Annotated in this window: 56 protein-coding genes and 2 pseudogenes (1 of these 58 only partly in view); 31 read left to right on the top strand and 27 right to left on the bottom strand. The window is 60.7% G+C overall.

Going from position 1 to position 55,896, the window contains the following annotated elements; all coding sequences use genetic code 11:
• A protein-coding gene (locus tag MHY22_RS08395; RefSeq protein ID WP_239278928.1) for an NRAMP family divalent metal transporter crosses the window boundary here: on the bottom strand, positions 1 to 524 show its 5' end (the start). 640 nt of this gene lie to the left of the window's left edge; 524 of the gene's 1,164 nt are visible here — the first part of the coding sequence; the start codon lies at positions 522 to 524; its stop codon lies off the left edge, out of view.
• 187 nt (positions 525 to 711) lie between these two features.
• Positions 712 to 1,614: a DUF559 domain-containing protein gene (locus tag MHY22_RS08390; RefSeq protein WP_239278913.1), complete on the bottom strand. Its 903-nt coding sequence runs from the start codon at positions 1,612 to 1,614 to the stop codon at positions 712 to 714.
• Positions 1,615 to 1,865: 251 nt separating this feature from the next.
• Between MHY22_RS08390 and MHY22_RS08385 the strand changes: the two genes are divergently transcribed.
• Complete coding sequence (locus tag MHY22_RS08385) at positions 1,866 to 2,909, top strand: RNase H family protein (protein ID WP_239278912.1); 1,044 nt, start codon at positions 1,866 to 1,868, stop codon at positions 2,907 to 2,909.
• A 159-nt stretch (positions 2,910 to 3,068) separates the two neighbouring features.
• On the opposite strand, the gene galK is transcribed toward MHY22_RS08385, so the two are convergent.
• The 6 genes from galK to MHY22_RS08355 form a co-directional block, all read right to left on the bottom strand.
• Positions 3,069 to 4,268: a galactokinase gene (gene galK, locus MHY22_RS08380; RefSeq protein WP_239278911.1), complete on the bottom strand. Its 1,200-nt coding sequence runs from the start codon at positions 4,266 to 4,268 to the stop codon at positions 3,069 to 3,071.
• Positions 4,261 to 5,355: a galactose-1-phosphate uridylyltransferase gene (gene galT / locus MHY22_RS08375; RefSeq protein ID WP_239278910.1), complete on the bottom strand. Its 1,095-nt coding sequence runs from the start codon at positions 5,353 to 5,355 to the stop codon at positions 4,261 to 4,263. Before galT ends, galK begins: the two co-directional genes overlap by 8 nt.
• Positions 5,355 to 5,597: a hypothetical protein gene (locus MHY22_RS08370; protein WP_005322508.1), complete on the bottom strand. Its 243-nt coding sequence runs from the start codon at positions 5,595 to 5,597 to the stop codon at positions 5,355 to 5,357. Before MHY22_RS08370 ends, galT begins: the two co-directional genes overlap by 1 nt.
• 10 nt (positions 5,598 to 5,607) lie before the next feature.
• Entirely contained in the window at positions 5,608 to 7,257 is a 1,650-nt protein-coding gene (locus MHY22_RS08365; RefSeq protein WP_225745861.1) for a sodium:solute symporter family protein, read from the bottom strand.
• A gap of 11 nt (positions 7,258 to 7,268) precedes the next feature.
• A complete protein-coding gene (locus MHY22_RS08360) occupies positions 7,269 to 8,168 on the bottom strand; it encodes an aldose epimerase (RefSeq protein ID WP_239278909.1) in 900 nt (299 codons plus the stop codon).
• A 196-nt stretch (positions 8,169 to 8,364) separates the two neighbouring features.
• Positions 8,365 to 8,808 carry a YdcF family protein gene (locus MHY22_RS08355; protein WP_239278908.1) on the bottom strand — a complete coding sequence of 148 codons (444 nt, stop codon included), beginning with the start codon at positions 8,806 to 8,808 and terminating at the stop codon, positions 8,365 to 8,367.
• 130 nt (positions 8,809 to 8,938) lie between these two features.
• Between MHY22_RS08355 and MHY22_RS08350 the strand changes: the two genes are divergently transcribed.
• The 6 genes from MHY22_RS08350 to rbsD are packed head-to-tail and all read left to right on the top strand — an operon-like array spanning position 8,939 to position 14,606.
• The gene (locus MHY22_RS08350; RefSeq protein WP_225745864.1) at positions 8,939 to 9,928 is read left to right on the top strand and encodes a LacI family DNA-binding transcriptional regulator; all 990 of its coding nucleotides are present in this window, start codon (positions 8,939 to 8,941) and stop codon (positions 9,926 to 9,928) included.
• Positions 9,925 to 11,469: a sugar ABC transporter ATP-binding protein gene (locus MHY22_RS08345; protein ID WP_239278907.1), complete on the top strand. Its 1,545-nt coding sequence runs from the start codon at positions 9,925 to 9,927 to the stop codon at positions 11,467 to 11,469. Before MHY22_RS08350 ends, MHY22_RS08345 begins: the two co-directional genes overlap by 4 nt.
• Complete coding sequence (locus MHY22_RS08340) at positions 11,466 to 12,407, top strand: ABC transporter permease (protein ID WP_239234986.1); 942 nt, start codon at positions 11,466 to 11,468, stop codon at positions 12,405 to 12,407. The genes MHY22_RS08345 and MHY22_RS08340 overlap by 4 nt, the downstream gene beginning before the upstream one ends.
• A gap of 12 nt (positions 12,408 to 12,419) precedes the next feature.
• Positions 12,420 to 13,334: a substrate-binding domain-containing protein gene (locus tag MHY22_RS08335; RefSeq protein ID WP_005326696.1), complete on the top strand. Its 915-nt coding sequence runs from the start codon at positions 12,420 to 12,422 to the stop codon at positions 13,332 to 13,334.
• Positions 13,331 to 14,239, top strand: a complete 909-nt coding sequence (locus tag MHY22_RS08330; RefSeq protein WP_239278905.1) for a ribokinase — start codon at positions 13,331 to 13,333, stop codon at positions 14,237 to 14,239. Before MHY22_RS08335 ends, MHY22_RS08330 begins: the two co-directional genes overlap by 4 nt.
• Positions 14,232 to 14,606, top strand: a complete 375-nt coding sequence (gene rbsD / locus MHY22_RS08325; RefSeq protein WP_239278904.1) for a D-ribose pyranase — start codon at positions 14,232 to 14,234, stop codon at positions 14,604 to 14,606. Before MHY22_RS08330 ends, rbsD begins: the two co-directional genes overlap by 8 nt.
• Here rbsD and MHY22_RS08320 read toward each other — a convergent pair.
• On the bottom strand, positions 14,603 to 14,869 hold the full coding sequence (locus tag MHY22_RS08320) for a type II toxin-antitoxin system RelE/ParE family toxin (protein ID WP_005322520.1): 267 nt from the start codon (positions 14,867 to 14,869) through the stop codon (positions 14,603 to 14,605). The two genes, rbsD and MHY22_RS08320, sit on opposite strands and share 4 nt — an antisense overlap.
• A gap of 69 nt (positions 14,870 to 14,938) precedes the next feature.
• Between MHY22_RS08320 and MHY22_RS08315 the strand changes: the two genes are divergently transcribed.
• A complete protein-coding gene (locus MHY22_RS08315) occupies positions 14,939 to 15,190 on the top strand; it encodes a type II toxin-antitoxin system Phd/YefM family antitoxin (RefSeq protein ID WP_040424847.1) in 252 nt (83 codons plus the stop codon).
• Here MHY22_RS08315 and MHY22_RS08310 read toward each other — a convergent pair.
• The 3 genes from MHY22_RS08310 to MHY22_RS08300 all read right to left on the bottom strand — a co-directional run bounded on the left by MHY22_RS08310 (position 15,187) and on the right by MHY22_RS08300 (position 17,460).
• Positions 15,187 to 15,468: a type IV toxin-antitoxin system AbiEi family antitoxin domain-containing protein gene (locus MHY22_RS08310; RefSeq protein ID WP_156794294.1), complete on the bottom strand. Its 282-nt coding sequence runs from the start codon at positions 15,466 to 15,468 to the stop codon at positions 15,187 to 15,189. The genes MHY22_RS08315 and MHY22_RS08310 overlap by 4 nt on opposite strands.
• Positions 15,469 to 15,726: 258 nt before the next feature.
• Positions 15,727 to 16,227, bottom strand: coding sequence for a 5-(carboxyamino)imidazole ribonucleotide mutase (gene purE, locus MHY22_RS08305; RefSeq protein WP_239278903.1), 501 nt, complete (start codon positions 16,225 to 16,227; stop codon positions 15,727 to 15,729).
• A gap of 24 nt (positions 16,228 to 16,251) precedes the next feature.
• The gene (locus MHY22_RS08300; RefSeq protein WP_200435807.1) at positions 16,252 to 17,460 is read right to left on the bottom strand and encodes a 5-(carboxyamino)imidazole ribonucleotide synthase; all 1,209 of its coding nucleotides are present in this window, start codon (positions 17,458 to 17,460) and stop codon (positions 16,252 to 16,254) included.
• Between MHY22_RS08300 and budA the strand changes: the two genes are divergently transcribed.
• Positions 17,446 to 18,177, top strand: coding sequence for an acetolactate decarboxylase (gene budA, locus MHY22_RS08295; protein WP_005322526.1), 732 nt, complete (start codon positions 17,446 to 17,448; stop codon positions 18,175 to 18,177). The genes MHY22_RS08300 and budA overlap by 15 nt on opposite strands.
• On the opposite strand, the gene MHY22_RS08290 is transcribed toward budA, so the two are convergent.
• Positions 18,155 to 18,595, bottom strand: coding sequence for a hypothetical protein (locus MHY22_RS08290; protein ID WP_005326709.1), 441 nt, complete (start codon positions 18,593 to 18,595; stop codon positions 18,155 to 18,157). The genes budA and MHY22_RS08290 overlap by 23 nt on opposite strands.
• Positions 18,596 to 18,632: 37 nt before the next feature.
• Complete coding sequence (locus MHY22_RS08285) at positions 18,633 to 19,487, bottom strand: biotin--[acetyl-CoA-carboxylase] ligase (protein WP_200435810.1); 855 nt, start codon at positions 19,485 to 19,487, stop codon at positions 18,633 to 18,635.
• A 44-nt stretch (positions 19,488 to 19,531) separates the two neighbouring features.
• Here MHY22_RS08285 and MHY22_RS08280 point away from each other — a divergent pair, with 44 nt between their 5' ends.
• A complete protein-coding gene (locus MHY22_RS08280) occupies positions 19,532 to 20,518 on the top strand; it encodes an ABC transporter ATP-binding protein (protein WP_239278902.1) in 987 nt (328 codons plus the stop codon).
• 11 nt (positions 20,519 to 20,529) lie between these two features.
• Here the strand turns inward: MHY22_RS08280 and MHY22_RS08275 are convergent.
• From MHY22_RS08275 to MHY22_RS08265, 3 genes and pseudogenes are all read right to left on the bottom strand, one after another.
• Positions 20,530 to 20,996: pseudogene (locus MHY22_RS08275) on the bottom strand (integrase core domain-containing protein).
• On the bottom strand, positions 20,996 to 22,240 hold the full coding sequence (locus MHY22_RS08270) for an MFS transporter (protein WP_239228946.1): 1,245 nt from the start codon (positions 22,238 to 22,240) through the stop codon (positions 20,996 to 20,998). Before MHY22_RS08270 ends, MHY22_RS08275 begins: the two are co-directional and overlap by 1 nt.
• The gene (locus MHY22_RS08265) at positions 22,237 to 23,889 is read right to left on the bottom strand and encodes an ABC-F family ATP-binding cassette domain-containing protein (RefSeq protein ID WP_239278901.1); all 1,653 of its coding nucleotides are present in this window, start codon (positions 23,887 to 23,889) and stop codon (positions 22,237 to 22,239) included. Before MHY22_RS08265 ends, MHY22_RS08270 begins: the two co-directional genes overlap by 4 nt.
• A 400-nt stretch (positions 23,890 to 24,289) precedes the next feature.
• Here MHY22_RS08265 and MHY22_RS08260 point away from each other — a divergent pair, with 400 nt between their 5' ends.
• From MHY22_RS08260 to MHY22_RS08240, 5 genes are all read left to right on the top strand, one after another.
• Positions 24,290 to 25,540 carry an ABC transporter substrate-binding protein gene (locus MHY22_RS08260; protein WP_239278900.1) on the top strand — a complete coding sequence of 417 codons (1,251 nt, stop codon included), beginning with the start codon at positions 24,290 to 24,292 and terminating at the stop codon, positions 25,538 to 25,540.
• A gap of 122 nt (positions 25,541 to 25,662) precedes the next feature.
• A complete protein-coding gene (locus MHY22_RS08255) occupies positions 25,663 to 26,667 on the top strand; it encodes a carbohydrate ABC transporter permease (RefSeq protein WP_370658846.1) in 1,005 nt (334 codons plus the stop codon).
• Entirely contained in the window at positions 26,667 to 27,488 is an 822-nt protein-coding gene (locus MHY22_RS08250) for a carbohydrate ABC transporter permease (RefSeq protein WP_086587903.1), read from the top strand. The genes MHY22_RS08255 and MHY22_RS08250 overlap by 1 nt, the downstream gene beginning before the upstream one ends.
• Positions 27,488 to 27,673 carry a hypothetical protein gene (locus tag MHY22_RS08245; protein ID WP_198492605.1) on the top strand — a complete coding sequence of 62 codons (186 nt, stop codon included), beginning with the start codon at positions 27,488 to 27,490 and terminating at the stop codon, positions 27,671 to 27,673. The genes MHY22_RS08250 and MHY22_RS08245 overlap by 1 nt, the downstream gene beginning before the upstream one ends.
• Positions 27,670 to 29,160, top strand: coding sequence for an alpha-amylase family protein (locus MHY22_RS08240; protein ID WP_239278899.1), 1,491 nt, complete (start codon positions 27,670 to 27,672; stop codon positions 29,158 to 29,160). The genes MHY22_RS08245 and MHY22_RS08240 overlap by 4 nt, the downstream gene beginning before the upstream one ends.
• A gap of 108 nt (positions 29,161 to 29,268) precedes the next feature.
• Here the strand turns inward: MHY22_RS08240 and MHY22_RS08235 are convergent, their stop codons facing one another.
• The 3 genes from MHY22_RS08235 to MHY22_RS08225 are packed head-to-tail and all read right to left on the bottom strand — an operon-like array spanning position 29,269 to position 31,723.
• The gene (locus MHY22_RS08235) at positions 29,269 to 29,847 is read right to left on the bottom strand and encodes a hypothetical protein (RefSeq protein WP_005326721.1); all 579 of its coding nucleotides are present in this window, start codon (positions 29,845 to 29,847) and stop codon (positions 29,269 to 29,271) included.
• A gap of 2 nt (positions 29,848 to 29,849) precedes the next feature.
• Positions 29,850 to 30,422, bottom strand: coding sequence for a hypothetical protein (locus MHY22_RS08230; protein ID WP_198492602.1), 573 nt, complete (start codon positions 30,420 to 30,422; stop codon positions 29,850 to 29,852).
• 32 nt (positions 30,423 to 30,454) lie between these two features.
• Positions 30,455 to 31,723 carry a hypothetical protein gene (locus MHY22_RS08225; RefSeq protein ID WP_239278898.1) on the bottom strand — a complete coding sequence of 423 codons (1,269 nt, stop codon included), beginning with the start codon at positions 31,721 to 31,723 and terminating at the stop codon, positions 30,455 to 30,457.
• Positions 31,724 to 32,073: 350 nt separating this feature from the next.
• On the opposite strand from MHY22_RS08225, the gene MHY22_RS08220 reads away from it, so the two are divergent.
• Genes MHY22_RS08220 through MHY22_RS08200 form a run of 5 tightly spaced genes read left to right on the top strand, consistent with a single transcriptional unit; the run spans position 32,074 to position 35,543 of the window.
• Complete coding sequence (locus tag MHY22_RS08220; RefSeq protein WP_239278897.1) at positions 32,074 to 33,534, top strand: acyl-CoA carboxylase subunit beta; 1,461 nt, start codon at positions 32,074 to 32,076, stop codon at positions 33,532 to 33,534.
• An 8-nt stretch (positions 33,535 to 33,542) separates the two neighbouring features.
• Positions 33,543 to 33,752 (top strand): acyl-CoA carboxylase subunit epsilon, encoded by a 210-nt coding sequence (locus MHY22_RS08215; RefSeq protein ID WP_239278896.1) that lies wholly within the window; start codon positions 33,543 to 33,545, stop codon positions 33,750 to 33,752.
• Entirely contained in the window at positions 33,752 to 34,339 is a 588-nt protein-coding gene (locus MHY22_RS08210; RefSeq protein WP_225745880.1) for a nucleoside triphosphate pyrophosphatase, read from the top strand. Before MHY22_RS08215 ends, MHY22_RS08210 begins: the two co-directional genes overlap by 1 nt.
• Positions 34,340 to 34,370: 31 nt before the next feature.
• A complete protein-coding gene (locus tag MHY22_RS08205; protein ID WP_239278895.1) occupies positions 34,371 to 34,787 on the top strand; it encodes a DUF3151 domain-containing protein in 417 nt (138 codons plus the stop codon).
• 15 nt (positions 34,788 to 34,802) lie between these two features.
• Positions 34,803 to 35,543 carry a hypothetical protein gene (locus tag MHY22_RS08200; protein ID WP_239278894.1) on the top strand — a complete coding sequence of 247 codons (741 nt, stop codon included), beginning with the start codon at positions 34,803 to 34,805 and terminating at the stop codon, positions 35,541 to 35,543.
• Positions 35,544 to 35,648: 105 nt separating this feature from the next.
• Here MHY22_RS08200 and MHY22_RS08195 read toward each other — a convergent pair whose 3' ends face one another.
• Positions 35,649 to 36,542, bottom strand: coding sequence for a DUF4282 domain-containing protein (locus MHY22_RS08195; protein ID WP_239278893.1), 894 nt, complete (start codon positions 36,540 to 36,542; stop codon positions 35,649 to 35,651).
• 87 nt (positions 36,543 to 36,629) lie between these two features.
• Entirely contained in the window at positions 36,630 to 37,691 is a 1,062-nt protein-coding gene (locus MHY22_RS08190) for a Cj0069 family protein (RefSeq protein WP_239278892.1), read from the bottom strand.
• Between the two features lie 248 nt (positions 37,692 to 37,939).
• Between MHY22_RS08190 and MHY22_RS08185 the strand changes: the two genes are divergently transcribed.
• The 7 genes from MHY22_RS08185 to MHY22_RS08155 all read left to right on the top strand — a co-directional run bounded on the left by MHY22_RS08185 (position 37,940) and on the right by MHY22_RS08155 (position 44,471).
• The gene (locus tag MHY22_RS08185) at positions 37,940 to 38,803 is read left to right on the top strand and encodes a sulfurtransferase (RefSeq protein WP_150850515.1); all 864 of its coding nucleotides are present in this window, start codon (positions 37,940 to 37,942) and stop codon (positions 38,801 to 38,803) included.
• 155 nt (positions 38,804 to 38,958) lie between these two features.
• On the top strand, positions 38,959 to 40,722 hold the full coding sequence (locus MHY22_RS08180; protein WP_239278891.1) for an acetyl/propionyl/methylcrotonyl-CoA carboxylase subunit alpha: 1,764 nt from the start codon (positions 38,959 to 38,961) through the stop codon (positions 40,720 to 40,722).
• Positions 40,723 to 40,745: 23 nt separating this feature from the next.
• Entirely contained in the window at positions 40,746 to 41,189 is a 444-nt protein-coding gene (locus tag MHY22_RS08175; RefSeq protein WP_225745886.1) for a hypothetical protein, read from the top strand.
• 42 nt (positions 41,190 to 41,231) lie between these two features.
• Complete coding sequence (locus tag MHY22_RS08170; protein WP_239278890.1) at positions 41,232 to 41,813, top strand: ATP-binding cassette domain-containing protein; 582 nt, start codon at positions 41,232 to 41,234, stop codon at positions 41,811 to 41,813.
• A complete protein-coding gene (locus MHY22_RS08165) occupies positions 41,810 to 42,832 on the top strand; it encodes an ABC transporter permease (protein WP_239278889.1) in 1,023 nt (340 codons plus the stop codon). The genes MHY22_RS08170 and MHY22_RS08165 overlap by 4 nt, the downstream gene beginning before the upstream one ends.
• A gap of 140 nt (positions 42,833 to 42,972) precedes the next feature.
• Positions 42,973 to 43,350 carry a GntR family transcriptional regulator gene (locus MHY22_RS08160; protein ID WP_179387448.1) on the top strand — a complete coding sequence of 126 codons (378 nt, stop codon included), beginning with the start codon at positions 42,973 to 42,975 and terminating at the stop codon, positions 43,348 to 43,350.
• Between the two features lie 14 nt (positions 43,351 to 43,364).
• Positions 43,365 to 44,471 (top strand): DUF1648 domain-containing protein, encoded by a 1,107-nt coding sequence (locus MHY22_RS08155; RefSeq protein WP_239278888.1) that lies wholly within the window; start codon positions 43,365 to 43,367, stop codon positions 44,469 to 44,471.
• Between the two features lie 172 nt (positions 44,472 to 44,643).
• Here the strand turns inward: MHY22_RS08155 and MHY22_RS08150 are convergent, their stop codons facing one another.
• Positions 44,644 to 48,075, bottom strand: a complete 3,432-nt coding sequence (locus tag MHY22_RS08150) for a pyruvate carboxylase (RefSeq protein ID WP_239278887.1) — start codon at positions 48,073 to 48,075, stop codon at positions 44,644 to 44,646.
• Between the two features lie 360 nt (positions 48,076 to 48,435).
• Here MHY22_RS08150 and MHY22_RS08145 point away from each other — a divergent pair, with 360 nt between their 5' ends.
• The 3 genes from MHY22_RS08145 to MHY22_RS08135 are packed head-to-tail and all read left to right on the top strand — an operon-like array spanning position 48,436 to position 50,331.
• A complete protein-coding gene (locus MHY22_RS08145) occupies positions 48,436 to 48,804 on the top strand; it encodes a GntR family transcriptional regulator (RefSeq protein WP_239278886.1) in 369 nt (122 codons plus the stop codon).
• A complete protein-coding gene (locus MHY22_RS08140) occupies positions 48,791 to 49,645 on the top strand; it encodes an ATP-binding cassette domain-containing protein (RefSeq protein WP_239278884.1) in 855 nt (284 codons plus the stop codon). The genes MHY22_RS08145 and MHY22_RS08140 overlap by 14 nt, the downstream gene beginning before the upstream one ends.
• 2 nt (positions 49,646 to 49,647) lie before the next feature.
• Positions 49,648 to 50,331 carry a transglycosylase gene (locus MHY22_RS08135; protein ID WP_239278883.1) on the top strand — a complete coding sequence of 228 codons (684 nt, stop codon included), beginning with the start codon at positions 49,648 to 49,650 and terminating at the stop codon, positions 50,329 to 50,331.
• A 75-nt stretch (positions 50,332 to 50,406) separates the two neighbouring features.
• Here the strand turns inward: MHY22_RS08135 and MHY22_RS08130 are convergent, their stop codons facing one another.
• From MHY22_RS08130 to prpD, 3 genes are read right to left on the bottom strand one after another with little or no spacing between them, the layout of a single operon-like run.
• Positions 50,407 to 51,564, bottom strand: a complete 1,158-nt coding sequence (locus MHY22_RS08130) for a bifunctional 2-methylcitrate synthase/citrate synthase (protein ID WP_239278882.1) — start codon at positions 51,562 to 51,564, stop codon at positions 50,407 to 50,409.
• A gap of 14 nt (positions 51,565 to 51,578) precedes the next feature.
• Complete coding sequence (gene prpB / locus MHY22_RS08125) at positions 51,579 to 52,511, bottom strand: methylisocitrate lyase (RefSeq protein WP_239278881.1); 933 nt, start codon at positions 52,509 to 52,511, stop codon at positions 51,579 to 51,581.
• Positions 52,511 to 54,022, bottom strand: coding sequence for a 2-methylcitrate dehydratase PrpD (gene prpD / locus MHY22_RS08120; protein ID WP_239278880.1), 1,512 nt, complete (start codon positions 54,020 to 54,022; stop codon positions 52,511 to 52,513). The genes prpB and prpD overlap by 1 nt, the downstream gene beginning before the upstream one ends.
• A 166-nt stretch (positions 54,023 to 54,188) precedes the next feature.
• Between prpD and MHY22_RS08115 the strand changes: the two genes are divergently transcribed.
• Complete coding sequence (locus MHY22_RS08115) at positions 54,189 to 55,502, top strand: short-chain fatty acyl-CoA regulator family protein (RefSeq protein ID WP_239278879.1); 1,314 nt, start codon at positions 54,189 to 54,191, stop codon at positions 55,500 to 55,502.
• An 81-nt stretch (positions 55,503 to 55,583) separates the two neighbouring features.
• Here the strand turns inward: MHY22_RS08115 and MHY22_RS08110 are convergent.
• Positions 55,584 to 55,896: pseudogene (locus tag MHY22_RS08110) on the bottom strand (hypothetical protein); the annotation flags it as partial.

Raw genomic sequence — 55,896 nt, 5'->3', positions numbered from 1 at the left:
ATGACGAAGAAGTCGATCTCGCCCGGTGCGACGGTATTCTTTAGCGCCTCCCCTACCGGTGGCTGGCTGACCACCGCAACGTAGAGCATCAGCAAGATCATGACCGCGCCCAGGACCGCAACGAGGCGGTCAAGCGCCATGCCCGCCTTCTTGGAGAGGAAGATGAAGATGGCGATGGCCGCCGCGATGACGCCGCCGATGCGCGAATCGATGCCCAGCATCGCGTTAATACCCAGGCCAGAACCGGCGATATTGCCGATATTAAAGACCGCGCCGCCGATGAACACGAATACGGCAAGCACCCAGCCCAGGCCGGGGAGCACGGTATTGCCCAGAGTGTTGGCGCGCATGCCGGTCACGCACAAAACGCGCCACACATTGAGCTGGATAGCGATGTCAACGAGGATGGACAGCATGATCGCAAATGCGAAGGACGCGCCCATCTGCACGGTAAAGACCGAGGTCTGGGTCAAAAATCCCGGACCGATGGCGGAGGTGGCCATAAGGAACATGGCACCAGCCATGGCGCCGAGGCCTTTGGGCGGGGTCTTGTCCCCCGCCTGCGCCGGAGCGGCGTGTGATGTCTCAGCACTCACTAGATTTCACCTTTCGTGATGCAGGTCGCATTAATTTGTGATGCGCATCATCTTAAAGGTAGCTATGCCTTTTGTTCAACAACTTTTATGTGTTACGGGGTGGCGCGGGGGTGATCTAGGCTACTTTCCTGCCGCGTTTTCCCAGGTGGCTGGCGATTATCTGCAAAGCCTCGTCCGGCACTTTCATTTCGCTGGGGCCAAAGCGCAGCACCACGTATCCGCGGTTTTCTAGCGCTCGCTGCCTCTTTATCTGCTGCTTGACCACGTGGGCGGGCGCCTCGCCATAGGTACCGTCATATTTGGCATCACCATCGACCTCGACCACCAGCCATCCATCGAGACAGAGATCCGCCCGATACTTCCCGAGCAGCGGTTTCTGTGGCTCAATTTTCACCTGCGGGAACCGCTCAATAATGAGTGCTCGCAGATAGGACTCATAGGGCGATTCCGATCCGCCATACGCGTGCTCGATAACCTTCCGCATGGCTGCTTGTCTCCTCGTGCGCCGCATCTTTGCTAGTTCTTCGTGCAAGTCATATGTGGTGACGTCGTGTTGTCTGAGGGCAGAATCGGTAGCTACCAGGCCATCTGGGAATCCGTGTAGCCGGGCGATTTCGAGGCAGGTGCGGGCGGGATTCGTGGCGCGCACACCCGCTATCGACACCGTGGATTCCTGGAGGGACTTTACCCGGCGGTACCGATAGCCTTTCGCGGTGAGCCTTCGTGGGGGCACGCTTCCCGAAGGCACCGCTAACTCCACCTCCTCCCCTTCCCTGGAAATTACCCACATTCCCCACAGCCGCGCGGCCGATTTACCGATGAGGACGGCGCGGTGGGTGCTCCACCCGGCAGCGACTACTTTGGCGAATTGTTGTTTATGGCGCACCCATTGCCTCCAGGTGGCCGTAGGAACGGCGACCCAGGGCGCTATCTGGGTGAGCTCACCGCGCTGGAGGGCTAAATGGTGCGGACTTTCGGCTCCGGCGTAACGAAGGTTGATGAAGTGATCTGTAATCATGGTTTCATCTTCGCGGCTGGCGGGGCGGGGCACGCATCATGCGGCTCAGGAAGGTGAATTTCCGAGGGCCTTGAGTGAGAGGCGGAACGTTAGGTCCAAGGTGATCGGGCCGAGTTGAAGGCGTTGAGGCTGATTTGAGGGCGGGTTGTGCTCAGATCGGCTCGATCACCTTCGACCTAAGGGGAAGTAGTTCACAGCGGCGGTGTGGGGGATAATTCAGCAGCGCGGTTAACCGTGCTTTACTAGAGATAATGGAACCCATCGAGCTCTCAGAACTAACCGGTACGCAATCGCGCACCTACGGCACCCGCAAGATCACCTCGGACATGGTCTCAGCACCAATCCATGTTGCGGTCGCGCTCTGGGACGAGCGTTGGGATTCCGCCCCCAACGGCACCATCGAAGGCTGGGTCATCGCAGTCAATACCAAGCAGACGCGTTTTGTGCGCCGCGGCCAAACGAAGAAGGGCGATATCGTCGATATCGCCGTGCGCGAGGTCAAACGCGCGCTCAAGGGACTCGACGGGCGGGTATGGATTGTCACTGGTCGCAGGCAGAATACGTTGCGATCGGCACTCACGGCCGACGGTTTCACGGTGACGGGAAGCTTTGCGGGAGAAAATAGGGCTTCGAAAAGCGCGAGCTCCGTGCGCAGAAAACAAGCCGGCCTGACCGCACGGAAGGCGCGCAAGATGGGTGAGGCACCGAAAAAGAAGCAAGCGGCACAGGTAGAGACGCCGAAAGCGCACTGGTGGCCGAACTTCTCGCGCGCCTCCTCATGGCCCAAGGGCGACGTGGTGCGCATAGCTACCGATGCTTCCTCGGATACCGTATTCAAGGGGTCGATGTGCTTCGTTGCGGGCAACGGCGACTACCGGTTACGGACTCGAGAAACCAAGGCGAGCACCGATGAGCTCGAGCTCGAAGCACTGACGCTCGCGCTGAAATACCTGCTCAAGGTGGGTGCGCGCAAGGCGGTTATTGAGTCCGATTCCGTAGCCGCTTTGGAGGCGGTCGAGCAGATTGTGCATAAGCGCGGCTCTAAAGCATCACGGCCGGGGCGCACGTGGCGAGGGGTGTCTTCGGGTGCGCGATCCCGATTCCAGCAAGCTTGGGGTGATATCCAAGGCCAATGCGAGGTCGACATCCGGCGCGTGCTCGGGCATGCAGGCGATCCGCTGAATCGGGCGGCCGACCAAATTGCGTACATGGGGTTGCGCGCGATTGCGCATCCGATGAAGCAGTCTCGCGAGACGCTGCGCGAGGGGATTCAAAAAGCTCTCTCGGCGTTGTGATCCAATTGCTTAGGGCTTAGGGCTGATCTGATCAGGCCGAATTGAGGGAGTTAAGGCCGATCTGAGGCGGCCCAGCCTTCAGATCAGCCTGATCAGTATGGACCTAACGACAATGGGCGCGCTGGGAGGGTCGCGGCTGAGCCGAGCCGGCCCGCGGAGTTAGGCCAGGCGACGGGCGCCATCTCCCGGGCGGGCCACCAAGAAGGTAGGTTCTGGGAAGCTGCGGGATGCTGCGGCATCATAAATGGCCTGGGCGGTGGACTCGACGTCCGAGCGCGGGATGAGCGCGATGACGGCGCCGCCGAAGCCGCCACCAGTCATGCGAGCGCCGATTTCGCCGGCCGCGGTGAAAGCGGAGTCAAGCTCGGGGGTCGTGACCTCGTAAAGGTCGCGCAGGGAAATGTGGCTTTCGCGCATGAGGCGGCGGAACTCTGCCGGGTCGGACGAGTTGAGCGCGGTGGCGGCGGCCAGGGTGCGGTCGGTTTCGTCCACCACGTGGCGCACGCGACGGCGGTAGAGTTCAGCCTCCTGGGGGTTGACGGTCGCGGCGAAGGCAACGGCATCTGGGATTTCGCGGATGGAGCGGCCGGCGGCAGCCTGGACGGCGTCGATGATGCCGCGGCGGGAGGCATATTGGCCGTCGGAAAGCGTGTGCGGCGCATTGGTGTCCGCGATGAGCAGCACCATGTCCTGGGCCTCGATATTAAACGGCACGCGCTCGACGGCGCCGGTGAAAAAGTCCAGGAATAGCGCCTTGCCGCGCTGGCCGAACAGGCTGGCATTCTGGTCCAAGCCGCCGGTAGAGGCGCCAACCACTTCGTTCTCGGCGCGGATGCAAGCCTGGGCTAGCTGCGCGCGGGCGGCGTCATCGGGAGCGTGACCGTGGCAGAGCTCGTAGGCGGCCACTGCCACGGAGCACTCAAGGGCGGCGGAGCTGGACAGGCCAGAGCCGACGGGGACATCAGAGACGATGGCAATATCGAGGCCGGTGCAGGTCAGGACATCCGCCGCAGTGGCGGCCCAGATGGTGCCGACAACGTAGCCGGACCAGTTGGAAGGGTGTCCGGGGCGGACTTCGGAGAGTGGGAGGCTGGCCTGGGCAACGCTGCCGTCGAACTCGGAGGCTATCCGGAGAAGGCCATCGGTGCGGGGTGCGACGGCGACGGCGGTGTTTTGTTCCAGCGCAAAGGGAATGGAGGCGCCGCCGGCGTAATCGATGTGCTCGCCGATGAGGTTGACGCGGCCGGGAGCGGCCCACACGCCGGCGGGCTCGGGCGCGTCCGGGAAGGCAGCGGCGAAGAGGTCGCGGGCTGCGGCTGCTAGCTCCGCCTCGCTGCGGGTGTTAATCCAGTTAAGCATCCCAGATCTCCTTAAAGCGGGCGGCGATGCGCTCCGGGGTGGTGTCATTGATCCACACGGCCTGCGAGGACTCGGAACCGGCGAGGTACTTCATGCGGCCGGGCGAGCGCATGAGCGAAAAGAGCTGCAGGTGCATGCGGATTCCGGGACGCAAGTCCGGGTCCACCGGGGCTTGGGTCCAGCCGGCGATATACGGGGTCTTCTCCACACCATCGAAGAAACGGTCCACCGCCGAGTACAGCTTTTTGAGCAGGGGCGCGAGGTCGGCGCGTTGGGCGTCGGTAAGTGCGGCGAAATCGGGGACTTCCTCGTTGGGCAGGACCATGGCTTCCAGCGGCCATTTGGCGGCGGCGGGAACGAAGACGGTGAAGTGATCGGTTTCGGCGATGATGCGGGTGCCGGCGGCGCGCTCGCGATCGAGGAGATCCTGGAAGAGATCGCCGTCATAGGCGCGGGCGGATTCCACGATGGAGCGCAGGCGCGGCGAAAGGAACGGATAAGAGTAGATCTGGCCGTGCGGGTGTTGGAGGGTCACGCCGATTTCCTCGCCGCGGTTTTCAAAGGGGAATACCTGCTCCACGCCGTCGATCTGGGATAGCGCGGCGGTGCGGTGAGCCCAGGCCTCGATGACGGTGCGGATGCGCGATTCCGGCAGGTCCTTGAAGGATAGGGCTGGGTCCTCGGTAAAGCAGACCACCTCGCAGCGGGCGCGGGCGGGAAGGCGCGGCACCATGCCGAGCAGGTTATCGTTCTCCGGATGCTCGATGTCTGCGGCAGTAGCAAAGGACGGGAAGCGGTTTTCAAAGACCACCACGTCATAGCTGGGGCTCGGGATCTCCGTGGGCAGCTGGCCTTCGCGCGTGGGTGCCAGCGGGTTCTCGTTGGCCGGTGGCAAGAAGGTGCGGTTCATGCGGTGGGCGGCAAAGGCCACCCAATCCCCCGTTAGGGGATCCCGGCGCATTTCGGAAGCGGGGGCGACGGTGGGGATGTCGCGGGCGTCGACAAGCACGCGGTCGGGGTGGGGTTGATCGTCGAAGTAGAGGATCTCGCGGCCGTCGGCAAGCGTGGCAGAGGTAATCTCAACCATTAGTTTTCTCCTGGGATGGTGATGGGCTTCAGGCGCGCCCACAGCACAAAGGCGGCGGCCACGGCCAGCAAAGCAAGGCTTGCCCATAGGTTATCGCTGGCGTTCTTAGCCTGCCCGGTATCCGGGTTGATGCCTGGGTCAAGGAAGAAATAGCAGCCGAGCAAAATCAGGCCGTAGAGGCCGAGGAGTGCGGCGATGACGTTGCGCAGGTCGAATGCACCCGCGCGCTTTTTCTCAGACATGTTGGGCTCCTTAGGCGAAGATGACGTTGAGGGCTACGGCCATCACCAGGCAAATGATGCCCAGCGGGACGGTCTGCTGGTACCACGGCAAGGACTTTTCGGTGTAGTCCTCAAAGTGGTCCTTGGGGGTTACGGAGGAGACGAAGCCAACTAGCTCGCTATCCGGCTTAGGCTGGGTGAATAGGGTGACCACGATGGACACCAGGATATCCACCACGAAGGCCACGCCGGCCGCCACAAAGGCCGTGCCTTGGCCCGGCAGGTTGATGAGGTCTGTGAAGGACGCGACGTACCAGAAAGCGATGGCGGAAGCGGTACCGGCCACAAGACCGGACCAACCGGCGTGCGGGGTCATGCGCTTCCAGAACATGCCCAGAATGAAGGTGGCAAACAGCGGCGCATTGAAGAAACCGAACAGGGTTTGCAGGTAGTCCATGATATTGCCAAAGTTTTGCGCAAGCAGCGCGGTAAAGATGGCAATAGCGGTGGCGATAATCGTGGCGATGCGGCCGAACTTCAGGTAGTAGTCATCCTCGCGGTCCTTGACCACGTAGGTCTGCCAGATGTCATAGGAGATGACGGTATTAAAGGCCGAGATATTCGCGGCCATGCCGGCCATGAAGGAAGCGAGCAGGCCGGCGATCGCCACGCCCAGCAGGCCATTGGGCAGAAGGTCGCGCATGAGCAGCAAGATGGCGTCGTTGGGCTCCGCGCGCTCCTCCATCAAATCAGCCACGGATACAGAGGCAACCATGCCCGGAATGACCACGAGGAAGGGCACGAACATCTTGGGGAAGGCGCCGATGATCGGGGTCTTGCGGGCGGCCGAAATGGAATCGGAAGCCATGGCGCGCTGTACCTCTACGAAGTTGGTGGTCCAGTAACCGAAGGAAAGCACAAAGCCGAGGCCCAGCACGATGCCGATGACGGACCACACTGGGTTCTCAAAACCGGAGATATCCGTGCCCGGCCACGTGTGGAAGTGCGAGTCCTGAGCCACCGCGTCCTTCAGCCCATTCCAACCACCAACGCGGTTCAAACCAATGATGGTCAGCGGGGCAAGTGCGGCGATAATGACGAAGAACTGGAGGACCTCGTTATAAATGGCGGCCGAAAGGCCACCCAGGGTGATATAGGACAGCACGATGAGGCCGGCCACGAGGAGCGATACCCACATCTGCCAGCCCAGCAAGGCCTCCACAATGGTGGCCAGCAAGTACAGGTTCACGCCGGCAATCAGCAGCTGGGCCACGGCGAAGGAAATCGCGTTCACCAGGTGTGCGGCATTGCCAAAGCGCTTGCGCATAAACTCCGGCACCGAGCGCACCTTGGAGCCGTAGTAGAACGGCATCATCACAATGCCCAAAAAGACCATTGCCGGGATGGCGCCGATCCAGAAGTAGTGCATGGTTTGGAAGCCATACTCCACGCCATTGGCGGACATACCGATGATCTCCACCGCACCCAGGTTGGCCGAGACGAAGGCTAGGCCGGTCACCCAGGCGGGCAATCCCCGGCCGGAGAGGAAGAAGTCGATGGAGCTAGACACTCGGGCCTTAGCGGCCCAGCCGATGCCTAGCACGAAGAGGAAGTAGATGGCTACCAAGAAGTAGTCCACCCAGGAGGCATCGAGCCTCAATACGGATTCAGCAGTCTCCATGGCTGACCTTTCTAGTTATTGTTCTCTGCTGCAAGGCGCAGCGTGAATCTCTGCGGGTTCTGAGCGCTCAGGCGCACGAGGTCTTCCCCGCTGCGCAGCGCATTCGGCGGCGCGCTCATCGGCTCCACGGCCAATGCCTTGCCGGGGCCGCCTGCCCGCGGGAAATCGGCCGGGGTAAACATCTGCACCCAGTTCAGGCCTTCGCCCATCTCCAAGCGCACGCCCTTTCCACCGGCCGAATACACGGCCATCAGTGGGCCTTCGCCGTGGAAGCAATCGTCCCAGTCCACCTCGGCGATAGGTTGATTAACAATGCGCACCTGCTCCGTCTTTCCCGTAGGCAGGTTGCGGGCGTCGAGCAGATAGCGCTTGCCGACGTCCACACTGAGCACCGCTTCCTCCGCCCCAGCTCCCTGTGGGGAGAGGTAAAGGTGCAGCCCATAGGCGAAGGGAACCTCGCCGGGTTCCGCGGTGCGGGCGGTGAGCTGGTGGTGCAATCCCTGCTCATCGAGGGTATAGGTGGCCTCTAGTTGAATCGCCCACGGCCAGCCCTGGCGCGGCTCAATATCAAAGGCAAGAGCCACCCGGTTGTCCGAGCGTTCCTTGACGTGCCACCAATCCACCGCGAATCCATGGATGGCGTTATTGCGCTCCGGTTCGTCGATCTCCAACTGGTGTCCGGTCCCCTGCCATTCAAACCAGCCATCCTCGGTGCGATTCGGCCACGGCGCCAGCACCACTCCGGCCATCAGCGGCGGCTTGCCTTCGTAGCTTTCTACCAAGGGCGCGCCGCGATAGGTCAGCGCTTTGAGTGCACCGCCGAATAGACCAATCTCGGCCGCATAATCGCCATGGGCAAGTGCGACGCTGGGGTAGTCAGCGTCAGGACCAAGCGCTGCTCCACTGGTCATAACAAAGACCTTTCTGGCTATAACTTTCGTTGGAATTAGCCTAGGAGTACGGCAAAGCACAGGTCAATCGTTTGCATAACTACCCGCGAATACCTTCTATTTCTGCTGCTCACCGCGGTAGAGTTAACCGCTTGTTAACCTCTTTCGGGGCTGGAGACACCTATGGGCCGCGAGCCGCCACACCGGGGCAGGAGCGCTATCCCCGCATCCGCCGCCACACTATTCGCGCTGCGGAGTGTGGTGTGGCTAGGACTTCGCGCAGGTAATTGCGCGGCATCAACCGCCACGGGGTGCGCGCGGGATGCAGGCGCACGGCAATGCCGAGGTGCCAGGCCCACAACGCGGTGCGCAGGATATGAAAATCACTGGTCACCACGTGCAATACAGCATCCGGGGCCAAGCGGTGGGCATTCTCTAGATTTTCATTAGTGCTCGTTGCTTCCGGCTCCACCACTACCCGCTCGGCCGGCACACCGCGCTCACTGAGGTATGTAGCCATGGGCCCCGCCTCACCACGGCCCGAGACAATAATCTGCTGCCCGCTATAGAGCGCCAATGCCTTGTCTAGGCGCGAGCGCAGCATGGCGCCGGGGTAGCCGTGGGTTACGCGGGAGCCCAAAACAAGGAGCGGGTCAGACATGGATACCAGCATAGACTTGCCAGCTCTTGACAGGAAGATGGAAATAGCCGTACCTTTATCTCAAATGTGCAATCGATTGCACTCAGGAGGGCCGGAAGCCGGCTCACTAGCCTAAACCAAGGAGGACAGCATGGCCGGAACCACCCTCAAGGACGTGGCCGCTGCTGCTGGAGTATCCATTTCCACCGCGTCCCGTTCGCTCTCGGGCAACCCAGCCATCTCGGAGTCCACGCGCCAACGCGTCAAGGACACGGCCATCAAGCTCAACTATAGGCCCAATGCCCAAGCCCGAGCTTTGCGCAGCTCCCGATCTAACGCCATCGGCTTGGTCATCCCCAGCCTAGACAATGCCTACTTCGCCGCAATGGCCGCAGCCATTGAAGAAGCCGCCGATAAGCAGGGACTCGCTACGATGATTACCAGTTGTGGCGAGGATCCGCAGCGCTTAGTCAAAGCCCTCGATGCCCTGATGGAACGCCAGGTAGACGGCATTATCGCGGTACCTCTCGAAGGCGCCGAAGAAGCGCTCGAGCAGGCGCGCGCTTACCGCCCGCTCGTGCTCATTGACCGCGCCCTGGGCCAGATTCCAGCAGTCCTATCAGACCCCCACACGGGTATGAAACAAGCCGTGGAACAGCTCAAAGAGAAGGGGCACACGCACATCGGCTATCTTTCCGGGCCGCAGGAAACCTCCACCGGCCGCCAGCGCCTGCAAGCTTTCAAGACCGCCACCCGCGGCATGCCTACCCATATCCACCACGGCAGCTACCGCCACCGTGAGGGCTATAAAGGAGCCCTCGCACTCCTGCAAGAAGGCGTCACCGCGCTCATTGCCGGCGATTCCATGATGACGGCCGGCGCGCTGGAGGCCTGCCATAATGCGGGCAAGCGCATCGGAGAAGAAATCGCGCTCGTCGGCTTCGATGATTTCATCTACCTGCGCTTCCAGCCCTCCCCTATCTCGGTGGTTGACCAGGACGTGGCCAGAATGGGCGAGACCGCCACGGCCAAGCTCATCGCGGCCATCAATGATAAGCACCAACCGGAAGGCGAGGTGCTAGAAACCCGCTACATCCCACGCATGTCCACCGCCCACCAACTCGATGGAGCCACGCCATGAGTGATTGCGTTTTGCGCCTGGACAATGTCACCAAATCCTTCGGCCCGGTGGAGGTCATTAAGGGTGTAGACCTCACCGTCCGCCGCGGCCAGGTCCAGGCCTTGCTGGGTGAAAACGGCGCCGGCAAGTCCACCCTCATCAAGATGATTGCCGGCGTTCACGAACCAGATTTCGGCCGCATCCTGGTAGATGGCACAGAGGTGAAGATCCCAGATACCAAGGCCTCTGAGGCACTGGGCATCGCCACCATTCACCAGGAGCTCAACCTTGTGCCCACCATGTCGGTGGCCGAGAACATCATGCTCGGGCGCACCCCACGCCGCTTCGGGTTGGTCAATCGCAAGCATCTCAAGGCACAAGCCCAAGCGGCACTGCACCTTATCGGCTTGGACGTGGACCTAGACATGCCGGTGGGTGAGCTGGGCGTGGCCAAACAGCAGCTCGTGGAAATCGCCAAGGCGCTGTCTATGAACGCGCGCATTCTCATCTTGGATGAGCCCACGGCCGCGCTCACCGGCAAGGAGGTTGATGCGCTCTTTGCCGTGCTCGAGGAACTCAAGGCCAAGGGCGTGGCCATGGTCTTTATCAGCCACCACCTGGAGGAGCTGGCGCGCATCGCGGAGACCATCAGCGTGCTGCGCGATGGCTCTTTCATCGCCGAGGTCCCAGCCGATACGGACGAAGACGAGCTGGTGCGCCTCATGGTCGGCCGCGAGATTGAAAACCAGTACCCGCGCGAGGTTCCTCCTGAGCGCGGTGAGGCCCTGCTGGAGGTCTCCGAGCTGACTGCCGACGGCGCCTTTCACGACGTCACCTTCACCGTCCATGCCGGCGAAGTCGTCGGCCTGGCCGGGCTCGTGGGCGCCGGCCGCACCGAAATCATTCGCGCCATCGCAGGCGCCGACCCCTACGATTCCGGCACCATCCGTGTCGGCGGCACGCAGCTGCGCAGCGGCGATATTCGTGCTGCCATCCGCGCCGGCGTGGGCCATATCCCCGAAGACCGCAAATCCCAAGCGCTAGTTCTAGATGCCTCCGTGGGCGATAACCTCGGATTCGCCACCCTCTACCCCACCGCTAAGGCGGGGCTTGCAGACCGCAGCGGCCAACGCCGCCGCGCCGGTGACGTAGCGGAGAAGCTGCGCATCCGCATGGCTGATCTCTCCCAGCCCATCCGGAACCTATCCGGCGGCAACCAACAAAAGGCTGTCTTTGGCCGCTGGGTACTGGCCGGTTCCAAGGTCCTCCTCCTCGATGAGCCCACCCGCGGCGTCGACGTCGGCGCCAAGGTGGAGATTTACAACATCATCAATGAAGTCACCGCTGCCGGCGGCGCCGTGCTCATGGCCTCCTCCGATCTACCTGAGGTGCTCGGTATGTCCGACCGCATCCTCGTCATGTCCGGCGGCCAACTCGCCGGCCAGCTACCTAAGGACTCCACCCAGGACGAGGTCATGGCCTTTGCCGTATCCAATGTGACCTCTTCTACCTCTGCCTCTGCTGCCGCGCCTGCCGGCACTAACCCCAAGGATGAAGCATGACCAAGAATCGAGTAGTTAACTGGGCGATGAATAATGGCGCGCTCGTCGGCCTCATTGCCCTGTGCATCGCGCTGTTTATCGCTACGCCGTATTTCCTTACCGTGGCGAACCTGCTCAATATCGGCATCCAAGCCGCGACGGTGGCCATCTTGGCCTTCGGCATGACCTTTGTCATTGTCACCGCCGGCATCGACCTCTCGGTGGGCTCAGTCGCCGCGCTCGGCGCCATGGTCTCCGCCTATATGTTCTCCACCGCGGGACTGCCTGGCTGGCTCACTCTGCTCCTGGGCCTTTTCGTGGGCGCGCTGGCCGGCGCCATCTGCGGAATGGCCACCGCGTGGGGCAAGATCCCTTCCTTCATCGCGACGCTGGCCATGATGTCCATCGCCCGCGGCCTCACCCTGGTGATCTCCCAGGGCTCGCCAATTGAGACTGCCCCGTCCGTCAATGCCTTTGGCGGCGATATCGCCGGCTTCCCCGTGCCCATCATCATGATGGTCATCGCCGGGCTCATCTGTTGGTTCATTCTGGAGCGCACGGTGCTCGGCCGTTCCATGTACGCCATCGGCGGCAATCTGGAGGCCGCCCGCCTCTCGGGCCTGCCGGTCAAGCGTATTCAGATCGCTGTCTTCGCACTCTCCGGTTTCTTCGCCGCCTGGGCCGGCATGGTCATGGCCGGCCGCCTCGAATCCGCACAGCCACAGGCCGGCACCGGCTATGAGCTCGATGCTATTGCGGCCGTCGTCATCGGTGGCGCCTCGCTCTCCGGTGGCCAAGGCAAGGCCACCGGCACGCTGGTCGGCGCGATCTTGCTAGCGGTCATCCGCAATGGCTTGAACCTGCTCAACGTCTCCTCCTTCTGGCAGCAAATCGTTATCGGCCTGGTCATCGCGCTGGCCGTCGGCTTCGACGTCATCCGCAATAAGACGGCCAACTAAGGAGCACCCGCCATGAAAAAACTCATCGCCACCCTCCTCGTACCCGCCCTCGCGCTAGGCCTTGCCTCCTGCAACCGCTCGGAGGAAGACCGCAACCGCATCACGCTAGCGCTCTCCACGCAGACCAACCCCTTCTTCGTCGAACTGCGCCACGGCGCACAGGATAAGGCCAAGGAACTCGGCGTTCCGCTAGACATCCAAGACGCCTCCGATGACCCCGCCCAGCAGGTCAATCAGCTGGGCAATGCCACCTCCATGGGCGCCAAGGTAGTCGTGGTCAACCCCACCGATTCCGATGCCGTTGCCCCAGCGGTTCGCGGCATCAAAAATGACGGCGTGCCCGTCATCGGCGTGGATCGCGATGTCAACGGCGTAGAGCTGGATTCCATGGTGGCGTCCGATAACGTCGCCGGTGGCGCGCAAGCGGCGGATAAGCTCGCTGAAGCCATCGGGGAAAAGGGCGATATCCTCATCCTGCAGGGCACCGCTGGTACCTCCGCCTCGCGCGAGCGCGGCAAGGGCTTTGAAGAGCAGATTGCGAAGTACGGGGACATTCGGGTCGTCGGCAAGCAATCGGCGAATTTCGACCGCACGGAAGGACTCAACGTCGCCACCAACTTGCTGCAGGCCAACCCGGATATCAAGGCCATCTTTGCAGAGAACGATGAAATGGCGCTCGGCGCGGTCGAAGCTTTGGGCTCGCGCGCTGGATCTGAGGTCAAGGTGGTGGCATTTGATGGCACCTTCGATGGCCTCAAAGCGGTCAAAGATGGCAAGCTGGAAGCTACCATCGCCCAGCAGCCCGCAGAGCTCGGTGCCCGCGCCATCGAACAAGCCGCAGCGCTCCTGCACGGTGGCGCGGCGGAGAAAAGCGTTCCCGTCGAGGTCATCACCGTCACCCGCGACAATGTGGAGGATTTCCAATGAGCAAGCTAACCGTCGTCGGTTCCATCAATGCCGATCTCATCGTGCACGCCGAGCGCCACCCACAGCCCGGCGAGACCCTCCTGGGCTCTGGCGGCGACATCTTGGCCGGGGGCAAGGGCGCTAACCAGGCTGTCGCGGCCGCACAGCTGGGCGCTACCGTGGCCTTCGTGGGCGCGGTCGGCTCAGATCCCTATGCCGAGCCCGCCATGCACTACATGCGCACCTCCGGCATCGATCTGAGCGCCGTGGAGCAGGCCGATACCAACACCGGCCTCGCCGTCATTACTGTCTCAGCCGATGGCGAGAACACCATCGTCATCTCCCCCGGTGCCAACGCGCTTGTCGACGCCCCCTTTGTCTCCTCCCGCGCCTCCACCATCGCCGACGCCGACGTGGTCCTCCTCCAAGGTGAAATCCCCGCCTCCGGTTTCCAGGCCGCGGTCGAGGCGGCCCAAGGCCGAGTGGTGGTTAACCTCGCGCCCGTGGTCGAGGTCGACCGCGATTCGCTCCTGCAAGCCAATCCTTTGCTGGCCAATGAACACGAGGCCGGGCTCATCTTGGACCAGCTCGGTCTACCGTCTGAAGGCGCCCCGCGCGAGCTCGCCCACCGCCTAGTAGAGGCCGGCTTCCGGTCCGTCGTGCTGACCCTCGGCGCCCACGGCGCCTACGTGGCCACCCCGGAGAGCGGCACGGATATCCCCACCCCGCGCGTGACCGCCGTGGATACCACCGGCGCCGGCGATGCCTTCGCGGGTGCCTTCTGCGCCCAGCTGCTCACCGGTGCCTCGCTTGTCGATGCCGCCACTTTCGCCGCCCGCGTCGGCGCCTTCGCCGCCACCGGCAACGGCGCACAGCCGTCCTACCCCACCACCGAATCCGCCCTGCCGGAGGTCACCGATGCGTAGGTCCGGCCTGCTCAATCCCGCGCTCACCAGCGCCGTCGCCCGCTTGGGCCACACCGATACCTTCGTTATCGCCGATTGCGGCCTGCCCATCCCCCACGCTGTGCCCGTCATCGACCTCACGCTGACCTTCGGCATCCCCACCTTTGCCGATACCCTGGCGGCCCTCCTCGATGAGGTCGTGGTCGAAGCCGCCACCATCGCCGATACCACCCCGCCCGAGGTGCGCTCCCTGCTTCCCGCGGTCCCGGTCACCGAGGTCTCCCACGACGACCTCAAGCGCGAGGTCGCCCGCGCCTCCTTTGTCGTGCGCACCGGTTCCACCACGCCGTTTGCCAATGTCATCCTGCGCTCCGGCGTGCCCTTCTAGCGCTTATAGACGTTTCCGCGTGCCCCTACGGTAAACACTTCCACCAGCACTTCTTGCTCCTCAACGGAGTACAGCACGCGGTAATTTCCCACCCTTATTCTTCGGCCACTCCTGCCGGACAAAGCGATAGATCCCGGTGGATATGGGTCTTTAGCCAGTCCACCGATCGCGCGCTTAATCCGTTGATATTGCTTTCGGTTTCCCTGATGGATTTTTTGTAACTCTCGCTTAGCCTGCCGCGTAAACGCGATGTTGTAGTCCATGACCTCTTAAAAAGTTGTACTCTTTGCTAACTTAGTACTAGTAGTACTTTGATGTATTAGGAGCTTTCATTGTCTTTGCCACTTTCCGAACTCCGCACCCGCTTAGGCCAGGTCATTGACCAAGCCCACTACGCAGGCACCCGCACCGTTGTCACCCGCAACGGTAAGGAAGCCGCAGTTATCATTTCGCCTCAGGAACTAGCTTTCCTTGACCGCCTCGAAGCCGCCGCAGATGCTGAAGCCCTCCGCCAAGCCCGCGCCGCCGATACCGGCGAACGCTTCTCTTTTGAGCAGGTCACGGAAGAAATTGAAGGGCGCTAGCCGTAAATTGGCTCGGCTTCAAACCACTGCGAACCACTCACGACATGCTTGTAGGCAAATTTCAGAGGAAAGGTCATCGCCTTCTTGGAGTACAGCTGCACCGCAGAGCTTCCTGCAAGCATGATTCCAGGCCACCGCTTGTGCAGGATGCGAGCTACCTCCATGGGAGTCGGTTCCCGCCACGTATAAATCCCGCGGCCGATTCGGATTATCTTTCCATTCGCTACATGAGTATTAAGCTCTCCCCTGCTTAGGCCTGAAACCAGTACTTCTTCCATGCTTCCCCCTTTGAGCATTATTCCCCTGCCCGAAAGCTTAAAGCACGCTTCCTCACGCCGCAGGCTACAACGATGCAAAGCAAGCACGTTTTATCCTTTTCCTCCGCAAATTTTGCCCGATCGTGCTTGTTTTGCATGTTGGCGAAGAGCGACGAGAACTTCGCTAGAGAATAGGAGACAAAAACAAACACGTTCTGCCGAAAAACTACGTAGTTTTGGCTAAAACGTGCTTGTTTTGTTTGGCCTTAGACCGGAGAGCTACTCTCCTAGCAGCTTGTCGCGCAGGTTCTTATCCTTCTGCTCGACTTCCTCGGCCATCTGCTTTTGGTAGTCCACCATCTTGTCTTGGATGGCGGGGTCGCCAGCGCCGAGGATGCGGGCGGCGAGCAGGCCGGCGTTCTTCGCACCGCCGATGGAGACGGTGGCTACCGGCACGCCGCTGGGCATCTGCACGATGGACAGGAGGGAGTCGAGGCCATCGAGATCCTTTAGTGCGCGGGGGATACCGATGACCGGCAGCGGCGTGGCCGCGGCGACCATGCCGGGAAGGTGCGCGGCACCGCCGGCGCAAGCGATAATCGCCTTCAACCCGCGGGTATGGGCTTCCTTGGCATAGGCCAGCATCTTTTCCGGGGTGCGGTGGGCGCTGACCACGCCGACCTCGAAGGGGATGCCAAAGTCCGCGAGGACCTGAGCGGCGGGTTCAACGGTGGACCAATCGGAATCGGAGCCCATGATGATGCCTACGTGCGGTTGCATAGTGTCCTTTCTACAGGAAGGAATTTAAGCCCATTCGGCGTGCACGAGGAAGTGCGCGGCCTGGCGGGCGATGGTCAGGGTCTCGTCGGTATCTTCACCGGTGACGTTGACGTGGCCAATCTTGCGGCCAGGGCGGTGATCCTTGCCGTAGAGGTGAATCTTGGCCTGCGGGTAGCGCTGCATGACCTCGCGTACGCGCTCCGGCATAGGCATGGCGGGATCTTCGTCAGCGCCCAAAACATTGGCCATCACGGTGACGGGGGCAAGCACGTCGACTGCGCCCAAGGAGAGGTCGAGCACGGCGCGCAGGTGCTGCTCAAATTGAGAGGTCACGCAGCCATCCTGGGTCCAGTGGCCGGTGTTATGCGGGCGCATGGCCAGTTCGTTGACGGAGATATCCTCGCCTTCGGGGCCGTCGAAAGCAAAGAGTTCGACGGCCAGCATGCCGGTCACGCCGAGGGACTCGGCGATGGCCAGGCCCAGCTCGGACGCGCGCTGGGAAAGTTCCGGTGTAAGGCCAGGGGCGGGGGCAATGGCCTCGGCGCAGATGCCGTTTTCCTGGCGGGACTGGGTAATCGGCCACACCTTGGCCTCGCCGGAAGGACGGCGGGCGACCAAGATGGAAAGCTCGCGGGTAAGTTCCACCTTTTCCTCTGCCATCAGCGGGGTTCCGGCCTCGAGCAGCTCGGCGACCAGCTCAAAGCAATTATCAGCGGTGGGGAACCATACGCCCTTGCCGTCATAACCACCGCGGCGGGCCTTGAGACACACGCGGCCATCGACGGCGTCGAAAAAGGCGCGGGCATCGGCCACCGAGTCGATGGCGGCAAAGCGCGGCACGGGAGCGCCCAGCGCGGCGAGCTTTTCGCGCATCTTGAGCTTATCCTGCGCATAGATAAGGGCGGTGGGCTGGGGCTGGACGTTAAATCCGGCGTCGATAAGCGCGGCAGAGTGCTCGTTGGGCACATGCTCATGCTCGAAGGTAATGGCATCCGCGCCCTCTGCCACGCCGCGCAGCTCCTCCAAGGAGGTGTAATCCCCCAGCACCACGTCTGGGGTGACCTGCGCGGCGGAGGAGTCCGGCTTGCTGGCCAGAATCCGCAGGTGAATATCGAGTTCCGCGGCGGCCGGCTGCATCATGCGAGCCAGCTGACCGTCGCCACAAACAGTTACAATAGGCTTTAAGTCACTCACGCCCCCAATACTAGCCTGGATACTATGTTCACTCGTCATACCATCTTCCAAAATTCCCTCATGACCGCTTTGCTGGACGGCATTTATGACGGTGAAATGACCATTTCGGAACTGCTAGGTAAAGGCAATTTTGGCCTCGGCACCTTTGATGGCCTCGACGGAGAGATGATCATTTTGGATGGCACCTGCTACCAGCTGCGTGGCGATGGCTCCGCGCAGATTGCAGACTTGGACCAGCGCACCCCCTACGCGGTGGCCACGAACTTTGTCCCGCGCATTACTGCCGACGCCCCCGCGGGCCTGCGCCGCGATCAGCTCTCCGCGTTCATCGATAAGCTCGAGCCTTCCGCTAACTACATGTACGCGGTGCGCATCCTGGGCACGTTCAAAGAGGTCACCACCCGCACGGTGGTCAAACAAGAAAAGCCCTACCCGCCAATGTCTGAGGCCGTGGGCGGCGATAAGGAGCTGCACTTTAAGGACGTCGAGGGCGTCATCGGCGGCTTCCGCACCCCCGTCTATGAAAAGGGAATCTCGGTACCCGGCTGCCACGTGCACTTTATCGACGCCGCCCGCACCTCCGGCGGCCACGTGCTGGACTACGTAGTGGATAAGGCAACGGTTGAGCTCTGCCCCGCCTCCGACCTAGAGCTGCGACTGCCGCTGACGCAAGAATTCAGCCGCGCCAACCTCTCCCCCGAGGATCTGGATAGCCAGCTGCACACCACCGAGGTTAAAACCAAGGGCGATCATTAATAATCTCGGCCACGCGCTTGGGCTTGGCCACGTTGGGAAAATACATGGCCCGGTCCCAGCCGTGAATTGCTAGGGATACCCCGCCCCGGCGCTTGCGGGCGCCGCGGATATCCTGCAGCGGAATCGAATCGATATTGCGGCCCTCGCGCGCGATGACGCGCCTATTAGTCACGATGAAGCGCTTCCGGCGGGCCTTATAAAGAGGAATGACAAAGCGCCAGATTCCCAGCAGCGCCCATACCGCGACGAGGCCGTTGCGCAGCATCGGGTCTACTGCTTGGACATCGCACCAGCCGATGGCGATCCACAGCAGGCCGGTGATGAGGATGAGCTCGAGGAAGGGGAAAATCAGCGCGCGAAACGGCGCGGAGACATCCGCGCGCTTGACCTCACCTTGGCCCATCTTCATTAGTCCCATAACTATGGATGCTACCTCGCGTGTCTACTGTGGTGATTTACTGCTGTGGGCGCAGGTGCGTGACATCACCTGCGGAATAGTACTCGCCGGCGACCATGATGCGGCCGTCTTCGCCGATTTCATCAACGTGCCCGGTGACATCGCCGGACGGGGTCTCTAAGCGTACCTCCTGGCCGAGCGAGGAGCAGACCGCACGGTAGTCACGAAGAAGCTGCGGATCTTGGTTCTCCCACTGCACGATGCGACGGCGCAGGTTCTTCAGCACGGTAATGGCCAGCTCGGTGCGGTCCGTATCGCGGCCCTCGAGTGCGAGCGAGGTGGCCTTTTCAATCGGTAGTTCCTCACGAGTCAGGGTGACGTTGATGCCCATGCCCACGACGACGCGCGCGGATGGTGCGGCGCCACCTACTGCCTTATTTACTTCGGCCTTATTAACCTCCGCCTTGTTAACTTCAGCCTTGCCTACCTCCACCTTGGTGAGCTCGGTCTTTGGCGCGGCCTTGAAGGCTTGGCCCACGGGACCGGCCTCGGCAAGGATGCCACACAGCTTATTGCCGTCGATATGCACGTCGTTTGGCCACTTCAGCACGGTGCCCTCGATCGAATCGGTCACCGCGAGGCCCGCGGCCAGCGGCAGTGTGCCCAGGTGCTCGAGGGATTCCGGCAGCAAGAGCACGGAGAAGATGACCTGGGAGCCGGCCGGCGCGGTCCAAGTGCGGCCGAGGCGACCCTTGCCGGAAAGTTGTTCGTCGGCAAGCAGCACGGTGCCATCCGCAACGTTGGTGGCCTGCATCAAATCGGTATTGGTGGAGCCGGTCTTTTCCACGAAATCGATGGTGGTGAAATCGTCCGCCAGCGCGGTGCGAATGCGTTCCAAATCAAGTGCTGTCATAAGCTTCAAGGATACCGGCCGCCAATGGTGCTAGTGTGTTGCGCATGGCAAAGGTCACTTTTGAAAAGGTCAACATCACCTACCCCGGCGCGAGCGCGCCCACGGTAAAAGACTTGGACCTCGATATCGCGGACGGCGAATTCCTAGTCCTCGTTGGTCCATCGGGCTGCGGCAAGTCCACAACGCTACGCGCGCTGGCGGGCCTGGAACCTACCTCCAGCGGCCGCATCACCATCGACGGCAAGGACGTGACCAACCTGGAACCAGGCGATCGCGATATCGCCATGGTCTTCCAGAACTATGCCCTCTACCCGCACCTGACGGTGGAAGAAAACATGGGCTTTGCCCTGAAGCTGGCAAAGCTTCCCAAATCCGAGATCAAAGCCAAGGTGCACGAGGCGGCAGAAACGCTCGGCCTGACCGAGTATCTCAAGCGCAAACCCAAGGATCTGTCCGGCGGTCAGCGCCAGCGCGTGGCCATGGGCCGGGCCATTGTCCGCGAGCCGAAGGCCTTTCTTATGGATGAGCCGCTGTCCAACCTGGATGCCAAGTTGCGCGTACAGACCCGCGCGGAGCTGGCCAGCCTCCAGCAGCGCCTGGGCACGACGACGGTGTATGTCACCCACGACCAGGTGGAGGCTATGACCATGGGCGACCGCGTGGCGGTGCTCAAGGACGGCGAGCTGCAGCAGGTAGCCCCGCCGCGCGAGCTTTACGACGCCCCCGCGAACGAATTCGTCGCCGGGTTCATCGGCTCGCCGGCGATGAATATCTTTGATTACAACGGCTCCCGCGTGGGCGTGCGCCCGGAAAAGATGTTCATCAATAAGGGCCCAGTGGGCTTCCAGGGCGTCGTAGACATCGTGGAAGAACTCGGCGCGGAGTCTTATGTCTACGTCACCGTTGGCGACAATCGTCTAGTTGCCCGCGCCGAAGGTACCCCACCGCAGCGGGGTGAAGCGGTGGTACTGACCTTCAACCCACGCGAGGCGCACCGCTTCGATCCAGAAACGGGCCGTCGCATCGCCTAGGACTAGCTGAACTAACCGGAGCGGTAAGTCAAACGTGAAAACGGCGGCTGGTCTCCACACGCAGTGTGGGGACGATGCCGGTTGTAGTAATGCAGCCAGGCGTCGAGCTCACCGCGGCGTTCGGCTTCGGAAGTATACCGGTGGGCGTTGAATCACTCGCCAACCCCACCAGGACCGCGGTGGCGGTGATTGCGGTTTCGCCATCGTGAATCTCGGCGTAGACGAGGCAGAAGTAGTCGTCGATGACGGCGTGGACGTAGACCGTGCCTATCCACGGGTCGTAGGGCTTGCTCCGGGGTGGTCATGCTCGTAGCGCGGCCGACGCGAGTCAGCCGGTTGAAATGGCAAGACGAGAGGATACGGTCGGCCATGAGACCTGGAAGCGGGCAGCGACCTCGCTAATCGGCCATCCGTCGTCGACGAGGAGTTGGGCGACCTCCGAGCGGTGGCGAGGTGTGAGGATGGCGTTGGCATGCATTAATCCTCTCCTGCCTCGACAAGCGTCTTCTGCGGCATCTTGAGTTGTCCCAGGGCTGCGAGGAGTGCTCCCGTGGCCAGTGGCACTAGTCCGGCGGCGATAAACAGAGTTCTGATGTCGATGTGGCGGCTGAGGAGTCCGGTGAGAGCGATGGACAGAGGCATGAAGGCGATGGATATAAAGAAGTCGAGGCTGGCGACCCGGCCGAGCATCTCCAAGGGGACGTGTTCTTGGAGTACTGCTCCCCAGATGACCATTCCGATCCCGATCAGCGCCCCGTAGAACGCGAGGCCTGCGCCGATGGCCCACGAATTGCTGGTGAGCGCCGGGATGGACAGGGGCAGGCATCCGATCACCCAGGCACCGACCATGGCCGGCAGGAAGCGTTCCGGTGTGCGCCACGACCCAGCTAGCAGAGAACCCACCACCCCGCCCGCGCCGAGGGCAGCCAGGACGGTGCCGTAGAGTGCAGGTCCGTTGTCATGCGATGAGCGCATGAGGGCAGGTAGGAGGACTTCGAGTGGTCCAGTCACTACCAGTCCCATTACGGCCGCGAACAGGACACTGGAGCGGACCCAACGTGTGCGGGAAACGTAGCGGAAGCCGTCGAGCAGGTCGGTGATCAGTGAGTCTTCCGCACCGTCGGTCTCGGGCTCGGCGCGGGTGGGGGCGGGAAGCTGCAGAGCCGCAAGCAGGGCAAGTCCGAGTGCTGCTGCGATGAGGTATCCGCCAGCGGCGGGCATGCTGGCACCGATGACCGCTCCGACGGCGGCGGGCGCAATTGCCTGTCCGACCAACGGGCGGGCGGCACCTTCGAGGCCGTTGACGGCCATTAAGTCGTCACCGTCCACCAGGACTGGCACCAGCGCCGTGTAGGCGGGGAAGAAGAAGGCGGTTGAAGTGCCAATAATGAACGCGGAAACCGCGAGCATCCAGAAGGTAACAATGTCGAGGATTGCTGCCGTGGACGTAGCGGTCGCGATAGCGAGGTTCAGGGTGAGCACGCCCACGATGACGGACTTATTGGGGATCCGGTCTGCAATTACGCCAGCTGGGAGGGATCCTGCAAGCAGGCCAATGCCGCTCCAGACTACGACACCCGACAGGGTGGCTGGCGTGGCGCCCAGGTCGAGGGTCTGCATGGCAAGGTAGAGGGCCCAGGCACCCTGGGCGAAGATGGTCAGCACCATCGCTGCGAACAGCTGACGGTACGTGGTGATGGTCAAGGGGTGAAGCGGGTTCATGGCATGTCCTTCAGGTCAAGGTTCAGGTGGGGCCAGTCGGCCAGGTCGTGGAGCATCTGCCGGTCATGCGTGGCAACGATCACCGCGCAGGAGGTCTGCAGCAGCTCGGTGGTGATGTCATCAACGAGGATCGAGGACAGATGATTGGTGGGCTCGTCCAGGAGCAGCAGGTCTGGATCCTGGGCCAGACACATGGCCAGGTGGAGACGGCGTTGCTGTCCTTGCGACAAGCGCCCCACCGGCGTGCCGGTTGCGGAGGCTTCCAGCAGCCCGAGCGAGCCGAGGGACGGCGCCTGAGCTCGACGGCCTAGCTTCGTCAGGTACGCCTCATAGACCTCGTGTGCGGGGCTGGAGCGGTCCCAGTCGGGGACCTCTTGGGACAGCAGAGCGATGCGCGCTCTCGGATTAACTCGCACATGTCCCGTGGTGGGGGCCAGCCGCCCTGCGACAAGTGCCAACAGGGTGGATTTTCCCGTGCCGTTCGGTCCGGTGACCACCAACCGGTCACCGCCGTTCACGTCGACCGAAACCGGAGCGTCCAATCGGTCCTTCACAGTAACCTGGGTGGCGTTCATGATGCTCTGTCCGGCACGGGTTGCCGAGGCGGGCCACGCAAGACGCAGTGGCGGCGCCGGGACGCCGATTTCATGACTTTTCAGGTCTTCGATACGTCGGTTGAAGGCTTGGACCACTCCAGCAGCGCGTGTGGCGCGTTGGTGCTTGCCTGTGCCCTTTTCAGGTCTCCATCCACCCTGGGACAGGCGGGAGCGCGCCTCGGCTGCAGCGCGTGTCAGTTCCTCGTGTCGGGCAACCTGGGCGGCGTGATCCTGTTCCCACTTGAGGCGTTCTCGTCGGCGGCCTTCAATCCAGCCTTTGTAGCCGCCCGAGTAGGTTCGCGGGACACCATCTCGGGTCGGGTCGAGATCCAGGAAGGTCGTCGCCACATCATGCAGCAGCGCGCGGTCGTGACTGACCAGAGCCAGGCCACCAGGGTGGTCACGCAGTTGCTCGGTTAGAAAAGACAGTCCTTCAGCATCCAGGTGGTTGGTGGGCTCATCCAACAGGAGCAGGTCGGGGGTCGATCCAAGTGCGACGGCGAGCCGGACCCGGTAACGTTGTCCGACCGACAAGGTCGACAGGATGCGAGCGCGGTCGCTGCAGGCGTCAAGGCCTGCCAGTGCGATGTCCACCCGCCTTTCTGCGTCCCAGGCGTCCAGTAGCGTGGCGGTCTCGAGCGCTGCGGAATAGGCATCGGCCGCGTCGTCACCCGCGGCGAGTGCAGCGCTCGCGACGTCAAGGGCCTCGAGCGCAGACCTAGAGGGAGCAGTCGCTTCGGCGATGAGGTCGCCGACGGTGCGGTTACCCTCGGCAGACATGTCCTGCTTAACCAAGACGCGGGAACCCATCTGGGTCACTACTCCCGAGTCAGGGGTCAGGAGCCCGGCCAAAATGTGAAGCAAGGTGGTCTTGCCACGACCGTTGTCCCCGACGATCGCCAGACGTGAGCCGGCGGAGACGGTGACGTCCAGCCCGTTCAGGAGGTGCCTGTCCCCCAAGGTGATGTGGATTGATTCAGCGCGGATGTGTGCGGCGAGCCCTTGGGGCGTTCCACTCCACACACATGACCGCAAGGTTGGTGTGTTTGGCATTGCATACTCTCAGCTCGTCATGGAGCCGGGCAGCACAAGATGGCCGCCCGGCAGATGGCCAGGACGGCAGACGAAAGATCAGAAGGGGTCCCGCCGCCGTCAGCGGGCGGAACGCAGCTTCATGAAAGCGATGCCTGAGTACATGCGGCAGAGTCTACCCAGCGGGGCGGATCTCGGCAAACCAATTAACATCTAAGGTCAATACAACTAGCACCCACGATTCCCCACGGAGGAGACTTAGCCGCGAAGGCAGCTAGGCCGTCGTAGAACAGGTACACGGCCAAGCCAGCCACATCCCCCTTTACTACCCCCATTTAGAGTTAAATAGGCCAAAATTATCCACCTTTTGGTTTCCGTATTTTAGGTTTAAAGAACCGAAAGTTTCCGAAAGGTGAATTCCATGAAGAAATTCCTGCTTCGCACCACCGTTGCGACAACCGCAGTTTTGGCACTGGCCGGCTGCTCTTCTTCCTCCTCCGATTCCGCGGCGGGCGGCTCCTCTGAGGGCGGTGCGGATGCGCGCGGCCCCATCACCTTTGCCATGGGCAAAAATGACACGGACAAGGTGACCCCCATCATCGAGAAGTGGAACGAGCAGCACCCAGACGAGAAGGTCACGCTCAAGGAGCTGGCCGGCGAGGCCGACGCCCAGCGCGAAACCCTGGTGCAGTCCCTGCAGGCGGGCAGCGATGACTACGATGTCATGGCCCTCGACGTGGTGTGGACCGCGGAGTTCGCCGCCAACCAGTGGCTCCAACCGCTCAATGGTGACTTTGAAACCGATACGGATGAGCTTTTGCCGGCCACCGTGGAGTCCGCCACCTATAACGACGTGCTCTACGCCCTGCCACAAAACACCAACGGACAGCTGCTTTTCCGCAATACCGAGCTCGCGGATAAGGCACCGGAGAAGTTCGCGGACCTTAAGTCCGCCTGCAAGGCACTGGACAAGGGCAAGGACTGCCTGACCACCCAGTTCAAGCAGTACGAGGGCTTGGCACTCAACACCGCCGGCTTTATGGAAGGTTGGGGTGGTTCTGTCCTGGATAAGGACGGCAACGTCACCGTTGATTCCAAGGAAGCCAAGGACGGCCTGCAGGCCATGGTGGATGCCTACAAGGAGGAGACCATTTCCAAGGACTCCACCGCCGCCACCGAGGAAGAAACCAATATGGCCTTTACTGAGGGCAAGACCGCCTTCGCCATGAACTGGCCATATATGTACTCCAACGCGGTGGATGCCGGCGTCGACGTCGAGGTTCAGGCCCCGCTGGGCAAGGACGGTGTAGGCGTGTCCACGCTGGGCGGCTATAACAACGGCATCAATATCAACTCCAAGAATAAGGGCACCGCGCTCGACTTCATGAAGTTCATCATCAACGAGGACAACCAGAAGTCCTTCGCGGAGCAGTCCTTCCCGCCGGTCTTGGCTTCCATCTACGATGACCCGCAGCTGCAGCAAGAATTCCCGTACCTGCCGGCGCTGAAGGAATCTCTGGAGAACGCGGCACCGCGCCCGGTTTCCCCGTTCTACTCGGCGATTTCCAAGGCCATCCAAGACAATGCCTACGCCGCATTGACGGATGGCAAGTCGGTGGATGATGCCACCGCCGATATGAAGGCGGCCATCGAATCAGCCTCCCAGGGCTAAACGCCCAATCCGGGTGAGGTAGGCGGACACACCGCCGCCTCACCCTTTGTGGTTTTCACTCCCCTAATGGGGATAGAATCTAGCCAATACTTAGCATTTCTTGAACAGAAAGGCGGTCCAGCGTGGCTATAGCTTCGCCGACTGCGTCCAAGGGGGCGCCGAAGGGGGCGTCGGCAAGCGCGCCGAAGCCCCAGCGCAAGAATTATGGGCGCGTGGCCGGGCTGATTGCTCCGGCGCTCATCGTGCTTGCCGTCATTATCGGCTACCCCATCATCCGCGCCATTGTCCTGTCCTTCCAAGGCAATAGGCAGCTCAACCCGCAAACGGGGCTTTTTGAGGAGGGCGGCTTTGCCGGGCTGGAAAATTACCTGTACTGGATTAATAACCGGTGTGTTTCCGGCACTGGTCAGATTTCTACCTGCCCGCCGGGCGTTATCGCCACGGACTTTTGGCCGGCGGTAAAGATTACGCTCTTTTTCACCATCGTTACCGTGCTACTGGAGACCATCCTGGGCATGCTGATGGCGCTCATTATGAATGGCGAGTACCGCGGCCGCGGCCTGGTGCGCGCTGCGGTACTTATCCCCTGGGCTATTCCTACGGCCGTTACGGCCAAGCTATGGCAGTTCATGTTCGCCCCGGAGGGCATCGTTAACTCGCTGCTTGGTGCGAACATTGCCTGGACCACGGACCCGTTCTACGCTCGCCTGGCTGTCATCATCGCGGACGTGTGGAAGACCGCACCGTTCATGGCGCTGCTCATCCTGGCCGGCCTGCAGATGATTCCCAAGGACGTTTACGATGCCGCCCGCGTGGACGGCGCCAACCGTATTCAGACTTTCTTCCGCATCACGCTCCCGCTGGTGCGCCCGGCGCTCATGGTGGCCGTGCTCTTCCGCACCCTGGATGCGCTGCGCATGTATGACCTACCGGTCATCATGATTTCTAGCTCCTCCAACTCCCCCACCGCGACCATCTCCCAGCTGGTGGTAGAGGATATGCGCCAGGGTAACTTCAACTCCGCCTCCGCGCTCTCCACCCTTATTTTCCTTCTCATCTTCGTCGTCGCCTTTATCCTCATCCGCTTCCTTGGCGCGGATGTCTCCGGCAGGAAGGCAGCTAAATAATGCGTAAATTCGGACACTACGCCGGCATCGTCTTCATCATGTTCTGGGGTCTGGCGCCCTTTTACTGGATGCTGGTGACTGCGCTGCGGGATCAGCGTTTCACCTTCGATACGACCCCGTGGCCCACCCACGTCACGCTGGATAATTTCCGCGATGCCTTGGCTACCGATAAGGGAAATGACTTCCTAGCCGCGCTGGGAAACTCGCTGCTTATCTCCCTGGTTACCACCGCTGTGGCCGTGCTCATCGGCGTCTTTACCGCCTATGCACTCTCCCGTTATGACTTCCCGGGCAAGGGAATCGTGACCGGCATTATCCTGGCCGCCTCGATGTTCCCGGCCATTGCCTTGGTCACCCCACTCTTCCAGCTCTTTGGCAACCTGGAATGGATTGGTACTTACCGCGCGATGATCATCCCCAATATTTCCTTCGCACTTCCGCTGACGGTTTATACGCTGCTGAGCTTCTTCCGCCAGCTGCCCTGGGAACTAGAAGAAGCAGCCCGGGTGGATGGCGCCTCGCGCTCCCAGGCCTTCCGCCTAGTGCTTCTGCCTCTTGCGGCGCCGGCGCTATTTACCACCGCGATCATCGCCTTTATCACCACCTGGAATGAGTTCATGCTGGCCAAGCAGCTGTCCACCACCGATACCGAGCCGGTGACCGTAGCCATTGCACGCTTTTCCGGCCCGTCCGCTTTCGAGTACCCCTATGCCGCCACCATGGCTGCTGGCGCGTTGGTGACCATCCCGTTGGTCATCATGGTGCTCATCTTCCAGCACCGCATCGTCGCCGGCCTGACCGCAGGCGGTGTCAAGGCCTAATGCGCCGGGCCATGCTGTGGGATACCGCCTTAGGCTTCCTCGGTTTCTTTAGCCTCCTCGCGGTTATCCAAGCTGTACTCAATCTCTTCCATGACTCCCCCGCCCTATGGCCCGGCCTCCTAGCCGGCGCCCTGTGTCTCCTTACCTACCTGACCTGGCGGGCAAAAAGAAAGGACCTTTCATGAGCTGGTACCACAATGCCGTCTTCTACCAGGCCCTCGTCGGTTCCTTCAAAGCCGACGGCGATAAGGAGGTAGGCACGCTGCGCGGGGTCATCGATAAGCTGGATTACCTCCAGTGGCTAGGCGTGGACTGCCTGTGGCTCTCGCCGTTTTATGCCAGCCCCTTGCGCGATGATGGCTACGATATCGCGGACTACTACTCCATCCATCCGGATTACGGAACGATGGAGGACTTTGAAGAGCTCATTGCGCAGCTGCACCGCCGCGGCATGCGCATTATGACGGATTTGGCGCTCAATCACACCAGCTCCGATCACCCGTGGTTCCAGGCCTCCCGCACGGATCCCACCGGCCCGTATGGCGATTTCTATGTTTGGGGCGATGACCCCGAGCGCTATCCCGAAATCCGTGTCATTTTCACCGACGTGGAAACATCCAACTGGACCTGGGATGACCAGCGCGGCCAGTACTACTTCCACCGCTTCTACTCCCACCAGCCGGATTTAAATTACGATAACCCGGCCGTGCAGGAGGAAGTGTTCAAGATCTTGTCCTTCTGGATGGACAAGGGTTTGGACGGCCTGCGCCTTGATGCCATTGCTTACCTCTTTGAACGCGATGGTTTAGGTGGCGAGTCCCTGCCGGAGACCATCGAGTTTGTGGAGAAGATTCGCTCCTTCATGGACACCCACTACCCAGATGCGGTGCTCATCGCGGAGGCCAATCAGCCTCCGGCAGAGACCATGCAGTTCTATGGCAAGGGCGAGCGCTTCCACATGGTCTTCAACTTCCCGGTTATGCCACGGTTGTACCAAGCATTGGCGCTTGGCGACGCCACCCCGGTCTACTCCATCCTTGATGAGCTGCCCGCCCTGCCGGATGGTTGCCAGTGGGGTACCTTCCTGCGCAACCACGATGAGCTCACTCTGGAGATGGTGGACGATGACGTGCGCGAGCTGATGTATGAAGCCTTCCTCCCCGATGATGAAATGCGCGCTCATGTGGGCATTGCCCGCCGGCTGATGCCGCTGATGAACGGCGATCGCCGCAAGGTGGAGCTCATGTTCTCGCTGCTGATGACCCTGCCGGGCGCACCGTTTATCTACTACGGCGATGAGATTGGCATGCTCGATGACACCACGCTCCCGGACCGCTATGCGGTGCGCACCCCAATGCAGTGGGACGATTCCGAGCACTCTGGTTTTAGTACCAACGCACCTTCCCGCCTTCCGGTTGTGGGAGGTACCTCCGTGGCCGCCCAGCTTGATGACGCCACCTCGTTGCTCAACACCGTCCGCGCCATGATTGCCGAGCGCCATGCCCATCCGGATCTCGGCACCGCTCCGTGCGAACCAGTAGAGACGGGCGAGGAAGCCGTCCTTGGCTACCAACGCGGCGATCTGCTGTGCTTGCACAACTTCAGCGATCGCTCCATCGACCTAGGCCCAGTAGAGCTCGGGCCGTACGGCTACGCCTGGCTGCCGGCCTAGGCCATAGCGCATGCCGCATCCACGCACTCCCCGCTGCACTGCGACGCGCAGATAAAAGCGCCCTCTCGGTTCATATGAACCGAGAGGGCGCTTAATAGTTGTGGTGGACTAGTTCCACTCAGGCGCGTCTTCGAGGCGCAGCTCGGAGTAGCGCGCTTCTGGCACAGAAGCCGAGTATGGCTTTCCTTGGGCTTCCCACTGCTGGTCGGAGTTGCAGCGCACATCCTGACCATCAGTGTCGAGCATGGTAAAGCCCCACACCAGCTTGCCCTGCGAGTTCGCAGGCAAGGTGTACGGGCCAACCACCTGGTTTAGCTTCCAGTGCTGCTCGCTGACGTAGTTGAAGCCATAGGTCTTGGTCAGCACCTTGGCCAGCTCGCCGGTGCCCTCAACGGATCCGGAGACCTCGATGGTCTGGGTGCGAGCTTGGGTGACGGTGTGCTTGACCGGTACTTCCTCGGCGTTGCGGTTAGCCACGCTGGTGGCGTCGGTCTGCTTGAACCAGCGGCGCTTTGCGGTGACGTAGGTGCCGTTTTCACCTGGCGTCGAGCAATGCGTGCCCGGCTTGTAGTCGTCGTTCCAGCGCTGGGGCAGCTCAAAGTCCCCACCGAAATCAGCGGCGTGGGCAACAGGAGCGGCCACCAGGCTCAGCGCCGCGAGGGCGCTAGCGATGGACGTCTTGCTCACGTTTAGCCCCAATCGTTGTTATCGCGGGTGGAGACCTCGATGTGGCGCTCCTTTGGAAGGGTGGCGGTGAAGGTGCCACCGTTGGCCTGCCACTTGTGGTCGGAACCGCACACGGTCTTCTGACCCTCGAAGTCAGAGACAACCCAGCCTGCGCGCAGGACGGCGGTCTTGCCCGGAGCAATGTTGTACGGACCAACCTGCTCGCCTACCTCGTAGGACTGGCTATCGGTGTAGCTGGAGGAGAAGGTGAAGTTGATGAGGTCCATCAGCTTGAAGTCAATGCCAGCGGACACATTCCAGGTCTTGGTCTTGGTCTCGGTGATGGAACGGGTTACTGGCAACGGCTCATCGTTGTAGTTGGACACGGTCCAGGAACCGGCGGAGCCATCGAAGTAGGTGCGCTTGATGTCAACGGTCTGGCCGGTATCGCCCGGGTTGGAGCAACGCTCACCGATGGTGGTCGGGTTAGCCGGGCCGAGGTCACGCTGCGGCAGGGCGTTAGCGGCCGGAGCGAAGATGAGGCCGGAAGCAACGGCAAGAGCCGCGGTGGTAGAAGCAATCTTGGACTTGAACATGGAACTTTCTCCTTGTGTAGGTGTGGTGGGGTTTAGTAGATGGTCTGGGTCGGAACCGGCAGGTCGCGGAATTCGTCAGGAGTGACGTCCTCGGTGCGGGTATTGCCGGCTTTGTCGGTGATCTTGGCCTCGGCCCAGAAGCCGCTCGGGGCGGAGGTCTGCTTGTAGTTAGAGGTGAGGTCGTAGTTTCCGCTCTTGCCGCAGTGAATCTCGCGGTAGTTAATGCGGGTCATGGTGGTGCCGTACTCCACACGCACGCGCTCGCCTGGCTTGAGGTCGACGTGCTTGAGCTCGGTGCCGACCGGCATGTAGGCACGCTTTACGGCACCGACGGACTCCAGCCAGCCCTTCGGAATATCGCCGCGGTTGCCCTGCCAGTTGGTGTACGGGGCGTGCTCCGCGCCAACGACGAAGTCAGTTACTGGTGCAAACTCGTAGTCACCCTTGGACCAGTTGAGGAAGTCGGTGGAGTAACCAGCCTTGCGGTAGGTCGGCTTTACCGCGGTGATGTCCAGCGGGTACCAGGAGGTATCGCCGGATTCACACTTATCGCCTTCCTTAGGCCAGGAGGGATCGCGCTGCAGCTCGGCGGCCGGCTGCATGATCTCATCCTTCTTCGGATCGGCGATCTTCTCTAGGCTCGGGCCGGATACAGAGGTGTAGTTGCCCTCGATCGGCTTGGAGTTTGCACCCGGGGAACGGGATGGAATTTCCATGGCCAGATCGGACACGGAGCCGTCTGCCTTGATGATGTAGGCAAAGGCGTAGCGCTCGGCCGGGCCCTTACCGCGGATGACATTTGCGCCTGGGATGTTTTCCAAGCGGTCATCGTTGCAGCCTACGAACATGGAGATGAAGTCCTTTTCAATGACGCCGTATTCGACGCGGAAGGACTCACCCGGCTTCAGCTTCACAGGGCCGAAGGTTTCTTTATCGCGCCAGCCGTTGGTCATCTTCAGACCGATATCGGACTTAGCGGTGGTGTCCCAACCGGAAGGCAGCTTGGCCTTGGAATTGGCTTCAATCTCGTGATTGGTACCAGTTTCTACCTCGGCGGTGTAGGGCACTTCTTGGTTGGTGGTGTTTTTGAACTGCAGGGTGCCGTCGCTCATGTAGCGGCGGCCGGTTTCTGCAAAGCGCCATTCGCGCTCTGCATTATCGCCGGCGGCACTGCAGCTCTTGTAGAGGTTGGAAATGGGATATGCCTGCGGCATCGGGGGAACATCTCCCGCGTGTGCCACTGGCGTGAAGAGAGCCGCTACGGCGAGCGGTGCGAGCAAACGCAGTCCCTTTTTAATCACCAGAAGACCGTCCTTTATAGATCGTTAAAAATCAGGGGAAACATTCATGAAGACTCAGGCAATCATAAGGGCTTACAGGGCTCACATCAATAGTTGAATGAAATTCTTTCTAATACTTTTACCTACCTTGAGGTGCAATAATGGGCGCTCACCTGCCCAGCACCGTTAAATGTTTACAGTAGACCCTACCCCCAGATTAGGGCTCTTCAGACTGGTGTTACCCAGGGAATTCCCAGGTTCTATGCACTGCCCACGTTGCAGTGGCATTTACCACACAATCGTTTTCCACTCCGCGTCCCCGCAGCGTTCCATTCCGCATTGACCGGGGTGCCCTAGTAGTGTGGGGGCCTATGACTGACCTGAAAACCACCGCCGGCAAGATCGAGGACCTGGACGCCAAGCTCGCCGAGTCCCGCGCGCCGCTGGGAGAAGGCGAGCCGGCCGCCCGCACCCGCGTGACGCAGCTGCTCGATGAGGGCTCCTTCGTGGAAACGGACGCGCTAGCCCGCCACCGCTCTACCGACTTTGGTCGTGAGCATGACCGCCCCTATACCGATGGCGTGGTCACCGGCTACGGCACTATCGACGGCCGCCGCGTGTGCGTCTTTAGCCAGGACGGCGAAATCTTCGACGGCACGATGGGTGAGGTTTATGCCGAAAAGCTCACCAAGGTATATGACCTCGCCATCAAGACCGGCGTGCCCATCATCGGCATCTATGAATCCACCGGCCCGCGTGTGCAAGAGGGCATCGTCACCATGGCCGGATACGCCCGCCTCATGGCGCGTGTCTCCCAGGCTTCGGGCCTCATTCCGCAGATTTCCGTTGTCGCGGGCAATACCAGCGGCATTGCGGCGTTCGCGCCGACGTTTGCCGATGTCCTCGTAGTTACCCAAGGCACCGCCCTCCACCAGGCCGCCAGCCACGTGGCCGGCGCTGAGCCAGAGACCTTCGGCGGTGCCGCAGCCCACGCAGAGTCTGGCACTGCTCACCTGGTGGCCAGCGACGACAAGCAGGCCCTGTCCCTCGTGCGCGACGTTTTGGCCTACTTCCCCGCCAATAACCGCGCCGCGGCGCCGCGCGTGGATGCCGGTAGCGTCGCGGACTTTGATCTCAATAGCGTCATCCCGGATACCGCCGCGCAGGCCTATGACATGAGCGAGGTCATCAAGGCTGTCGTCGATGAAGGCTCCTTCTTCGAGCTTTCTGCCGAGGCGGCACAAAACATCGTTACCGGCTTTGCCTACATCGATGGCCGCGCCGTCGGCATCGTTGCCAACCAGCCGCTGGCGCTGGCCGGCGCCTTGGACTCCGCCGCCACAGAGAAGGCCGCACGTTTCGTGCGTACCTGCGATGCCTTCAATACTCCCATCGTGGAATTCGTGGACTCCCCAGGCTTTGTGCCTACCCCGGAGGAGGAAAAGGCCGGCCTGCTGCGCAGGGCGTCGAAGTTTGCCTACGCGCAGGCTGAAGCGAGCGTCGGCAAGCTCACTGTGATCACCCGCAAGGCCATTGGCCCGGCCTATGTATTTATGGGCGCCAAGGACCTCGGCGCGGACCTGGTCTACGCATGGCCCACCGCGGAAATTGCCGTCACCCAGGCCTCCCAAGCTTCCCTGGCCATTTATGGCTCGGAGGACAAGGAAGAGGAGATGGACGAGCTCTTCTTGCACCCGTATGCCGCAGCAGAGCGCGGGCTGGCAGATAATGTTATCGAGCCAACTGCAACCCGCCACTACCTGGTAGAAGGCCTTCGCTTGCTCGAGCGCAAGGCCGTGGCCCAGGTACCGAAGAAGCACGGAACCGTTTAGGAGGGGAAATGTCTACGCCGGAAATCAAGGTAGTCAAGGGCAATCCCACCGAGGATGAGCTCGCGGCCCTGCGCACCGTATTGGCGCAGATGAGCGCCAAGCGCTCGGGCGTTGCCGGAGAACGCAATGAATGGGGCAACCCGGCCGAGCGCTTCGAGCGCTTTGGCGCGCAGCGCGTCTACAACCCCTCCGCCTTCCATACCGTGCGGTACTTCTAATGCGGCTTATCCTTGCCTCCCAATCACCCTCGCGCGCGTCTATTCTGCGCGGCGCGGGCGTGGAGCCCGTATTGGAGCCGGCCGATATTGACGAGCGCTCCCTCGAAGCCTCGCTCGCAGGCCAACCGCCGGCCGATATCGTGGCGGCCCTCGCCACCGCCAAAGCCGAAAAGGTGGCGGAACGCTACCCCACCGAGCCCGTCATCGGCGGCGATTCCATGCTGCTGCTCGACGGCGAACTCCAAGGAAAGCCCCATACCGAAGAAGCCACCATTGAACGCTGGCACCAGCAAGCCGGCCGCACAGCCGAGCTGCTTACCGGCCACTGCCTCATCTTTGGCGATGAGCGCCATGTGGAAACGTCCACCACCACGGTGCACTTTGCTCAGGCCAGCGAGTCCGATATCGCCGCCTATGCCCACTCCGGCGAGCCTCTCCACTGCGCCGGTGCCTTCACCTTGGAAGCAATGGGCGGCTGGTTCATTGACCGCATCGAAGGCGATCCTTCCTCCGTTATCGGGCTATCGCTGCCGGTGGTGCGCCGCGCGCTCTATACCTTTGAGCTGAACGTCTCCGATTTCTGGTAGCAGCGCGCCGGCGTCGCTACAGTGGGGTGGCATGGAAATGAAAGACATGCTTGCCCCGAAACCCATTGAGCTGCCAGCCGATCCCGGCGCGGAGTCCACCTCGGATCTCGCCGCCGGCATTATTGCCCACCCCGATTCCCCGCTGCTGTGGGCGCTCCTAGCGGAGCAGGAACTCAAGGAGCAGGAAGGCTCTGAACCGTCCACTTTCATCACCGCCTACGCCTACGCGCGCACGGGTTACCACCGCAGCCTCGACCGACTGCGCGGCAATGGTTGGAAGGGTTGGGGCCCTGTCCCCTTCTCCCACGAGCCGAACCAGGGAGTCCTGCGCGCCATCGCCGCGCTCGGCCACGCCGCCAAGGCCATCGGCGAGGACGACGAGTACGACCGCATTCGCCAGATGCTTTCCGACGCCGGCCCGGACTCCGTCGCCACCCTCCTCGACTAATCCTGGAGTTCCCGCATGCCTGCCATGACACCGCGCTGCCTACGCCGCTTCTCCGCCGTCGCACTACTCACCGCTGCCATGCCGCTCGCGCTGAGCGCCTGCGGTGCTCAGGAGGATTCTTCTTCCTCCCCAGAGCCGGTCTTTTCCAGCCAAGCACCTGCCGAGGATGAATCCTCCGGCGGGAACGACACGGCTTCCGCTGCAGCACCCTCCCCGTCTGAGTCCACCGACGGGGGCGATGAAACGACCACGCAGCAGCAGGAGAAGGGCAAGGACAGCGAGTGCATGGAGCTGCCCAACGACCCACGCAAGGTCTACGCCTCTGGCACGGCCCCCGGGCGCATGCCCGCCGATGACGGCAGCGATTTCAACTACTGGATCGCCGATATTGAGAACTCCTATGACCCGTGCGCCACGATTAGCTGGATCATCTTCCGCGGCTCAATGGGCGATGTGAACGGCCCGGCAGGCACCGGCGCCTCGATTGCTGATGGCATAGCCTTCTACGTCAATGGTGCTCCGGCCAAGGACATGTCCGTCTTCGATAAGGTAGAGAGCGTCACCTCGGTCTCAGACACCGAGGTCGATTTCACGTGGGGAGAACGCAGCCGCTCCACCGCAGAGGGCATTACCGCCCACCACACTGTGCGCCTGCGGGCACAGGACGATTCCCTCGAGCCGGTATCCGGCGAAGTCGAGGAATTTAACAAGATGTGGGTTGACCTTCCCAGCTACCAGCTTGGCACCTACGACTAACTTTTAGGCCGGATCGCTTATGCCGGCAAGACAATGCGCCCCAGCGGAATCCCGCTGGGGCGCATGTCGTTGCTCGCTTAATTGCGCAAGCGGCTCATGACAGTGCTAGTCCATCTTGTCCAGGATATCGCCGGTGTTTTGCGCAATGCGTACGTTAGCCACCATGGCTTCCAGGAATAGCCTGATGGCGACCATGATTGCGTAGTAAATGACAGTGCTCAGTACCGCCAGGAAGATGAAAGCAAAGATGCTTCCGAAGATCGCTGACGCGGAATCTTCCTGAATGCCATAAATGCCCATGCCGGTGGCGAACAAGAAGGCACCGAGGAGGTGAAGGATCCACATGATGCCACCAAGAATCATGGCAACCTTGTAGATTTCCTTCACGTGGGTAAGTGTCAGGAAGTGCTTGAATTCGAACTCAAAGAGCCCACCCAATAGACCGTCTTTCTTGCCCAAGCCTTTGAGGGCGTCACTCATCTGGCTCTTCTTATCGCCAAGCGTCTGGCCGGAATCGGCAGGAGCATCGCCTGCTTGCGGGAACTGTCCGAATCCCTGGCTCGTGCCCTGCTGTTGGGTGTAACCGCCGAAAACCGGCTGATCGCTAGCGGACTGGGCAGACCCGAATTGGTTGCCGTTCGCAGCAGCGTCCGACGGTGCCGAATCCGTAAATGGATTATGCGCACGGGAGGCAGCGCCCTCGCTTGGGGTGGAGGACTTCGAGGAGGCCCAGAAGTCAGAGGAGTTGCCCTCCGCGCTCGGCTGCGGGGAGGAAAGAGCACTCGAATGCCCAGACTCACCAGGCTTATCGGTGTGGCCGAAAGACTTCGTCTCCTTGGCATCGGTAGAGCCGAATTCCTTGGTCTCATTCACCTCGGAGGCACCGGTGCCTTCGGTGCTCTTCGCAGCGTCCTCGGCGTGGTGACGCGGGGTCTCGGAAAAATCGCGCGGAGAAAAATCCTTCGGAAACCCGTCGGAGTTGAAATCATTATCAGCCATAATCTGGTCCTTAGAAAATGCTTTAGGGGATGGTAGGAAAATGCCCCACGGTCACCCGTGGGGCCACTTGGCAGAATACAGCGTGCGCTAGGCGTTCGCGTCCTGAACGCGACGAATCGCCTCGGCGGCAACCTTTTCTTGGATGCCCATGTCTAGCTCGGAAGTGAAGCCAACACAGGAACAGTTGATCTCACCGAGGACATAGGTGTCGGTGCCATCGGGGGCATCGTCAAGCATGAAGTCCGCGGTCCAAATCAGCGGAACGTCCTTGGTATCGCCGAGCTTTTCTGCGATAACGGGGCGAGCCTCGTCGAACATCTCGAGCAACTCGGGCCAAGATTCCGGCTTATCGTAGGTGTACTTTGCGCCGGAGAAGAGCGTGGCAGAGAAGTTGTCGCCGCCTTCCGCTGGCTTCTTGTGCACGATGAATACCGGCTCATCGCCCACGAGGAGAATACGGATTTCACCTTCCACAATGCGCGGCATAAAGCGCATGTCCACCAGCATGCCGTTATCGCCCTCAATGTACTGGTCGCAGAAGTCCATGAAGGCGCCCAGCTTGTAGTCATGGGTCTGATTGTCTACTGCCTCGGTGCACTTCAGGGCGGTGTCGAGCGGGAGCGCGGTGCCCGGTTCTACGGACTGGGCAAGCTCCTGGTCCGCGAGGCGCACGCGCCAGATGCCCTCACCGGTGGAACCGCGGTTTTGCTTGAGCACCCGCTCACCATAAGACAGCGAGGTAGGGAAAGTATTATGCAGCTCTTCTACCTCGTAGTACGCGGCGGTATCGTCCGGCACCAGCGGGGTGTCATTGAGCTTGACCAGTGCATCTTTGGCACCGTAGGCCATCATGTCCGCCGGAGTGGACATGCCTACCAGGCCGGCATCGGCCAACTTGGTGAGCAATTCGAAATAGCCCTTCTCTCCACCGGGGATATTGCCTGGGTTCACGCGAGAGATATAAGCATCAAAGTTTTCAGAAACCTGGGCGTAGATCTCTTCCGCGTTATCTGGGTGGAAGTAGATAACCTCCGCATCCCAGCCCTGTTCCTTGATCGCGTTGACGATCGGCATGGTGTCCTTACGGTGACCATCTGCGCCTTTATCGGAGCCGCCCTCTACCTCAAATACAACGATTGCCTTGTGCACTAGCAGTTCCCTTCTTAGGTGGTGTTCATAGCACGTTGTCGCACCATATCCTGAGTTTATCCCAGCTTTTCCTCCCCCGCGCGGCCAACTGCCCCCTCTGCCTAACCCCGTCGGCCGGCGCCCCTATTTCCCCGGCCGAGCCCTGTATCGCACACCACAGGAATGATCCCCGAGTGATCACCACGGGAAAATTCGGGTTAAAGTGGTGGGAGCAAATTACTAACCCTTATAGGAAAGGCAGGCGGACAGTGGCTGACGTTGATCCCTATCCCCCATTTCAGGAATACGCACACCCCGAGCGCCTCGTGTCTGCACCGTGGCTGTCCGCACGCCTAGGCATCAAGGGCCTGCGCGTCATTGAGGTCGATGAAGACTCGCTCCTCTATGACATTGGCCATATCCCCACCGCCACCCGCATCAACTTCCGCACGGAGCTACTGAGCCCACTTACTCGCGATTTCATCGATGGCAAAGAGTTCACTGCCTTGATGCGGGACAAGGGCATCAATGCCGACGATACGATTGTCCTTTATGGCGATAAGTCCAACTGGTGGGCCGCCTACGCCCTGTGGGTATTTACCCTCTTTGGCCACAAGGATGTTCGCCTGCTCGATGGTGGCCGCAATGCCTGGATGGCCGAGGAACGCGATACTTCCTTCATGGTGCCGGACTTCCCCGAATCCGAATACCCCGAGGTAAGCCGCGATGATTCCGTCCTGCGTGCCTTCGTAGACCAGGTGCGAGAGTCCGAAGGAGCGCTCGTGGATACCCGCTCCCCAGAGGAGTTTGCGGGCGAGGCCACCGAGCACGATCCCAATGGCGATTCCGCCTACGGCACCACCATGCGCCACGGCCACATCCCCGGCGCCATCAACCTCGAATGGGACCGTTCCAACTATCCCAACTCCTGCTTCCGCTCGGCCGAGGAGCTCAAGGTTAATTACGGAATGCTGGAGCCTGAATCTGCAACGATTCTCTACTCCCACGTAGGCGCGCAGGCCGCGCACACCTGGTTTGTGTTGACGCATCTTTTGGGATTCACAAAGACGCAGGTCTACGATGGTTCGTGGTCTGAGTGGGGCAATATGGTGAAAATGCCGATTGAGCGTTAACTTTTCGGTTTCGCCACATAAACCCATATCCGGCATGGATGTGGGTTTATTTTTGTTCAGAAACATCCCCACTCGCGTGCGTGAAAATTAACTCATGCTTTCGTGTGCAAGAATAGATTGCGTATTCAACCTAATGTGTTCAGGAGGTTGCTGCCGTGGCAGTAGAAACCAAAAAGATCTCTAAGGTTCTCGTGGCGAACCGCGGTGAGATCGCCGTTCGCGTGATCCGCGCGGCCCGCGACGCTGGCATTGCCTCCGTCGCCGTCTACGCCGAGCCAGACGCCCAGGCACCTTTTGCCTCGCTTGCCGACGAAGCCTTTGCCCTCGGCGGCACCACTTCTGCCGAGTCCTACCTCGTCTTTGACAAGATTCTGGACGCCGCAGAAAAGTCCGGCGCCGATGCCATCCACCCCGGCTATGGCTTCTTGTCTGAAAACGCCGACTTTGCCCAGGCCGTCATCGACGCCGGCCTGACCTGGATCGGCCCCTCCCCCGAGTCCATCCGTGATTTGGGCGATAAGGTCACCGCACGGCACATCGCCGAGCGCGCCGAAGCCCCCATGGCCCCAGGCACCAAGGATCCGGTAGCCGGCGCCGATGAGGTGCAGTCCTTCGCCATGGAATATGGCCTGCCTGTGGCCATCAAGGCTGCCTTTGGCGGCGGCGGCCGCGGCATGAAGGTGGCGTACTCCGCAGAGGAAATCCCGGAGCTCTTTGAATCCGCTACCCGTGAGGCAACCTCCGCCTTTGGTCGCGGCGAGTGCTTCGTAGAGCGCTACCTGGATCGGGCGCGCCACGTCGAGGCCCAGGTACTGGCGGATAAGCACGGCAACGTAGTGGTCGTCGGCACGCGCGATTGCTCCTTGCAGCGCCGCTTCCAAAAGCTGGTGGAGGAGGCCCCAGCTCCTTTCCTCACCGATGAGCAGCGCGCCTCCATCCACGAATCCGCCAAGCGCATCTGCCGCGAGGCCGGCTACTACGGCGCCGGCACCGTGGAATACCTGGTGGGCGCCGATGGCCTCATTTCCTTCCTAGAGGTCAATACCCGCCTGCAGGTGGAGCACCCAGTTTCCGAGGAAACCACCGGCCTCGATCTCGTACGCGAGCAGTTCCGTATTGCTGAGGGCCACGAGCTCTCGTTGAAGGAAGACCCCACCCCGCGTGGCCATGCCTTCGAGTTCCGCATCAACGGCGAGGATGCCGCGGCAAACTTCATGCCGGCCCCTGGCACCATCGTGAAGTACTCCGAGCCAGCGGGTCCGGGCGTGCGCGTTGATTCCGGCGTCGTCCAGGGCTCCGTCATTGGCGGCCAATTCGATTCCATGCTGGCCAAGCTCATCGTCTGGGGCCCAGACCGCGAGACCGCGCTGCGCCGCTCCGCCCGCGCCCTGTCCGAGTACACGGTGGAGGGCCTGCCCACCGTCATCCCGTTTGACCAGGCTGTCGTTGCTGACCCCGCCTTCGCTGCAGAAGACGGCAACTTCGGCGTCTACACCAAGTGGATCGAAGAGGAATGGGATAACCAGCTGCCCGCCCACGATGAGTCCACCGATGCCGAAGCCGCCGAGGCAGAGCCTTCCCAGGTGCACACCGTGGAAATCGACGGCCGCCGCATCGAGGTTGCCCTCCCCGCCTCCTTCGGCGCCAACGGCACCCCACGCAAAAAGAAGAAGCGTAAGGGCTCTGGTGCCAAGGCCGCCGTATCCGGCGATGCCGTGACCTCCCCAATGCAAGGCACGGTCATCAAGGTCAACGTCGAAGAAGGCCAAGAGGTCACCGAGGGCGAGGTTCTCCTCGTGCTCGAGGCCATGAAGATGGAAAACCCCGTCAAGGCACATAAGGCCGGAACCGTAACCGGTCTTGCCGTGGAAGCAGGCGCTTCTACCACTAAGGGCAGCGTACTGCTGGAAATCAAGTAGCCTGCCCCGCTAGCCTTGGAAGAATGACTGATTCTTCCCTCGGCGTGCGCTTGGCCAAGGAAGAGGACCGCGATTATCTTGCGGGCCTCTTCCCTTCTTCTATCGCGGACTGGTCCCCCATTGTGGACGGCGGGGTCATCGCCCTGCCCATGGCCGCCAACGAGGACCCTACCGTGGCTCCCCGCGGCGCCGCGCTCCTGCGCTACTACCCCGCCGCCGACAAAGGCCCAGCTTTCTTGGGCGATCCCTCGGCGCACCCGCTTGACGACGCCACCTGGCTCACCCCCTTCGATCCCGAAGACATTCCCGAGCTCATCGTCTCCAGCGATGACCCCGCCGCCCGCGAATTGCTTATTGCCAACGCCATCGACCTCGCGGCCGAGCAGACTGCCCCCGGCATCTCTTCTGCCACGGCCCTGCCCGGATTCGAGGAACTCGCACCCGGCAAGTTCTTCCGCCGCTTCTAGCTCGCCCCTAGGTCCGTCCGCCCTCCTGCTAACCTAGCTACGATGCTGAAAATAGATGCAACTTACGGACATTCCACCGCTTTGGGGCACCTGAATCGCACCTTCGACGCCGGGCGCGTATACGGCTTGAAGGGTCCCAATGGTGCGGGTAAATCTACGCTGCTGCAGACCTTGAGCGGCGAAATTGCCCCACTGAAAGGCACCGTCTCCATCGACGGTGCCGCACCCGGCAGCGCTGAGGCCGCCGGATCCGTCATCGCAGTCGCGGACCCGGTCTTCTTGCCCGACCTCACCGTCGGCGAGCACTTCACCCTGCTTTCGCGCCGCTCCGGCGTAGACTTTGCCGAGGTCCATGAGCTCTGGGCCATCGACGACGACATCCTAAACTCCGCGGTCAGCGACCTTTCTTCGGGCCAGCGTCAGCGCGTCTACCTCGCCGCCCAGCTCTATCAGCCGGCCAAGGCCCTGCTTATCGACGAACCCGAGCGCCACCTTGACCACACCTGGACCGCCTTCTTGGCCGAGGAGCTGCGCCACCTCGCCGACGAGGGCCGTTGTGTAGTGCTGGCCTCCCACTCCCCGGCCATCTTCGATGCCTGTGATGAAGTGGTGGAGATTTCATGAAGCTTTTATCCCACGCCTCTTCAGCTATCTATTACGCCTTCATCGCGGCGCTCATCGCGAGCGTCAGTGTCTACGCTTGGCAGAATGCCGCCGAGGTTTTACCCTCGCTCGCGCAGCGCACCGCCGCGTCCCTGCCCGCCACCGCGACCATCGGCGCTGCGTTCGGCTCCCTCGCCCTCATCGTTCTCCTCGAGGCGCTCTATCCGCTGCGCAGCCTTTCCCTGAGCCGGTGGGTCTATGTGGATAGGCCGCGGGGGCGTATGCGGGGCGTCGATAAGCTGTCCATTGCCCAGCTCGCCGGCGTGAGCCTCCTCGGCCTAGCCCTGTGCACGTCGCTGCACCTTCCGCTCTATGCGGCGATGGCCCTCCCCTTGCTGCGCCTAGCGCTCGGCTGGCGTTCTTTCAACCTCGCCTCGCTTCTTCGCGCGGGCCGCACCCGTGCCGTCGGCTCGTCCTCCTTTGGGCTTTTGGATTCTGAGGTTTCTGCCGATGCCATCGCCTCCCAATCGGCCCGCCTGCGCCCCAGCTCGCGCGCCACAGCGTCGCCCAGCCATCTCTTTATCCGGCGCCTGTACCGCCGCTGGTACATCCCGCTCGGCGCGGTCGCCGTGGTGGGCCTAACCCTAGGACTAGCACCACAGCTTGGCAGCCTTGCGCTCATTGGATTCTCTGGCGCATGGACCATCGTCGGCGCCGCCACCGGCCGCGCCGCATCCTTCGGCCGCATCATCGACGGAGCCTGGCCCGACTGGGGACTTCCCCTGACCGCGACAGCCGGTGCCGCCGTTCTCGGTACCGCCTTCATCGCCGCCGTGTGGAAGCTGCCTGTACTCGTACTCGCCGCGTGCTGTTTAGGACTTACCTACGCCGCTTTTAAGCGCTCCCGCCCAGCGCGCGTAACCACGATGAATATCATCGACACCGGTGGCTTCGGCGCTTCATTCTCCCCCGAAGTCTTCGGTTACTTCCTGCGCGGTGGCTACGGCATTGCGGCCATAGCTGTGGCCCTCTTCATCTAGTCACCCTGCACTTTCCCCAGGTACGTCACTGCATTACATGCACATACCTGGGGATTTCTTTTTGACATTATTCTGTATTACTTCACATAACACAGTTTGTGTTACTATAAGTAATACAGAACAAAGATAGGAGGTGACAGATGTTTATTAACCTCAACCCCGATTCGGATGTCCCTGTCTTCCAACAAATCCACGATGAATTAGTACTGGCCATAGCTCGCGGCCAGCTCTCTGATGGCGACAAGCTAGACCCCGTCCGCCGCGTCGCCAAAGACATAGGCATCAACCCGGCCACCGTGAAGAAGGCGTACGACCTCTTGGTTTCTGACGGCCTCGTAGAAACCGCCGGCCGCTCCGGCTCCATCGTCAGACCCGGCGCTCACACCGAGGCTCAAGAAAGACAACTAGCTGAGCAATTAGGCCGCGTAGTCGCGCTCGCTCGTGCCCAAGGCTTTAGCCCAGATGAGCTCCACACCCACCTCAGCTCCACTCTTAAACACTTGGAAGTATCGTCATGATTTTCGCCCTCTTAATGGCCGTCACAACTCTCGCTATTACCTGGATTATGGCCCAAACGCCCTCCCTTGCCTCGCCCGGCACACCGCTCGGTGTGCGCGTGCCAAAGGCCTACCTTTCCGATAGTGCAGTTACCTCCGCCCTTGCTGGATACAAGGTCCGTACTTGGGGCTCCGGCATCGCGGCAACAATTCTGTCCCTCTTTGCCTGGAAATTGCCACTACTCGCCGCCGTACCGTCCCTCTTGGTGACGCTCGGCGGCTTGTGGGCTTACATCTCTCAACGCCGCCGCATCATCGCGGCGAAAAAGGCCGGCGATTGGTTCGACGAGGTCGAAACCACCATCGCTGCTCGTGTTTCCACCAACGCCTATGGCACACCCGAATTCGAAGGCATCCCCACGCCGACTTTTCCGTGGGTAACAATGCTCGCCTCCCTATTGTGCATCGCGGCCGGTGCCATCATCGTCGCTTCCCACTGGTCGGATATTCCTGACCCCGTTCCAGTGCACTGGAATTCTTCCATGGAGGCGGATAATTGGAGCGAAAAGAATATCGGCAGCGTATTTTCTATCTCCTTCATCGCCTTAGGAATGCTCTTGCTTTTCGCCATCATCTGCTCTTTTATCGCACATAGTGAGGTATCCCCACGTTCAGAACGCAGCATTAAAGCTCGACTGCGCAATGAAGCCAACCTCGCCTTCACAAACACCGGAATGGGAGTTCTCACCCTGCTCGTGTGTGCCGGCATGGCCTTCCTGCAAGTAACCGGCCCTGTACCGCAATTTCAGCGGTTTAACGGCGCCGCCGTTATCACGATGTTGGTTCTTACCATCGGTGGCAGCATCGGACTGGTTGCATTTCTTCTCTCCAAACAATCTCAATTATCCGAGCAACTGCGTGGAATCCGCTTTCCCGATGAAGACAAAGAATCACCGGACAATGACCATCTCTATAAATGGGGCGTGATGTACTACAACCCAGAGGATCCGGCGGTACTAGTGGATAAGCGCTTCGGCACCGGCGTGTCGTTTAACTTCGCCCGCTGGCAGGCCAAGGCATTCCTCGCCATCACACTTCTGGTTCTAGTCGGCTCAATAGCGCTGCCTTCCCTACTAGGCTGAAAATTTTAGCACTCCACACTGAATCACGATTTTTGTCCATATAAACCGCCGATTTCGTCGACGGTTTTGGTGGTTTATATGGACGAAAATCGCGAAAAGCCACCCGCAGATAGCACAGCGCCCCGCTTCCTAGAGGATTGAGCGAAGGAAGCGGGGCGCTGGCGTGCGTCAGTTAGTTGATTACGGCAATCAGGTCGCCGCCTTCAACCTTGGTGGCCTGGCCGATGGCCACGCGCTCGACCACACCATCCTTAGTAGCGGAGATGGAAGCTTCCATCTTCATCGCCTCGATGACCGCGATCTGGTCGCCGGCCTTAACCTCGTCGCCAGGCTTGGCGGTCGGGTTGACCACACCAGCAAATGGTGCGGCGACGTGGCCCTCGTTGGAGGGGTCGGCCTTTTCTACGGTAGCGACCGTGGATTCGGCGTTCTCATCGCGGACCTTCATCGGGCGGATCTGGCCGTTGACGTTGAGAACCACGTTACGCATGCCCTTTTCGTCCGGCTCACCCACGGCGTCGAGACGCACTACGACCTGCTTGAGGTCAGCGCGATCGGTGGAGTCCTCTGGGAAGTAGTGGACGACCTTTTCTTCGCCTTCGGTAAGACCATAGAAGAAGGTGGTATCCGTCAGTGCCTCGGTGTTGCCGTACTTGCGGCGGAACTCGTTGAATTCCTCGAACTGCTTCGGGAATAGCAGGCGATTCAGGCTGGCACGGCGTTCATCCGAGTTATCGGATTCCAGATGCGGTTGCTCTTCCGCAGGAACCTCGCTCACCTTGGCGCCGGTTTCCTCGCGGCCATCGAGCACCTTATCGCGCAGCTCCGGCCAACCGCCTGGAGGGGTACCGAGCTGGCCGCGGAGGAACTGGTTGACCGAGTCCGGAATATCGAACTTGGTCGGGTTGGCAGCGAAGTCCGCAGGGTCTACACCTGCACCGACAAGGTGAAGGGCGAGGTCGCCCACAACCTTGGAGGATGGGGTGACCTTGGTCGGGCGGCCCAGCATCTCGTTGACTGCTGCGTAGGTGTCCTCGATGACCTCGAAGCGGTCCGCCAAGCCAAGGGCAACGGCTTGGGCACGCAGGTTGGACAGCTGGCCGCCCGGAATTTCGTGCTTATACACGCGACCGGTCGGGCCAGGGATACCGTTCTCAAACGGGGCGTAGAGCTGGCGGACGGCCTCCCAATACGGCTCGAGATCGGAAACCGCCTGCAGGTCGATGCCGGTATCGCGCTTGGACTGGGAGAAAGCCGCAATAAGCGCCGACAGCGATGGCTGCGAGGTGGTTCCTGCCAGCGGCGCGGAGGCACCGTCGACAATATCGGCACCGGACAATGCGGCCGCATAGTAAGTAGCCATCTGGCCACCGGCGGTATCGTGCGTGTGCACGTGGACCGGCAAATCGAATTCCTTGCGCAGCGCCATGACCAGCTTGGAGGCGGCCTCTGGGCGGAGCAGACCGGCCATATCCTTGATGGCAAGGATATGGGCTCCGGACTCTACAATCTGCTCGGCCAGCTTGAGGTAGTAATCCAGCGTGTACAGGTTCTCCTTCGGCGACGAAAGGTCACCGGAGTACGCCATGGCCACCTCAGCAACGGTGGTATTGGTCTCGAGGACGGCATCGATGGCGGGGCGCATCTGGGAGACGTCGTTAAGAGCATCGAAGATGCGGAAGACGTCCACGCCGGACTTTGCTGCTTCCTGGACAAAGCCGCGGCAGACCGAATCCGGGTACGGGGTATAGCCCACGGTATTGCGACCGCGCAGGAGCATCTGGATGTTCTGGTTCGGCATAGCCTCGCGCAGCATGTCCAGGCGGACCCATGGGTCCTCGTGGAGGAAGCGCATGGCGACGTCATAAGTTGCACCACCCCATGCCTCGACCGAGAACAGGTTCGGGGTCATGCGGGCTACGGCTTCGGCTGCAGAAACCAGGGCGGTACTACGCACGCGGGTAGCCAGCAGGGACTGGTGGGCGTCGCGGAAGGTGGTATCCGTAACCATCAGCGCATTCTGCTGACGGATCTTCTCCGCCCACTTTTGCGGACCAAACTCGAGCAGATCATCACGGGAACCGCGCGGCAGCGGCTCGGAAAGGTCCAGCTCGGGAAGCTTATCAAACGGACGCAGAGCCGTCGGACGCTTACCGTTGGGCTTATTAACGGTGGTCTCCGCGATGTACTCGAGGATTCGACCAGACTCATCGACTGCCGGCGGAGCCTTGAGCAGATGCGGGTGTGCATTGATGAATCCGGTGTCCACGCGGGTCTGGGTGAAGTCCGGCTCGCGCAGCAGGGCGCGCAGGAAGCCGATATTGGTGGCCACGCCGGAGACGGTGAACTCGTTGAGCGCACGCTGGGCGCGCTGCACGGCCTGCTCGAAAGTGACGCCGCGGCAGGTCATCTTCACCAGCAGGGAGTCGAAGTTCGGCGATACTTCTGCGCCCACGGAGGTTGCACCATCCAAGCGCACGCCAGCGCCGCCCGGCGAACGATACGCAGTCAGCGTGCCGGTATCCGGACGGAAACCGTTATTAGGGTCCTCGGTGGTAATGCGGCACTGCAGAGCAGACCCGGTGATGGAAATCTTGTCCTGAGCGAGGTGAATATCTTCCAGCGAAGCGCCGGCCGCGATATTCATCTGGGCCTTGACGATATCTACGCCGGTAATTTCCTCGGTCACGGTGTGCTCCACCTGCACACGCGGGTTCATCTCAATGAAGACGTGATTGCCGCGCTCATCGACGAGGAATTCCACGGTGCCCGCGCCCTCGTAATTGATGTGCTCACAGAACTTCACCGCATCCTGGCAGATGCGGTCACGCAGCTCGGAATCCAGCGACGGCGCCGGCGCAATCTCTACCACCTTCTGGTGGCGGCGCTGCACCGAGCAGTCACGCTCGAAGAGGTGCACCACATTGCCCTGGCTATCAGCCAGAATCTGCACCTCGATGTGCTGCGGTTTGATGACCGCGGTCTCTAGGTACACGCTGCCGTCACCGAACGCCGCCTCCGCCTCGCGCGAAGCCTCGGCCGCCTTTTCGCGCAGCTGATCCTCAGATTCCACGAAGCGCATGCCGCGCCCGCCGCCACCGGCGACAGCCTTAACGAAGACAGGGAAGTTAAAGTCCTTGGAGTATTCGACCAGCTTATCGACGTCCGTCGATGGCTCCGAGTCCTGCAACGTCGGCAGCCCGGCTTCCTTTGCCGCACTAACTGCAGCAGCCTTATCACCGGTGAGGTCCAACGTGCTTGGGGTCGGACCAATGAACTTAATGCCATTGTCCTCACACGCACGGGCTAAATCTGCGCGCTCCGAAAGGAATCCGTAGCCGGGGTAAATGGCATCCGCTTCGGCCTTCTTGGCGGCGCGGATAATCTCATCAATGTCCAAGTATGCCTTGACCGGCTGCCCCTCGGCGCCGATGCGCACGGCCTCATCCGCGAAGGCGCGGTGGAAGGAGTTGCGGTCTTCGCGAGGATAGACCGCGACGGTCTTTGCCCCGGTCTCAAAGGCAGCGCGGAATGCACGCACGGCGATTTCGCCACGGTTGGCTACCAGAATCTTTTTGAACGATGGAAGCGCGGGATTAGCCACTTCTGTGTTCCTTTCAACTCGGAAGGTACTGCGATACAGCACCTCCTCTTGGGTGATCCGTATCTCAGTTTAGAGATCGAAACCTTCCTTGTCTGCCCATTTTCAAGCGGAGTTTGCCACACTATCCAGCGCTTAAACCGTTGAACGGGTGGTTTCTGCAGTCCGACCAGTAATAACAGGGTTAGCTATTCTGTAAATCTTGCAAATTTTTACCTCAACAAAATATGCAGCGGGGACACCTGTGCACCCAAGTAAACCGTTGTTGACCAAACGCCTCCCCGGCTATATGGTTACCCACATAGGTGGTAAACCCATACACCAGGGAAGGAATCACATGTCGCATGCACGAGAGGCCGCACTATGAGCGATACTCGGCCTATTTATCAACAGCTGGCAGGAGGAATCAGGGACATGATTATTTCCGGCGAACTCCCAGAGGGAGAACGCGCCCCCAGCACCAATGAGCTTTCGGCTTTCCACTCCGTCAACCCCACTACCTCTGCAAAGGCACTGACCGTCCTCTTTGAGGAAGGGCTGCTAGAAAAACGTCGCGGCTTGGGCATGTTTGTGCGCGAAGGCGCGCGCGACAAGGTCCGCCACCAACGCCAAGAAGCCCTGAGAGAAGACTTCATCCTTCCTCTTCTCAAAGAAGGAGCCGCGCTGGGCTTAAGCGCCAGCGACATCGCCGACCTCATCGAAGCCGAAGGAGACCATCATGACGCACCTTAAGTTGCAGAACGTTACCTGCAAGCACCGCCTGCATGTGCCGCACCTCGATCTCACCGCCGGTATGTACGGGCTGATCGGCCCCAATGGCGCCGGCAAGACCACGCTCCTCCGCACAGTGGCCGGCTTCCTGCCCGCCAAGGGCAGCATCGATACCTCGCAGGTGGCGATAGCGCGCACCGGCGCCGATATCTTGCTTTCCGGTTCCACCGTGCGCCAGCACCTGCGCGCCGCAGAGCACGTACGTGAGGGATTCGACGTGGGGTATGCGGAGGAACTGTTGGATAAGATGGGCGTCGATAAGCGCAGCAAGAACCGCTCTTTAAGCACCGGCCAGCGCCAACTGGTTGCCTGTGCCACTGCCCTGGCGGCGCGCACACCGGTCACCCTCCTCGATGAGCCCTTCAATGGCTTGGATGCGCCGACGCGCACGCGCCTGCGTGAGCTCATCATCGCCCATGCCGCGGCCACCCCGGATTGGCTACTCGTGCTCTCTTCGCACCGGGCGGAAGATCTCGTGGGTTTAATTGACCAGGTCATTACCGTGCACGACGGCACAGTCAATAAGCCCACCGATCTTGAATCCCAACGGCCGCACTACCCAGTGCTCACGGGCAGCACCAAAGACGTCGAGCAAGCACTCGCGCTTGCCGACGCCCTCCCACTCCACCAATCCTCGCTTGGCTCGACCACCAAAGTTAATGCTTGGTCCCCGGTGCCGTTTCCGGACGATACCGTGGACGCCACCCAAATCACCGTCTCCTACCTTGACGACGGCCAGCTCATTGATTCCCTTGTTTCCCGCGCCCATGAATCCACCCGCACCTCACAAGAGGAGTCCTAGCCATGAAACTGCTTAAGACCTTTAATCTCAACGCCACAAAGACCTTTATCGCCGTTTGCATTATCGTCGCATTGCTGTGGAGCGTGCCTTATTTCCTGCCCACCGACCCAACAACGATTAGCGCTAACCCTGCTGGCTGGGGAATTCTCGCCGTATTCATTTGGGGCCTCTACTGCGCCTTCACCGCAACTGAATACCGGGCCCTTCGTGGACTGGGAATGCGCCCACAGCAGTGGCTGATGAGCATGCACGCGACCCTATGGCTAGCCGCGTTCGTATTCGGCGCCATTGCTTGGCTGACATTTTATGTCGCGCTACGCGCTGGCGTAGACATGTACTCGTCGTGGGTTATCTCTCCTGGCAGTTCCGGTCTCAGGCCTCTCTTCGCTCGAGTCGCGACCTTGGGAAGCTTTATTTGTGGCCACCTACTTACCGGATACATCGGCACTTTCATCGGCTTAGTGGTCAGTAGCGCCAAACAACGTTCTCTGTTCACCCGGTTCTTGCTTATTGTTGGCATCCTTGTCGGCTTCTATGCAGCAGCACTCCTGCTGGCAATTCTTATTGATAGCCTAGGGACTGTCCACATCGGCGCCCCTTGGCCAGGTTTATTCTTCTTCTCGGCTTTGACTGTCATCGTTTTCTCACTGGTGATGCATCAGTTAGCGCGGCGAGTCCAGCCTTAGACTATCCGTGGAAAACGGCTACTCCCCCACCCCGAGAATGAAAATTGTCTCTGGAGGAGGGGGAGCTTGTGAGTTTTAGAAGGACTTCGGCGGAACCGAACGCTGCTCCTCGCCGTTATAAGCGGATAGCGGGCGGATAAGCGAGTTATTCTCGTTCTGCTCTACGATGTGCGCAGTCCAACCGGTAATGCGGGCCATCACAAAGATTGGCGTGAAGAATTCAATGTCGAAACCCAAGATGTGATAGGCAGGGCCAGCGGGAAAATCGAGGTTAGGCTTGATCTTGATCGAGGTATTTTCCTCCATCGTCTTGGCCATGATGTCGTACATCTCAATCCATTGGGTCTGGTCATGTTGTTCGGCCAGCTCCTTAAAGGCGGCCTCCATGGTGGGAACTCGGGAGTCGCCGTTTTTGTAGACGCGGTGACCAAATCCCATGACCAATTCCTTGTTCGCCAGCTTCTTTTTGGTCCACTCTTCTGCCTTGGCAGGATCGGCAATCTCCAGGAAGTTTTTCATCACGGCCTCGTTGGCACCGCCATGCAGAGGCCCCTTGAGCGCGCCGATGGCCGCGACGATGGCGGAATAAGTATCGGACATGGTGGAGGTCACCACGCGGGCAGCGAAGGTGGAGGCGTTAAATGAGTGCTCGGCGTAGAGAATGAGGGACTTATCAAAGGCCTCGATATCGGCGCGGTTGGTAGCTGGGGAGCCTTCCTCATCACCGAAGACCATCCACAGGAAGTTCTCCGCAAAGCCCTTCTTGCGAGAAGGTTGGATGTAGCCCTCGCCGCGGCGGCGTCGGATATCGAGAGCAATGATCGTGGGAATCTTGGCCATTAGCTCAAGCGCGGTGCGACGGATATGTTCAGAGTCTTTGGTGTATTCCTCTGGGTCTTGGGAACCGATATAGGAAATGGCGGTACGCAGGACGTCCATTGGGTGGCACGACAGCGGCATGGACATAATGAGGTCAATGACATGGCGCTCCAAGTGGCGCAGGGCTTTCTCGCGGGCAGAGAAACGGATGAGGGATTCCTGCCCCGGTAGCTTGCCGTTCCACAGCAGATAAGCCACTTCCTCGAAGGAGCAATAGCGGGCAAGCTCTTGGACGGGATAGCCGCGGTAGGTCAGCGAGTTGGTCTCAGGGACGACCTTGGACACGGCAGTCTCATCGACGACGACGCCATACAGGCCCTTGCGGATTTCGGGGGTCTGGTTCTTATCGGACATGGTGGGAATTCTCCTTAGCTTTCGAAGGTTGGTCGGTAGGTGTCTTTGGAATAGGTGAAAACGGATTGGTCGAAGTCGTTGTATTCCTCGTAGCGCACCAGCTCATAAAGGCGGGAACGGTGTTGCATGCGCTCGAGCCAGTCAGTTTGTAAGCCGGTTTCATGCATATCCCGCAGGAAATCCTCGGTGGCGCCCATAGCCACGCGGAAGGTGGAGACAGGCCAGATGACTGCGTTATAGCCGAGGTCTTCTAGCTGTTGCGCCGAAAGCAACTCGGTCTTGCCGAATTCGGTCATATTTGCCAGCAACGGGGTGTCGACAGCGGCGCGGAATTTTTCAAAGTCTGCTGGCTGATACAACGCCTCAGTGAAGATAAGGTCCGCACCAGCATCGGCGTAAGCCTTTGCACGGTCGATGGCGTCATCGATGCCATTGACTCCTGCGGCATCGGTGCGGGCACAAACAATGAAGTTCGGGTCGCGCCGCTCGTTGACCGCGGCACTAATACGGCGGAGCATAATATCTGTGTCCACCACTTCTTTGCCATCGAGGTGGCCGCAGCGCTTCGGGTTGACCTGGTCTTCAAGGTGGCATCCGGCTAGGCCTGCGTCTTCGAGTGCGGCTATGGTGCGGGCGGCGGACATGGGTTCGCCGAAGCCAGTGTCGGCGTCGACAAGCACGGGCAGGTCCGTCGCGCGGGCAATCTGGCCCGAACGCTGCGCCACCTCAGTCAAGGTGGTCAGGCCAATATCGGGAAGGCCCAAATCATTGGCCAGCACCGCGCCGGAGACATAAACTCCGCCGAAACCACCGATATCCTGAATTAGGCGCGCGGTCAGGGGATTGAACGCGCCCGGCAATCGGGTAATGGTGCCAGATTCAAGGTCGGCGCGGAATTGCTGGCGCTTTTCCGCGGGAGTTTTCATAGAGCCAAATAGTCCAGCCATTAGAAGAGTCCTTCCGGTTTCTGGGGTGCGGCGGCGAGGTGAGCATCGGTCACCCGCACGTTTATCTCGGTAAGGTCAGTGAGATTTTCCAAGTTTTGGACGGCGTTGAGGAAGCGCTCTTGTTCGGCTTCATCCACGATGCCGTTTGCGAGTTTTCTGAACTTCTCTATGTATTGCTCGCGTGCAAAGGGTCGGGCACCAAGCGGGTGGGCGTCAGCAACGGCGCGCTCATCTTCTACCACCGTGCCGTCTTTGAAAGTGATCACAGCCTTGCCGCCAAAGGCCTTTTCAGAAAGGTCGTTGGAGTGATAACGGCGGGTCCACTCGGGGTCCTCGACGGTGGAAATCTTGTGCCAAAGTTCGATGGTCTCCGGGCGGTTGGCACGCTCGGGAGCATAAGAAGCCTCGTGGTCCCACTCGCCGTCCTCAAGGGCGACGGCAAAGATGTACATGATGGAATGATCCAGCGTCTCCCGGGAAGCAGAGGGATCCATCTTTTGCGGATCATTGGCACCGGTACCGATGACATAGTGCGTGTGGTGCGAGGTATGCAGAACGATGGACTCGATATCCGCTGTCCTCAGTCCCCTTTCTGCCAGGGTTTTCTTCAATGCAAAGGCCATATCAATGGGCGCTTGGGCCTGGTATTCGGCCGAGTGTTCCTTGGTGTAGGTATCCAAGATGGCTCGTTTTGGCTCGCCGTCCTCCGGCAGCGGGACGGAGTAAGTGCGCTCCGGCGAGTGCAGCATCCACGCGATGAACCCATCCTCGCCTTCCCAGATGGGCGCCGGTGCGCCCTCGCCACGCATCGCCCGGTCGACGGCCTCAATGGCCATTTTTCCCGCGAAGGCTGGGGCATAGGCCTTCCAGGAAGAAATCAGTCCCTTGCGGGATTGGCGGGTGGCGGTCGTGGTGTGCAACGCCTGACCCACCGCCTGGTAGATCGTGTCCCTATCCAAACCGAGCATGGTACCGATGCCGGCGGCCACGGAGGGCCCGAGGTGCGCTACATGGTCAATCTTGTGCTCGTGCAGGCAAATTCCCTTAACGAGGTTGACCTGGATTTCATAGCCGGTAGCGATGCCGCGGATAAGATCACGGCCGCTAAGGCCCTTGTGCTGCGCGGTAGCAAGAAGCGGCGGAATATTGTCCCCTGGGTGCGAGTATTCAGCGGCGAGGAAGGTGTCGTGATAGTCCAGCTCACGGACCGCTGTGCCGTTGGCTAGGGCGGCCCATTCGGCCGAGTAGGCTCCATCCACACCAAATACAGTGGAACCTCCCTCGCTTACCGGGTGTGCCTGCGCCATGGTGCGGGCGGAGGTTACAGGCCCCCGTGCCACGGAGGCCATAGCCACAGCTGCGTTGTCGATAATGCGGTTAATAATCATGTCGGTGGTCTCAGCTGGGACCTCTACGGGGTCCGCGGCCACTTCTGCCACCTTGTATGCCAAGTGTTCCTCATAGGGAAATTCCTCGGCGGATTTATGGGTGCGTACCTCGTGCTTCTTCACTAGATGGGTCCTCCTTCACTCTGCGGTGCGTCTCACATCACACTAAATGCTTGAATGTGCTCTGCGCTATAAGTAGGGTGTGTGTAATCTAGCGGAACGATTCAGTGGAATCTGCAAACCTTGTGGTTTCTTCTGTTCACGGCGGCGAAAGGTGGCCGAACTAGCGATGACCAAGCATTATGCGGGGGCACGAATCCATGCACTGCGCAAGCAGCGGGGGCTAACACAGGTAGCGATGGCCAAACAGTTGGGACTATCAACCAGCTACCTCAACCAGCTCGAAAACGATCAACGCCCGCTTACCGTCACCGTGCTCATGCAGCTGACCCAGCGCTTCAATGTGGATCCCGGATATTTCGCAGACGACCGCGATACGCGCACCATCACCGACCTGCGCCGCATCTTTCCCGACGCCGCCGAAGAGTCCTTGGCCGACCTAGCCTCGCGCTTTCCGGAGCTCATGCCCCGCTTCGTCGACGTCGCCACCCGCGCCCCAGCGCGGGAGCGCTCCCCTTTTGAGCTTGTCCGTGATTTTTTCTACGACGCCCATAACTACATCCATGAGCTCGATGTCCTAGCTGAAGAGCTCGCCGGCCAGCTCGGTGACCGGGTGCTACGCCGCGGCCGTTTAGCGTCCCGCATGCACGAGGACCTCGGCGTTACCGTCCGCTTTTCCCGGCCGGGGCCACGCCGCGACTTCGATCCAGACACCCGGGAGCTTGCGCTTCGTGACGGCCTTTCCGAAGCCCAATTGGTCTTTGAAATGGCGCTCCAATACTGCCTGCTCGCCTACCGCGATGTCTGCGATAACCTCGTCTCCGAGCTTCCTGCCGGCGAGGCGCAAGAACTAGCTACCTTAGGGCTTGCACAGTACTTCGCGGCCGCGGTCACCATGCCCTATCAACCGTTCCTGTCGATGGCTGAGAAGACCCGCTACGATATCGACCTTTTGTGCAACTACTTTGGCACCGGTTTCGAAACCACCGCACAACGCCTGGCCACCCTCCAGCGCCCAGGCCTTACCGGCGTGCCCTTTTCCTTCATCCGCACCGACCGCGCTGGGAATATCTCCAAGCGCCAATCCTCCACCGCCTTCCACTTCGCCCGCTCGGGCGGGTCATGCCCATTATGGATAGTCCACCGCGCCTTTGAGACGCCCAATCGCATCACCCGCCAGGTAGCCGCCATGCCAGACGGTCACGCCTACCTGTGGATAGGTCGCTTTGTGCAAGGAACCGCACAATCTTGGGGAACCCCTCGCAAAGAGTTCGCCGTGGGCTTAGGCTGCGATATCTCTGAGGCCGACCGCATTGTCTACGCCGATGCGCTTAATTTAGACGTATCCGCCGCCACCCCTATCGGCCCTGGTTGTACCGCTTGCCCGCGCGAGCATTGCCCCCAGCGCGCTCTTCCTCAAGCGGATCGCGCCATCCAGGTTTCACTCAATCGCACCGCCGAGCATTCTTACTCCACCTTTTAACACCCAGATAAGCGCAGTTCACCTTGTGGTGGGTGAAGTCTTAGTTAGCAGTAAAAAGATCGGCGCTTTCGCGAGGTTCCTTTACTCCGCAAGATTTCCTCGAGTCTTCAAATTTTCAATGAAGTCAGCATTCAGCCAAAAATCATCACTGTTCTTGGCTTGTTGGCTGTACTCGAGTAATTCTTCCAACGTATGGAGATAGACCTCGTGTTTTTCAAGAGTCGGCCAAGTAATTTTATCAGGAGTCGTGAAGTCGATTTGTCCGATTGGATAGAGCGTGTCAAGTTGTTTGTGTGTGGGGTTAGGTTTATAGGTATTTGTCGAAGCGGTCGGGGTAGGCCACGGCCATTTGGTTGATGGCTTGTTTCCAGCCGGAAACTCGGGCTCCTTCCAT

The organism is Corynebacterium sp. ACRPO (assembly GCF_022347205.1).
GTDB lineage: Bacteria > Actinomycetota > Actinomycetes > Mycobacteriales > Mycobacteriaceae > Corynebacterium.
This window is presented reverse-complemented; position numbering and strand designations above follow the sequence as displayed.

Coding starts and splice junctions, on each gene's coding strand:
- MHY22_RS08335 (WP_005326696.1), top strand. CDS start 12,420: ATGAAAAAACTCATCGCCACCCTCCTCGTACCCGCCCTCGCGCTAGGC.
- MHY22_RS08310 (WP_156794294.1), bottom strand. CDS start 15,468: ATGGAAGAAGTACTGGTTTCAGGCCTAAGCAGGGGAGAGCTTAATACT.
- galT (WP_239278910.1), bottom strand. CDS start 5,355: ATGGTTGAGATTACCTCTGCCACGCTTGCCGACGGCCGCGAGATCCTC.
- MHY22_RS08300 (WP_200435807.1), bottom strand. CDS start 17,460: ATGACGAGTGAACATAGTATCCAGGCTAGTATTGGGGGCGTGAGTGAC.
- MHY22_RS08200 (WP_239278894.1), top strand. CDS start 34,803: ATGCCTGCCATGACACCGCGCTGCCTACGCCGCTTCTCCGCCGTCGCA.
- MHY22_RS08170 (WP_239278890.1), top strand. CDS start 41,232: ATGCTGAAAATAGATGCAACTTACGGACATTCCACCGCTTTGGGGCAC.
- MHY22_RS08350 (WP_225745864.1), top strand. CDS start 8,939: ATGGCCGGAACCACCCTCAAGGACGTGGCCGCTGCTGCTGGAGTATCC.
- MHY22_RS08370 (WP_005322508.1), bottom strand. CDS start 5,597: ATGTCTGAGAAAAAGCGCGCGGGTGCATTCGACCTGCGCAACGTCATC.
- MHY22_RS08210 (WP_225745880.1), top strand. CDS start 33,752: ATGCGGCTTATCCTTGCCTCCCAATCACCCTCGCGCGCGTCTATTCTG.
- MHY22_RS08215 (WP_239278896.1), top strand. CDS start 33,543: ATGTCTACGCCGGAAATCAAGGTAGTCAAGGGCAATCCCACCGAGGAT.
- purE (WP_239278903.1), bottom strand. CDS start 16,227: ATGCAACCGCACGTAGGCATCATCATGGGCTCCGATTCCGATTGGTCC.
- MHY22_RS08220 (WP_239278897.1), top strand. CDS start 32,074: ATGACTGACCTGAAAACCACCGCCGGCAAGATCGAGGACCTGGACGCC.
- MHY22_RS08145 (WP_239278886.1), top strand. CDS start 48,436: ATGAGCGATACTCGGCCTATTTATCAACAGCTGGCAGGAGGAATCAGG.
- MHY22_RS08175 (WP_225745886.1), top strand. CDS start 40,746: ATGACTGATTCTTCCCTCGGCGTGCGCTTGGCCAAGGAAGAGGACCGC.
- MHY22_RS08330 (WP_239278905.1), top strand. CDS start 13,331: ATGAGCAAGCTAACCGTCGTCGGTTCCATCAATGCCGATCTCATCGTG.
- MHY22_RS08390 (WP_239278913.1), bottom strand. CDS start 1,614: ATGATTACAGATCACTTCATCAACCTTCGTTACGCCGGAGCCGAAAGT.
- galK (WP_239278911.1), bottom strand. CDS start 4,268: ATGCTTAACTGGATTAACACCCGCAGCGAGGCGGAGCTAGCAGCCGCA.
- MHY22_RS08260 (WP_239278900.1), top strand. CDS start 24,290: ATGAAGAAATTCCTGCTTCGCACCACCGTTGCGACAACCGCAGTTTTG.
- MHY22_RS08320 (WP_005322520.1), bottom strand. CDS start 14,869: ATGGACTACAACATCGCGTTTACGCGGCAGGCTAAGCGAGAGTTACAA.
- MHY22_RS08115 (WP_239278879.1), top strand. CDS start 54,189: ATGACCAAGCATTATGCGGGGGCACGAATCCATGCACTGCGCAAGCAG.
- MHY22_RS08135 (WP_239278883.1), top strand. CDS start 49,648: ATGAAACTGCTTAAGACCTTTAATCTCAACGCCACAAAGACCTTTATC.
- MHY22_RS08280 (WP_239278902.1), top strand. CDS start 19,532: ATGGCAAAGGTCACTTTTGAAAAGGTCAACATCACCTACCCCGGCGCG.
- MHY22_RS08245 (WP_198492605.1), top strand. CDS start 27,488: ATGCGCCGGGCCATGCTGTGGGATACCGCCTTAGGCTTCCTCGGTTTC.
- MHY22_RS08205 (WP_239278895.1), top strand. CDS start 34,371: ATGGAAATGAAAGACATGCTTGCCCCGAAACCCATTGAGCTGCCAGCC.
- prpB (WP_239278881.1), bottom strand. CDS start 52,511: ATGGCTGGACTATTTGGCTCTATGAAAACTCCCGCGGAAAAGCGCCAG.
- MHY22_RS08345 (WP_239278907.1), top strand. CDS start 9,925: ATGAGTGATTGCGTTTTGCGCCTGGACAATGTCACCAAATCCTTCGGC.
- MHY22_RS08250 (WP_086587903.1), top strand. CDS start 26,667: ATGCGTAAATTCGGACACTACGCCGGCATCGTCTTCATCATGTTCTGG.
- MHY22_RS08290 (WP_005326709.1), bottom strand. CDS start 18,595: ATGGGACTAATGAAGATGGGCCAAGGTGAGGTCAAGCGCGCGGATGTC.
- MHY22_RS08165 (WP_239278889.1), top strand. CDS start 41,810: ATGAAGCTTTTATCCCACGCCTCTTCAGCTATCTATTACGCCTTCATC.
- rbsD (WP_239278904.1), top strand. CDS start 14,232: ATGCGTAGGTCCGGCCTGCTCAATCCCGCGCTCACCAGCGCCGTCGCC.
- MHY22_RS08240 (WP_239278899.1), top strand. CDS start 27,670: ATGAGCTGGTACCACAATGCCGTCTTCTACCAGGCCCTCGTCGGTTCC.
- MHY22_RS08360 (WP_239278909.1), bottom strand. CDS start 8,168: ATGACCAGTGGAGCAGCGCTTGGTCCTGACGCTGACTACCCCAGCGTC.
- MHY22_RS08130 (WP_239278882.1), bottom strand. CDS start 51,564: ATGTCCGATAAGAACCAGACCCCCGAAATCCGCAAGGGCCTGTATGGC.
- MHY22_RS08230 (WP_198492602.1), bottom strand. CDS start 30,422: ATGTTCAAGTCCAAGATTGCTTCTACCACCGCGGCTCTTGCCGTTGCT.
- MHY22_RS08340 (WP_239234986.1), top strand. CDS start 11,466: ATGACCAAGAATCGAGTAGTTAACTGGGCGATGAATAATGGCGCGCTC.
- MHY22_RS08265 (WP_239278901.1), bottom strand. CDS start 23,889: ATGCCAAACACACCAACCTTGCGGTCATGTGTGTGGAGTGGAACGCCC.
- budA (WP_005322526.1), top strand. CDS start 17,446: ATGTTCACTCGTCATACCATCTTCCAAAATTCCCTCATGACCGCTTTG.
- MHY22_RS08140 (WP_239278884.1), top strand. CDS start 48,791: ATGACGCACCTTAAGTTGCAGAACGTTACCTGCAAGCACCGCCTGCAT.
- MHY22_RS08195 (WP_239278893.1), bottom strand. CDS start 36,542: ATGGCTGATAATGATTTCAACTCCGACGGGTTTCCGAAGGATTTTTCT.
- MHY22_RS08355 (WP_239278908.1), bottom strand. CDS start 8,808: ATGTCTGACCCGCTCCTTGTTTTGGGCTCCCGCGTAACCCACGGCTAC.
- MHY22_RS08365 (WP_225745861.1), bottom strand. CDS start 7,257: ATGGAGACTGCTGAATCCGTATTGAGGCTCGATGCCTCCTGGGTGGAC.
- MHY22_RS08155 (WP_239278888.1), top strand. CDS start 43,365: ATGGCCGTCACAACTCTCGCTATTACCTGGATTATGGCCCAAACGCCC.
- MHY22_RS08270 (WP_239228946.1), bottom strand. CDS start 22,240: ATGAACCCGCTTCACCCCTTGACCATCACCACGTACCGTCAGCTGTTC.
- MHY22_RS08285 (WP_200435810.1), bottom strand. CDS start 19,487: ATGACAGCACTTGATTTGGAACGCATTCGCACCGCGCTGGCGGACGAT.
- MHY22_RS08385 (WP_239278912.1), top strand. CDS start 1,866: ATGGAACCCATCGAGCTCTCAGAACTAACCGGTACGCAATCGCGCACC.
- MHY22_RS08160 (WP_179387448.1), top strand. CDS start 42,973: ATGTTTATTAACCTCAACCCCGATTCGGATGTCCCTGTCTTCCAACAA.